The sequence below is a fragment of the Youhaiella tibetensis genome, assembly GCF_008000755.1.
Taxonomy (GTDB): Bacteria; Pseudomonadota; Alphaproteobacteria; order Rhizobiales; family Devosiaceae; genus Paradevosia; species Paradevosia tibetensis.
Genome location: NZ_CP041690.1, coordinates 1,346,652 through 1,403,710 on the forward strand (window position 1 = coordinate 1,346,652; position 57,059 = coordinate 1,403,710).

Below are 57,059 nucleotides of genomic sequence, written 5' to 3' on the forward strand. Positions count from 1 at the left end.
CTGGCGCTCGGTCTCGCCCTGGTGGGACCTGCCCAAAAGCGCCGTCCAGCAACTGAAGAGCGAGGAAGCCGCCTCGATCTACAAGGCCTCCTACTGGGAGCGCAGCAACGCGCAGTCGCTGCCGGCGGGACTCGACCTGGCGCTCTTCGACTATGCAGTCAATTCCGGGCCCGATCGGGCCATCAAGTCGCTCCAGAAACTGCTGGGCGTGGTCGCCGACGGGCAGGTGGGGCCGCTGACGCTCGCCGCCATCCGTACGCGCGTGGCCGCCGCCGGGGTGGCCGGACTGATCGATGCCCTCTGCAACCAGAGACTCTCGTTCCTCACGCAACTGGCAACCTTCGCCGTCTTCGGGCGCGGATGGCGGCGGCGCGTCGAGGACATTCGCAAGGCCGCCTTCGCCGATGCCGGCGGGCCGCCCCGTACCCCTTCCACTCAACCGAGCATATGGAGCGAAGTGATGAATATCCTGGCAGGCTACAAGACCTATATCGTGGCCGCGGCAATGGTGATTGCCGGGCTGGCGCAGGTGCTGGGCGTCGAAATTCCCACGCTGGAAGGCCATTCGGCCGGGCAGCTGGTGCTCGAGGCCATTGCCATCATCTTCCTGCGCAAAGGCATCAAGAACGACGTCGGCGGTGTCTGAAGACCCGCCTTATTTGGGCCTTTCTTGATTGGTCATCTGGCGGAAGGGAAGATTCCGATGCGATCACCCTCCCGCCTTTTCCGTTCATGTCCTGTTCAGCACCCGACCCTTAGGGTGTCGGCATGAACAAGGTACTTTTGACATTGATGGCCGGAATGCTGGCGGTCGGAACGATGCTTCCGACCTCGGCGACGCCTTCCCTGGCACAGGCTTGCCTTGGGAAACGCGAGATTCAACAGGCAGTCGCGGACGGACAGATTCTGCCCCTGGCTCAGATATTGGCCGCGGGGGGGATCGATGCCTCCAGCGTCGTCTCGTTCCAGGTCTGCGACCGGGGCGGGGGCCTCGCCTACGTGCTTCAGGTCTATGAAGGCGGCGAGGCGAAAACCATTGTCTTGAATGCGGCAACCGGCTCGCAATAAAGTACATTTTGCTGAACTGCGGGGCGATACATGCGCATTCTGGTGGTTGAAGACGACACGAATCTCAATCGGCAGATCAAGGACGCACTGATCGATGGCGGATATGCCGTCGACGTGGCCTTCGATGGCGAGGAAGGGCATTACCTGGGCGACACCGAGCCCTACGATGCCGTGATCCTGGACATCGGCCTGCCGCAGATGGACGGACTTTCCGTGCTCGAGCAGTGGCGCCGCGACGGCAAGACCATGCCGGTGCTGCTGCTGACCGCCCGCGACCGCTGGAGCGACAAGGTGCAGGGCATCGATGCCGGCGCCGACGATTATGTCGCCAAGCCTTTCCACATGGAAGAACTGCTGGCGCGCCTGCGCGCCCTGGTGCGGCGCGCCGCCGGGCACGCCTCAAACGAGATCACCGCCGGCCCGGTGCGGCTCGACGTGCGTTCGGGCAAGGTGACGGTCGATGGCCAGGCCATCAAGCTGACCAGCCACGAGCTGCGCCTGCTCAGCTACCTGATGCACCACAAGGGCAAGGTGATCTCGCGTACCGAACTCACCGAGCACCTCTACGACCAGGACTTCGACCGCGATTCCAACACCATCGAGGTCTTCGTGGGCCGGCTGCGCAAGAAGCTGCCCGAGGAGGTGATCCAGACGGTGCGCGGGCTGGGTTACCAGATCGTCGAATAGCCGATGCCGCAGCGCTCGATCGCGACGTCGCTCTTCCTGTTTTCGGCCGTCTGGCTGATCGTGGCGTTGGCCGGAACGGCCTTCCTGCTGTCCGGCCTCTATTCGCAGGCGCTAGACACCAGCCTCTCGGAAACCCTCGATTTCCACCTCGAGACCCTGGTGGGCAGGACGCTCGAGGCTGGCGATCCGCGCAGCGACGCCATCGACCTGGGCGATCCGCGCTTCGACCGACCGGCCTCCGGCTGGTACTGGGCCATCCGCGATCCCCAGGGCAACGTGCTCAACCTCTCTCCGTCACTGGTGAGCATGCAGGTCCCGGTCATTTCCTCCCCGTTCGATGCGACGAGTAAGCGCACGGAGGCGACCAAGGACGATTTCGGCACCGAGATCCGCGTCAACGAGCGCGAAGTCACCGTCAACGGCCAGCCGCTGCGCGTGCTGGTGACGGGCAATCTCGACGAGATCTTCCAGCTCGTGGACGATTTCCGCAGCCAGGCGCTCATCGTGCTGGGCGCGGTGGGCGCCATGCTCGCCATCATGAGCTTCATCGTCGCCCGTTTCGCGCTGCGCCCGATCAACCAGCTCCGCACCGCCGTCGAGCGCGTGCGCGAAGGCGAGAGCGAAAGCGTCACCGGCCAGTTCCCCCGCGAGATCGCGCCGCTGGCCGACGAGGTCAACCAGCTCCTCAATTCCAACGCCCAGATCATCGAGCGCGCCCGCAACCAGGTGGGCAATCTGGCCCACGGCCTCAAGACCCCGCTGGCCGTGCTGCGCAACGAAGCCGCGGCCGCGCCCAAGGACGGGCTCTCGCGCATCGTGCTTTCCGAATCCGACAAGATGACCCAGCTCGTTTCGGCCTATCTCGACCGGGCCCGGCTGGCGGCCCGCACGGCCATTGTGGGCAAGAAGGCCGACGCGGCCATTCTCGTCTCCCGACTGGCGCGCGTGATGCAGAAGCTTCACCCCGACCGGACCATCGATTTCCGCCGCCCCGACGCTTCGCTCCCCTGGTTCAGGGGCGACGAGGGGGACCTCGAGGAGATGGCGGGCAACCTGCTCGACAACGCCTGCAAATGGGCCAGCGATCAGGTGCGCGTGAGCCTGGTGACCGACCGGCGCGAGGCTACCCCCATGCTGGTGGTACGCATCGAGGACGACGGCAAGGGCCTGACCGAGGAAGAGGCGAGCAAAGTGTTGCGCCGCGGTGTCCGTCTGGACGAAAAGACGCCGGGAAGCGGTTTGGGTTTAGATATCGTTAAGGAATTGGTTGACGTCTACGGTGGTTCGCTGCAATTGGGGCGATCCGACCTCGGCGGGCTCAAGGCGGAGCTGCGGCTCCCCGCCGCGCGCCCCGGACGGAACTGATCGGACTTCCGCCGCATTGCGGCACTGAAACCTGCGGTACAACGGGACTAATATGCAAAAGCTCACTCGCGCTCTTCCGCTCCTCGGTCTGCTTGCTCTGGCCGGCTGCTCCAGCACTGGCCCCGTGAGCCAGCCCGTGGCTACGGCCGCCGCCCCGGTGGCGACGGCGCCGATCCTTTCCGGCCCGAGCCCGGCCCAGCAGGTCGCCGCCGCCCAGACCGCCACCATGGTGGACGCCTATGTCGACCCGGCGGTCCTGCCCCTGATGAGCCCGAAGGAAAAGGCCGACGCCTCGAGCGCCCAGTTCTACGCCCTGCAGTTCGGCCGCCCCGGCGCCCCGCGCACCTGGAGCGGTTCGGGTTCGAGCGGTTCGATCACCGTGGGCCCCTATGTGCGGGTCAACAACCTCGATTGCCGCGACTTCACCAACACGGTCACCGTCGCCGGCAAGCCCTACGTCCGCAAGGGCACCGCCTGTCGCGAAGTCAACGGCACCTGGTCGGTCGCTTCCACCGCCGGCTGACGCGACCGGGCATTGGAGATTTTCTTTACGATCGCGGGGTAGGTTAGGGGCAAGTTCCTCAACCACCCCACGACCAATGCCACAAGCCAGCACGCAATCTACCCATGATGCGCCGGCACACGATGCCAAGTCCGCCGTGAGAGCGCAGGGCAAACCCGCGCCTTTCTTCGGCCTTCTCGACCCCATCATCGTCGAAGATCCGGCCGAGTTCCTCTTCGATGGGGCGCTGCCGCGCGAGCATGCCGACCATATCTGGACGTGGATGGTGCGCGACGTGGCGCCCGACATGCTGATGCCCGATGGCGTGCTGATCGACGCGACCGCATTCGAGCCCATAATGCCCGCCTTCATGGCCCGCCTGCGCGATGTGCTGGACATGGCCAAGGACGGCAACGAGGACGGGCGCCGCCTGCGCATGCAGATCGGCGGCGAGGAAAGCTACGAGCGCCTGCCGGTTGCGCTCAGCGCCCTGCGCCAGCGCGCCCTGCTCGAAAAGGCCAAGGCCTTCGGCCGCGCCACCAATGCCACAGCCGATGAGGCCGCACTCATGGCCGCTCTCCAGGCCATGCCGCTCCAGGACCACGGCGCCACAGCGCTGCTGATGCAGGCGGCCGTGGGGCAGATGGCCAATCCCAACAAGCTTATGGCCGCCGTCGTCCGCATCGCCGGGGCGCCCTCCGAGGCCGCCGTGACGCGTGCCGGTTTCGGTCCGCTGATCGACGCGCTGCTCGCGCACGCGCAGAACCAGCTCTTCTATCTTTCGCCGATGGGCGCCTTCGCCGACATCGACCTGACCTGCCGCGCCCTCGATCGCTTCCACAAGCTCGTGCGCGCCATCAACGGCTATGTCGAGATCAACCGCTCGGGCCGCTGGGCCCAGGTGCTCGCGGGGCTGACCAAGGCCGTGTCCGGCCGCATCGAGCCCAAGCTGCGCGAAATCATGCCCGACCTCAACCTGGCCATGCGCCGCCGCGAAAGCGGGGATCGGGTCGATTCGGACCGCATGCTCTCGGCCATCAGCGGCATCTACCTGCTGGCCACGGTGCGCGAATGCCGCGACTCGCTGGCCCTCAACGCAGCGTTCGAGCAGACCTGGAACCAGGTCGGCCAGGCGCTCGAGGTCCACATCAACCGCAACCTCGATGCCATCAAGGCCAATCCGGCCGACGCCGTCGCCGGCGAGCGGCTCGAGGCGGGCATCAAGATGGCCGAACTGCGCTTCAACCGGGAATATGCCGACGTGCTGCGTCGCGCCCGCGAGGCAGCGGTGCGCCGGACCCCGACCAGCGGCGCCTAGAGCTTTTCGACCAGCCTCACCGAGACCTGCCGACTCGTGTCGCGCAGCACCAGGCGCCTGTCGGCCTCGCCATCGGCGACCAATGCGATGGCGCCCGACTGGCCCTCGGCCGACGGACCCAGGATCACGCCGCACGCGCTCAGCGGATCGGCCGCATCGGTATTGCGGTAAAGAAGGTTGCCCGCTTCGAAATGCCGGGGCTCGTCGCTGGCGACGCGCCACACGGCCTGCTCGGGTCCGAAGCGCTCATTGAGATAGTGCGGATAAGGCGTCTCGCGTTCGCGTGTCGGCGGCGCATCCGCCTGCGGCAGCGGCGCAGGGTCGATGCAGCGCTCGGCGGCGACCGCGCTTGCCTCCGAGACGGGAATGAGCCCCAGCGCAATGTCGGCCGCCAGATCGCCAAGGCTGAGGGCATGGGCGGATTCGGAAAGCGTCGGCGCCCGCCGGTTGCGGCTGAGAAGGCTCAGACGCAAGGGGCGCTCGATCCGCGGCCGCTCGGCAAGGCTCGCGCCGTCATCGAGATAGGCGGCGACTTCGTCCTCGGCGCGGGCCGGAACAACGCTCGCGGGCGCATCGGGCGATTCGTAGATCGGGTCGATCTCGATGTCGAAGACCGGGACCGCGGAGCGCCCGAAAAGCGTCGCGACGGCGGCGATGCCGCTCTGCGCGCAACCCGAGAGGCTCCGGTAGCCGGCGACGGATCCTGCAATGGCCATGCCGTCGATCTGGCCATCTGCGCCGAGCATGGCGGTATCGCCACGCCAACGCGCCTTGCCGCCCGCCGAAAGCCAGAGATTGAGAGCCGGCTGCCACCCGCCCGACACCACGAACTGGTCGGCGATCACGGCCGGTTCGGGCCGGGCATAGTTTTCCATCTCGAGCGAGAGGTGGATTTCCAGCCCGCCATGCCTGTGCGCCCCGACACTCTGCGGCACCAGCCCCGACGACAGCGGAATGCCATAGGCCTTGCTGAACTCGATGAAGCGCGACTGGGGCCGCAGGCGCGTGTCGCTCATCTTGGCAACCGCTACCTCGCTGTCGAGCGCCAACATGGCGAGGCGATAGGCGGGATTGGTCGCGGTATTGAGCGCGAGGCGCCGACCTGGCCGGATGCCGAATCGGTCGGCCCTGTCGAAGGCCTCGAGGAGCCCGACGACGCCGGGGAGACGGTTGCCCGAAAACACCGGCAGGCGGTCGAGCGCTCCGGTCGCCAGGATGATGCGGGAGCTCGAAATGGCGAGCCGGCGCGGCGTCAGTCCGCCCTCGCTGCTCTGGACCTGGTGGGCGTGGACGACCGGACGCGAGACGGCCAGCGCCTCGGTCATGGTAAGGACAGTGACATTGGCAAGGTGCGCCAGCGCCTTGGCGAGACGCCCGATGACGACATCGGGCGCTTCCTCATCCTCGACCGAGCCGAAGAGTCGGGCCGACCCGCCCAGGTTCTGGCGTCGCTCGATGAGGATCACGCTGCTGCCGGATTGCCCGGCGGCCACCGCCGCCGACATGCCCGCCACGCCGCCCCCGACGATAACGAGATCGGCCTCCATCTCCGAGACCGGCGAAGCATCCCGCCAGGGGACGGTGCGCGTCGCCGGATCGTCGAACCTGATGCCGAGGCTGGGGTCGTTGCGGGGCAGAAGGCCGAGGAACCCGCGCCTCGGATGCCCGCTGACCGTGCGGAACTCGAGCCCGTCACGGGCCGGAGTTCTTTGCATCGGAAGGGCCCGTGACGGATCGGCGGCCAGGGCAGCCGGAGCAATGGCCGGCGCGAACCGTTCACTCAGGGCAATGGCATGGCCCTGGTGGGTGCCGGCAGTATCGATGCCCGAAGCCAGCAAGGCGCTTAGTACGGTGTCGCCCGCAAATCCATTGACCACGCGTCCATCCAGGGTGAAGCGCAGCGGCGCGCCCCTGTCGATCTGGGTCCCGGCAAGCGGGGCGGCATCGGATTGCACGCGGTTCGGCTGACCCTTCATGAGGCCGCCTCCGCAACCAGCGAGCGATCCGCCAGGGGCGAACGCGCGTCGATCCACGCCGCCTCCTGCGTGGTCGCGGCTCCAGCCAGGAACCGGGCTAACGCGGGGGCGAGAAACGCCCCGGTCATCCCGAGCCCGGCAATGGTGAAGACATTGGCTTCCGAGAGCCCGAGCATCGGCGCGCCATCAGAAGTGGCTGCCGCCAGGAACCGCGCTTGGCCGGCCAGCCGGGCCCTTTCGCCCAGCGCGGCTCCCGCCATGCCGTTGGCGTTGGTACCTCCGCCCCGGACAAGAGCCGAGACGCCGCCGCCCGTGAGCTGGCGCATGGCAAGGCCACGGTCGATGAAGGACATCACGGGGGCCGGCAATGCCGGCAGGGGTTCGGTCATGAGCGTCAGCGACGGCTGCGGTTGCAGCAGGCGCGAGCCCCGGGCGAGGGCGGCCTCGTCGTCAGCGAGCACCGTGAACTCTGCCGTAGCATCTGCCACGTCGAGGCGGCGCACCCCCACCGATTCCAGCCACGGGATAAGCGCGGCTTCGAGGAACGGGCGGTTGATCAGCACGGCATCGCGGAAGCGGTTGGCGACGGCGCCGCCGGGCAGCGCGGACGATGCGGGCTCCGGCTCAACGGCGTGCCCGAAGCCGAGCGCGACATGGCGGACGTGTCCCAGCGCGTCGCGTCCGGCAGCGGTTTCGGCGACGACCAGGGGATCGATGCGGTCATAGGCCAGCTTACCGGCGACGCGCGCCAGGAGGCGCACCGTTTCGGGCACTGTCGCAGCGAGCAAGGCCCAGGTTTCGGGGCGGGTGAGGGGGGCAGCCGAAAGATCGAGCCCGGTCGGCAGCCGGAAGGCGGCGTGCGACTGGGCCACGAGGCACACCTTGCGCTGGTGCCGCGCCGCCAGCAACCCGGCCAGCAGCAGGGCCAGCGGGCTCGACCCGACTATCGCAAAATCGAAAGCGTCTGCCCCCATAAGTGCCTAGCTTCTCGACGCTGCGGCAAACAGTCCACAACACGGATACGTGTTCGCGTGCATTTTTTGTCGAAATCGCCCTATAGATGCCACCGTCGCCGACCGAGACGAACCTGCGCTGATGCTATTCTGGATACTCGCCATCACGATCACCGCCATTGCGTGCGCCGCACTTTACTATGCGGCTGCCGGCCGAACGGTCAACGCGACCGTGGCTGCACAAGGCGATGCTACCGATGAGCATTACCGGCTGCAACTGGCTGAAATCAATGCCGATATCGCTTCGGGCCGTCTGGGAGACGCCGAAGGCACCGCCGCCAAGGCCGAACTCGCGCGCGAACTGATTCGCCTGCAGGGCGAGGATGGTGGCAAGAAAGCGGGCGCATCCGGCCCCGTGCTGCTGCCGCTGGCAGTGCTGGGCGTGGCCGTCATCGCCTTCGGCAGCTACGCCATGATCGGCAATCCGAGCCTGCCCAGCCAGCCGCTGGCATCGCGCGAAAAGCCGCTCGAAGAGACCATCAACGTCGATGACGCCGTCAAGCGCATCGAGGCGCAACTGGCCGAGACTCCCGACGATGTGCGCGGCTGGACCGTCCTGGCCCCGGTCTACATGCAGATGGGCCGTTTCGAAGACGCCGTCAAAGCGCTGCGCAAGGTCAACGAACTGGCCCCGCCCACGGCCGACAGCCAGACCGACCTCGCCGAAGCGCTGCTCATGATCAGCAAGGGCGACATGACGGGCGAGCCGCTGGCCCTGCTCGAAAACGCCGCCAGGCTCGACCCCAAGCACGTGCGCTCCCACTTCTACCTGGCGGGCTATGCGACCCAGACCGGCGACTATGCCGGCGCCGTGGAACAGTGGAACGCACTGATCAACTCGGCCGCCGGGACCGAGCCCTGGATCGCCACCGCCAAGGAAGGGCTGGCTGCCGCCCAGCGCGGGCTCGAGGGCAAGCCGATCGAGGGGCCGGCGCAACAGGATTCGGTGTCCGACGAGACCATCAAGTCGATGGTCGAGGGGCTCTCGACCCGGCTGATGCGGGATGGCGGTACCCTGGAAGAATGGACACGCCTGGTGCGCTCGCGGCTGGTGCTCGGCGATACCGCCGGAGCGCAGGCCGCCTATGACGCCGCCAAGGCGGCCTACCCGGATGCCGGCCAGCGGTCCGAGCTTGACGCGACCGCTGCGCAAGGAGGACTAAAGTAAAAACATGGCCATGACCCGCAAACAGAAGCGCATCTCGATCATTGGCGGCCTTGCCGTGGTGCTGGGCCTGGCAACGACGCTCGTGCTCGTGGCGCTGCGCGACCAGATCGTCTTTTTCTATACGCCGACCGAAATGCACGAAAAGGCAGTGGCGGCCGGAACGCCCGTACGCCTGGGCGGTTTGGTCAAGGTCGGTACCTGGCACAAGAACGGACAGGACAACGACTTCGTGGTGACGGACGGCAAGAGCGAGATGACGGTAAGCTATGTCGGCATCCTCCCCGACCTCTTCCGGGAAGGGCAGGGCGTGGTTGCCGAAGGCAGCATCGGCACCAACGGCGCCTTCACCGCCTCCAACATCATGGCCAAGCACGACGAAAACTACATTCCCAAGGGCATCGTCGATGAACTCAAGGCTCGCGGCGAATGGAAGCCTGACGATCCGGCCGGATCGCTCAAGGCACTGAGCGGAGGCTGATCTTGTCTATCGAACTCGGCCATTTCGCCCAGATCCTCGCTTTCGCCATCGCCTGCGTCTCGACCGTCATGGGCTATGCCTACTGGCGCAACGAGGGGCGGGTGACGACGTTCCTGCGCCAGGCTGCGATCCTGCAGTTCCTGCTGATCGCGGCGAGCTTTGCCGCGCTGATCCAGGCCTTCGTCACCTCGGATTTCTCGCTGCTGCTGGCCTACAACAATTCGCACTCGCTCCAGCCGCTGCTCTACAAGGTCACCAGCGTCTGGGGGAACCATGAGGGCTCGATCGTCCTCTGGATCCTGATCCTCGTCGCCTTCGGGGCGGCGGTCGCCATGTTCGGTCGCAAGCTCCCAAAGGACCTGCTCAACCTGGTGCTGGCCACCCAAAGCCTCCTGGTTGCCGCCTTCACCGGCTTTGCGCTCTTCACCTCCAATGCCTTTGCCCGGCTGGACCCGGCGCCGTTCGAGGGCAAGGATCTCAACCCGATCCTCCAGGACTTCGGCCTCGCGGTGCATCCGCCGCTCCTCTACACGGGCTATGTGGGCTTCTCGATCTGCTTCTCCTTCGCCATCGCGGCACTGATCTCGGGCCGCATCGACGCTGCCTGGGCCCGCTGGGTGCGCCCGTGGACGATGCTTTCATGGACGTTCCTCACCCTCGGCATCGCCATGGGCTCCTATTGGGCCTATTACGAACTGGGCTGGGGCGGCTGGTGGTTCTGGGATCCGGTCGAAAATGCCAGCTTCATGCCCTGGCTTGCCGGCACCGCGCTCCTGCACTCGGCGCTGGTGATGGAGAAGCGCAATGCGCTCAAGGTCTGGACGATCTTCCTGTCCATCATCACCTTCTCCTTCTCGCTGCTCGGCACTTTCCTCGTGCGTTCGGGCGTGCTCACCTCGGTGCACTCCTTTGCTTCCGATCCGACGCGGGGCCTCGTGATCCTCGCCATCCTCGCCGCTTTCATCGGCGGCGCCTTCACACTCTTTGCGATGCGCGCCTCGTCCCTGCGGCAGGGCGGCCTCTTCGCTCCGATCTCCAAGGAAGGGGCGCTGGTGCTCAACAACCTCTTCCTGGCGACGGGTCTGGGGGCGGTGCTGGTGGGAACGCTTTATCCGCTGGTGCTCGATGCGCTTACGGGCCGTACTATCTCGGTGGGCGCCCCGTTCTTCGATCTCACCTTCGGCACCCTGATGGTACCGCTGCTCATCCTCGTGCCGTTCGGGCCTTTCCTGGCCTGGAAGCGCGGCGATCTCGTCGCGGTGACGCAGCGCCTGGCCGGTGCCGCCGTGCTGGCGCTGGTCGCCGCCATCGCGCTCTTCACGGCCACCGGCGCCCATGTGTCGCTGGCCCCGCTCGGGCTGCTGCTGGGCTTCTGGGTGATGTTCGGCGCCATCGCCGAACTCGTCGACCGCTCCAAGCTCGGCCGCATTCCGCTCGCAGAGAGCTGGCGCCGCCTCAAGGGCCTGCCGCGCACCGCCTTTTCGACCGCCCTCGGCCATTTCGGCCTCGGCGTGACGGTCATCGGCATCGTGGTGACGACCGCCTGGCAGAGCGAACTCATCACCACCGTCGGTACCGGCGAGACGGTGACGCTCAACGGCTACCAGGTCCAGCTCGTCAAGCTCGACGAGGATGTGCCGGGCCCGAACTACACGGCCGACCATGGCGAGTTCGTCATCACCGCGCCCAATGGCGGCAAGCGCGACGCGGTTGCCGAGCGCCGCACCTACATCGCCAGCGGGCAGCCGACCACCGAGGCGTCGATCCAGACCTACGGGTTCTCCCAGCTCTACCTGCAACTGGGTGAAGACGAGGCGGCCGGCCGTCACGTGCTGCGTGTCTGGTTCAAGCCCTATGTGACGCTGATCTGGCTGGGCGCACTGCTGATGTCAGGTGCCGGGTTCCTGTCGCTGAGCGACCGGCGCCTGCGGGTCGGGGTGCCCAAGCCGCGCCGCACCCCCGCGCTCGAGGCGGCCCAATGAGGCGCTTCTTCGTCGCCCTGGCGATCGTCTTCGCGATGGGAAGCGCCGCCATGGCGCTCAACCCGAGCGAAATCCTCAGCGATCCGGTGCTCGAGGCGCGGGCGCGCGACATTTCGGCGGGCCTGCGCTGCCTCGTCTGCCAGAATCAATCCATCGAGGACAGCGACGCCGACCTCGCGCACGACCTGCGCGTGATCGTGCGCGAACGGCTGGTGGCCGGCGATACCGACGAGCAGGTACGCGACTACGTCGTCGCGCGCTACGGCGAGTTCGTGCTGTTGCAGCCGGTCCTGGGGCTGCACACGCTCGTCTTATGGATTGCCGCACCCTTACTGCTCATTGCCGGGATCATTGCCGTGGTCGTAGGGATTCGCCGGCGGCGCGCCCCGATGCCGGCTGCCCTGACCGCCGAGGAGCAGGCTGCCCTCGACCGGCTCGAAGAACGCCAGGAACATTGAGCGCCGTCAGGGCGTTATAGAAGGTTCGATGCAAGTCGGCCGGCAGTCGCGGTGGGGCAAAACGGATGGGAATCCGGCCCACCCAAATTCCCGCCGCGAACCTTTCCAATTCCTGCCGCGAGCCTTACCAACTTGTAATCCTAGCGAAACATGCCGGAAATATCGGGTCCTCCATAACGTACGCATTCTGTTGGGGAGCCGTTAGGAGAACATATAAATGCGCTCGACAACCATATCCCGTGCACGCCGCTGGGTCGGGGCTTCCGCCTTGGCCATCATCGTCGGGCTGGGTGGCGTGTCCACGTTCGTGGCCACCAGCCAGACTGCCAATGCCCAGATCTCTGCGCCCACGATTGCCGCTCCGAGCTTTGCCGATCTCGTAGCCGCCGTGAAGCCGGCCGTCGTCTCGATCCAGGTCGAAGGCGAGGAGACGACATCCCAGAACATTCAAGGTGGCCGCAACTTCCAGTTCCAGATTCCGGACCTGCCGGACGATCATCCGCTGAAGCGCTTCTTCGACCAGTTCGGCAACCAGTTCGGCCAGCAGGGCCCGGCGACGCCGCGCAAATACATGGCGGCCGGCTCTGGCTTCGTCATTTCCGCCGACGGCTACATCGTCACCAACAACCACGTGGTCAAGAACGCCGACAAGGTCACGGTGATCTTCGACAACGGCGACGAGATGTCGGCCAAGGTCATCGGGACCGATGAGAAGACCGACGTTGCCGTCGTCAAGGTGGATGGCAAGGACCTGCCGTTCGTCGAATTCGCCGCCGACACTATCCGCGTGGGCGATTGGGTCATCGCCGTGGGTAACCCGTTCGGCCTGGGTGGCACCGTCACCTCCGGTATCGTCTCGGCCCGCGGCCGTGACATCGGTGGCTCGTCCTATGGCGACTTCCTGCAGATCGACGCTGCGGTCAACACCGGCAACTCCGGTGGCCCCGCCTTCGATACTTCGGGCAAGGTCGTCGGCATGAACACTGCCATCTACTCGCCCAATGGCGGCAATGTCGGCATCGCCTTCGCGATTCCCGCTTCCACCATCAAGCCGATCGTCCAGCAGCTCATCGACAAGGGTTCGGTGACCCGTGGCTTCCTCGGTGTCCAGATCCAGGACGTGACCCACGACATCGCCAACAGCGTCGGCCTCAAGAACGCCAAGGGCGCTCTCGTGACCGAGCCGAGCGACGGTGGCCCGGCCCAGAAGGCCGGCATCAACTCGGGCGATATCATCACCGCCGTCGACGGCACCCCGATCGACAACGCCCTGGCGCTCTCGCGCACCATCGCCAACAAGACCCCGGGTACCAAGGTCGAGCTGAGCGTGTGGCGCAACGGCAAGGAAGACAAGGTCAGCGTGACCCTTGATACCCTCAAGGACCAGGCAGCCCCCACCCAGCAGGAGCAGCCCGCCCAGCCGGAAGCTCCCAAGCCTTCCAGCGTCGGCATCACCCTGGTCCCGAATTCGGGCGGTGACGGCATGCTGATCCAGGACATCGATCCGAGCAGCGTGGCGGCCGACAAGGGCTTCACCGTCGGTGACGTGATCCTCGAAGTGGACAACAAGAAGGTCTCCACGGTCGACGAATTCGAGAAGGCCATCCAGGGCGTCAAGGATTCGGGCCGCGGCACTGCCCTCATCAAGGCCAGCCGTGACGGCAATACGCGCTTCATCGGCCTGCCGCTGGATGCAGGTAAGTAACCAATTGCAGATTATGCCGGTCCCGGAGTTCTTCTCTCCGGGGCCGACCCTCCCTATATCGGTCGCATCCCAATCCTGATGGGGCTATGCCCATGAAAATTCTGCTGATTGAAGACGACCGGGAAGCGGCCAGCTATCTCATCCAGGCACTGGACGAAGCCGGGCACGTGACCCATCATGCCACCGATGGCGAAACCGGCTACGCGATGGCCTCGGGCATGGACTACGACGTTCTTGTTGTCGACCGCATGCTGCCGCGCCGCGATGGCCTTTCCATCATCGAGTCGCTTCGCGCCGAAGACGACAAGACACCCGTGCTCATCCTCTCGGCCCTCGGTGAGGTCGACGACCGCGTGACCGGCCTGCGCGCCGGCGGTGACGACTATCTCACCAAGCCCTACGCCTTCACCGAACTGCTGGCCCGCATCGAAGTGCTGGCCCGGCGTTCCAGCCCCTCCGAGGCGGCGACCAGTTTCCAGGTGGGCGATCTCACGCTCGACCGGCTCTCGCGCAAGGTCGAACGCGGCGGCGAAGTTATCCTGCTCCAGCCGCGCGAATTCCGCCTGCTCGAATACCTCATGAAGAATGCCGGCAAGGTCGTGACCCGCACGATGCTGCTGGAAAACGTCTGGGACTACCATTTCGACCCCCAGACCAACGTCATCGACGTGCATATGTCGCGCCTGCGCTCCAAGATAGACAAGGGTCATGCCACCTCCCTGCTGCAGACGATCAGGGGCGCCGGTTACATGATCCGTGACTAACCGTTTCGCCCAACTCTGGCGCACCACCACCGTTCGGCTCACCGCGATTTTCGTCCTGATCTTCGTGGTGTTCTCGGTCCTGCTGCTGGCGGTGATCTCCTACCAGTCCAGCATCCAGATCCAGCGGCAACAGGCCGCCGACATCGATCGCGAAATCCGCCAGATTACCAAGATCGACGAACGGCAGGGCTTCAGGGCCTCCATCATCGCCGTCGAGCGCCTGTCGCGCCAGCCGGGCCCAGGCATCTATTTCATCGGCGATCCGACCGGCCAGCTCATCGTGGGCAACGTCACCACGCTTCCGCCCGAAGTCCTGCTCGAGCCGGGCTCCTATACTTTCAACTACGATCGCCAGCGCCCCGGCGATCCGGACAGCACCGACGCCCCCGAGCCGCCGCCACCCCAGGGCAACGCCATGGTGCGTTCGGTCGTGCTCTCGAGCGGGCTGCATCTGGTGGTCGGACGCGACGTGGTGGAGCGGCGCGGCTTTACCGCGATCATCCTCCAGAGCTTCCTTTACGGCGTCGGCGGCATCGTGCTGCTCTCCATCATCGCCGGCCTCATCAACTCCCGGCGCGTGCTGGCGCGGATCGACTCCATCAACGTCACCGCCAACAAGATCATGTCCGGCAATCTCTCCGAGCGCATCCCGATCACGCAGCGCAACGACGAGTTCGATGGCCTTGCCACGAGCCTCAACGCCATGCTCGACCGCATCGAGCAGCTGATGCAGGGGCTCAAGGAAGTGACCGACAACGTCGCCCACGACCTCAAGACGCCGCTGACCCGCCTGCGCAACCAGGCCGAGTCCGCCCTTCGCGATAGCGCCCACGAGGAGGACCGGCGCAAGGCACTCGAGACGACCATCTCGGAGAGCGACAAGCTCATCCGCACCTTCAACGCGCTCCTTATGATCGCACGGGCCGAAGCAGGGGCACCTTCCGGGGCCTTTGCCGACATCGACGTCAGCGCCATCGCCGCCGATGTGGCCGAGCTCTATGCGCCCGTCGCCGAGGAAGAGGGGATGGAGCTCGTGAGCGAGGTCGCCCCCGGCATCCGCATGCGCGCCAATCGCGAGCTCATCGGCCAGGCGCTGGTCAACCTCGTCGACAACGCCATGAAGTACTACCGCGCCAACGGCGAGGACAGCTCCGGCAAGATCACCGTCACCGCACGCGAGGTCGGCGGGCGCGTTCTCATGGAGGTCGCCGACAACGGACCGGGCATTCCCGCCGCCGACCGCTCGCGCGTGGTCGAACGCTTCGTGCGCCTCGAGCAGAGCCGAACCGAACCCGGGTCGGGTCTCGGCCTGTCGCTCGTCGCCGCCGTCGCCCGCCTGCACAAGGGCGAGTTCCGCCTGGAGGACAACAATCCCGGCGTGCGTGCCGTGATCGACCTGCCGGCCTGAGACGGCTCCGGGCGAGCTTGCCGCCCGCCACCACACCGGCTATCCCATTGCCATGACGATCGCTCTCGCCCCCTTGCCGCCGGTCCCGCACCCCGCCTTCTCCGATTGGCTCAAGAGCCTCGAGCCCGGCGTGCGCGGGTCCATCGAGGCTGCCGCGCCGACGCTGGCGAGCCTTTTCACCGAGGCACCCTATCTGTTCGATCTCGGCCGGTTGCATGCCGGCTGGCTGGCGCGCGTTCTCGTCGGCGATGCCGATGCCGCACTTGCGGGCGTCCTCGGCAATATCCGCGATGCCGGGCGCGCGGCGTCCGAAGAGGAGGAGCTTTCGGCCACCCTGCGGCAGGCCAAGGGGCGCGTGGCGCTACTGGCCGCCGTGGCCGAGGTCGGCGGCGCGTGGTCCACCGAACAATCGACCGCGGCCCTGTCGGCCCTGGCTGACGCGGCTCTCGATGCCTCCCTTGATTTCCTCATGCGCAAGGCCGCCGACAAGGGCGACCTCGTGCCCGGCGTCGAGCCGACCGCCGCGGCCTCCGGGCTCGCTCTCTTTGCGCTGGGCAAGCACGGTGGGCGCGAACTCAACTACTCGTCCGACATCGACATCGTCGCCTTCTTCGACCCCGACAAGGGCGTGCTGGTCGACCCGATGGAAGCCACCAAGTTCTATACCCGCATCGTGCGCGGGCTCGTGGCGCTGATGCAGGATCGCACCGCCCACGGCTACGTCTTCCGCACGGACCTGCGCCTGCGCCCCGACCCCGGCTCGACCCCCGTGGCCATCTCCTTTGATGCCGCCATCGCCTATTACGAGGTGCGCGGGCAGAACTGGGAGCGCGCCGCCTGGATCAAGTCGCGCCCCTGTGCCGGCGACATCGCGGCCGGAGAGAGCTTCCTCAAGGAAATGGCGCCCTATGTCTGGCGCAAGCATCTGGACTTCGCCACCATCGCCGACATCCAGGCCATGAAACGCCAGATCAACATTTCCAAGAATGTTGGCGACGTGCGCGTGGAAGGCCACAACGTCAAGCTCGGCCGCGGCGGCATCCGCGAGATCGAGTTCTTCACCCAGACCCAGCAATTGATTGCAGGGGGACGCGACAAGACGCTGCGCGTGCGCCCCACCGCCCAGGCGCTCGCCGCGCTCGCGGCCGCCGGCTGGATTTCCGAAAAGACCGCCAGCGACCTCACGGACACCTACTGGTTCCTGCGCGCCGTCGAGAACCGGCTGCAGATGTTGCGGGACGAGCAGACCCAGATGATGCCCGAAACGCCCGAGGGCGTGGCGGCGATCGCACTGGTCATGGGCGAGCGGGACCCCGCCGCCTTCGAGCGGCGCTACCGGGAAGCGCTCAACCTCGTCGTCGGCTATTATGGCGAACTCTTCACCGAGGGCGAGACGCTTGGAACGGGCGAGGGCAACCTCGTCTTCACCGGCAGCGACGACGATCCGGCGACGCTCGAGACCCTTGCGTCGCTCGGCTTCAAAGACCCCGCCAAGGCCTCCCAGACAGTGCGCAAGTGGCATTATGGCGGCTACGGCGCCACGCGCGCTTCTGCCGCCCGCGCCCATCTCACCGAACTCCTGCCGGCACTGCTGCGCACCATTGCCGGCGCCGGCAATGCCGATGAGGCCCTGGCGCGGTTCGATAACTTCCTGTCGCGCCTGCCCTCGGGCGTGCAGCTCTTCTCGCTGCTGCGCAACTACGAGCAGTTGCGCCGGCTGCTGGTGGCCTTCATGGCCTCGGCGCCGCGCATGGCCGAGGCCGTGATCCACCGGGCGCACGTCATGGACGGGCTCATCGATCCCGCCTTCGCCAACGAGGTGTCGCGCCGCAGGGCCCTGGTTTCCAAGGTCGATGCCTTCCTGGGGGAAGGCCGCGCTTATGAGGAGGTGATCGACCGCGCCCGCATCATCGGCCAGGAGCAGAAATTCCTGATCTCTGCCGGGCTGCTCTCGGGCACCGTCACCGCCGCCAGGGCAGGGGAGCAGTTCACCACCCTCGCCGAAACGCTGGTTCAGCGGCTATTCAAGGCGGTGCGGGTGGAGTTCGAAAAGCGCCATGGCGTCGTGCCCGGCGCGCGCACGGCCCTGCTCGGCTTCGGCAAGATGGCCAGCCGCGAAATGACGGTCACGTCCGACCTCGACTTCATCATGCTCTACGACGTCAGCGGCGGCGCCGAGGAGAGCGATGGCGAGCGCCCACTCAGCACCAACCACTATTTCACGCGCCTGACACAGCGCCTGGTCGCCGCCGTCACGGCGCCCACTTCGGAAGGCGTGCTCTACGAAGCCGACATGCGCCTGCGCCCCTCCGGCAACGCGGGTCCCCTGGCCACGGGCCTCGGGGGCTTCCGCCGCTACCAGATGGAGGAAGCCTGGACTTGGGAGCACCTGGCCCTCAGCCGCGCCCGGGTGATCGTGGGTGACGGCGACATGGAAGCCTCGGTGCGCGAAACCATCGGGGACATCCTCGCCGCGCCGCGCGACAAGGGCAAGGTGATCGACGATGTCGTCTCGATGCGCGCCCTCATGGCTCGCGAGCGCAAGCCACGCCACGCCTTCGATCTCAAGCTCGCCTCGGGTGGCCTGGTGGACCTCGAATTCATTGCCCAATCGGCTCAGCTCGTCGCAGGGGCCACGATCGCCCGGTCGCAGGCGCCGACGCGTGAAGTGCTGACGCGGCTGGACGAGACCGGCCTCGTGCCGGAGGGCGCGCGGCTGGTCGAGATCCACGATCTCTATTCTGCGGTCCTTCAGGTGATGAGTGCTGCGCTCATGGACCCGTTCAAGCAGGAAGCCTGGACGAATGCCTTCAGGGAGCTTCTGGCCGGCCTCACCCACTATCCCAGCTTTGAGCTGCTGGCGCTCGACATCGAGCAGATGCGCGCCGAAGTGAGTGCGGCTGCCGAGGCGTGGTACGCCCGGGCGCGCCACCTCTAGCCTGGCCCCCTCGGGGCCAGGCCTTGCGTCAGGCCACTTCGCGCAGGAAGCGCGCCGGCCGGCCGGAGACGACCCTATAGGTCGCCGCCGCACCGAAAAGGGCCAGCAGCACGATGGCGCCGACGTTGACATAGAGCAGCGTCAGGGCATCGAACGAGAACCCGACATCGACCAGCAACTGCGCCAGCACCCAGGCGAGGGCGATGCCCACTGGGGTAGCGAGCACCGCCGCGATCAGCGCCAGGAGCATGTATTGCACCAGCGTGGTGGCGGTGACTTCGGCACGGCGCTCGCCGATGACGGTCTTGATCACCGCCTCGATCTCGCGCTGCCTGCGGCCGGCCGCGAGGCTGCCGATGACCACGAGCAGGCCGTTGCCTGCGGCCAGTCCACCCACCAGCATAGCGGCCAGCGAGAGTTGGCCGAGCGCGGTGGTGATCTGCCCGAGCGTCTTGCCGATGGCGATGAACCGCACGTCCGGCAGGCTCTCCGAAATCAGTTGCCCCACCGCGTCCTCGTCGCCCGGCGTTGCCGTTATCGTGGCAAAGAGCGTCGCCGGGAAATCCGAAATCGCCCCGGGCGAGAACGTCGCCAGGAACTCGATGCCGCCCTGCCAGGCATAGTCGCGGAAATTGGCGACCTTGGCGGTTATCTCCTCGCCGAAGATGGTAAAGGTCACCTCGTCGCCCACCGATACGCCCAGGCCAGACTTGAGGCTCTGGTGCAGCGAGACCAGCGGCGGGCCTGAATAATCCGGCTGCCACCATTGTCCGTCGACCAGCTTGGAGGTCGAAGGCATCTCGGTGCGATACGTCAGGGGCACGTCGCCGGACAGCAGGAACGAGGCTTCCGGACCGCGGGTGGCAACGCTTGTCACCGGCTTGCCATTGATGGCCGTCAGCGATCCGCGCAGCATGGGCGTCGCGGTGACCAGCGACATCGTCGGATGGTCTTTCTTCATGGCGACCAGCGTATCGAGTTCGTCCTGGAAAAGGTCGGTAGCCACGAAGGTCGGCGCGTCGAAGACCGAGGCACCCAGGAATTCGTGGCGCAGGTTAACCTGCAGCACCAGCACGACCACCAGCATCGCCAGGGTCATCCCCACGGCCACGATGACCGAGGAGGTGATCGTTCGCGCCCCCGAGATGGCCCAGAGCGCCTGCCGAAGCACGCGGTTCTCCGGCTCCCTGATCCGCGCGAGCACCCATTGCGCCAGCGCCACCGCGCCCACGAACAGCGCCGCCGCAATGACGCAGGCAATGGCGAAGATGGCGATGAGCGTGGGATCCTCGACCATGATGTTGGCGAGCCACAGGAGGGCGATTGCAGAGACCAGCAGAGGCAACGTCTGCGACGGCTTGAGAAGCGTGCGCCAATCGAACGGCGTGGATTCGAGGCCGTTGGAGCGGAACAGCAGGGCAGGGCTGATCGTCTGGACCCGCTGGAGCGGGAGGTAGGAGAAGGCGAAGACGACAAGGAGCCCGATGCCGGCGGCCACCAGCAGTGGCTGGACATGGACCACGGGCGGCAGGCTGACCCCGATCGCCGAGCCCACGGTCGGCAGGATCAGCAGCGTGATCAGCGAGCCGACGATAACGCCGATCGCGATGCCCACGATGGCGACGGTGGCGACCTGCGTGAAGAAGTGCAGCAGGATACGGCCGCGATCGGCCCCGATGCTGCGGAACACCGCGATGATCCCGGTGCGCTCGGCCACATAGCTCGAAATGCCCGTACCGACGCTCACCCCGCCGATGAGCAGCGAAGCCAGGCCGGTGACGATGAGGAAGCGCATGAAGAGGTCGTAGTAGCGCACCATCGGCCCCAGGCCATCGGCCGCGGTCCGCACCGACCAGCCACCGTCCTTGAGGCCCGCCTCGAGCTCGTGGCGCGCGTCTTCGGCGCTCTTGCCGTTGAGCAGCACCTTGTAGCGGAAGAACGTGCCGAGGCCGGGCAGGGGCGAAGTGAGGTCCGAGACCTTGGCCAGGCCGTCCGTGGAAATCATCACCGGCAGCCCGAGCCGCAGGCCGCGCGCATTCATGTCGGGGATGTCCCCGAGCGTGCCGCGCACCTCGAACGGCGTGCCGCCCAGCTCGATCATGTCGCCGACGCCGATGCCCAGTTGCGAGAGCATCATCGCGCTCACCAGCGCGCCGAACGCATCGTCCTTTTCCGCAAGGAAATCGAAGACGCTGGAGTCCGCCGGCAGCTCGGGGCTCGACACGCGGCCAAGCAGGGGGTAGCCCGGCCCGACCGAAATCAGGTCGACGAAGGCGTCCGCGCCGTTAGCCTGAGCGCCGATATTGCTGTCGACGACGCGCGCGGTCCTGCCCAGCGTGTCGATGAACGCCAGCTCCTCGCTGCTGCCGGGGCGATCGGCACGCGAGGCCTCGACGTCGCCGCCCATCAGCAGCGCAGCGTCCTTGTTGACGGCCTGGCTGATGCTCAGCCCGACCGAGTTCACCCCCGCTATGAGCGCAGTTCCCACCGCCAGGCAGACCAGCACCAGACTGAACCGGCGCAGGTCGCCCCGCATGTCGAGGAGACTGAGATAGATGGCGGCCCAAGTCCCACGCATCGTCTTACTTATCCTTGCGGGTAGTCTCTACCAGCTCGCCCTGTGTCATGGTGAAGACGCGGTCGGCCTGGGCGGCCAGGTTCGGGTCGTGCGTGATGAGCACGACGGCCGTGTGCTTCTTGCGCGCCAGATCGAACATGATGTCGATGACCATGCTGCCCGTCTTCTGGTCGAGATTGCCGGTCGGCTCGTCCGCCAGGAGCAGGCGCGGATTGGCGATCATGGCGCGGGCGAGGCCCACGCGCTGCTGTTCGCCACCCGAGAGAGCGCCCGGACGGTGATGGATGCGGTTGCCGAGGCCAACCGCCGCCAGCGCCGATTCGGCCGCTTCGCGCGTTTCCTTGAGCGACAGCTTGGGTTCGGCGATGCCGAGCGCCAGACTCACATTATCGAGAGCCGAGAGCGACGGGATGAGGTGGAAACTCTGGAAAACAATGCCCAGCGAATGCCGCCGGAAGAGGGAAAGCCCGTCCTCGGTCAGCTTGCCCAGCTCATGACCGTTGACGACGATCTTGCCGGACGTGGCCCGCTCAAGTCCCGCCAATAGCATGAGAAAAGAGGTCTTGCCGCTGCCTGACGGACCCACGATGGCAACCACCTCGGCCGGCTCCACCCGCATGGAGACGTCCCTGAGGATGTGCAGGGGGCGCGACGCCACGTCCAGGGTGTAGTTTACCCCGGCAACGTCAATTATCGGTCCGGTTGACTGCCCCTGGGGTCGTGACACAGGGTCGGGATCATGCTCTGCTTTGGCGTCCGAACGTTGCTGGTTCGGCGTCAGCGTTGAGTTTTCGTCTACGGCTTCGTTCACACGATTCCCCCGGGCCCCAAGCGAATTATCTGGCTTCCTGCCCATGGCTAAGCCAAAATGAGGTAAGAGTCATGGCCCAAGTCACCGGTGTTCGGGGGGAATTGAGCAAGTGACCGTCCATGGGAAGGTAGATGGGTACTAGAATTTCGCGCATTGTGTTGCCGGTCCTTTTGTCGGCAGCCTTTTCGGGTCCGGCTTTCGCGGCAGACGCAGAGCTGGCGTTCCTCAATTCCTACATAGGCAACTGGCGTGGCGAGAGCGTGCTGACGGGCGGGGAGAAGCCCGAGCCCTTCCGCTGCCGTCTCAACATCGCCAAGGGAAACCAGAACAAGATCAACTACGCCGGCCGCTGCACGTTGATTAACATGAACCTTTCGGTCAGCGGCACGATCGCCTTCAGCGACCAGAACCAGCGGTTCGAAGCTGCCATGAGCTCCAATGCGGGCTTCAGCGGCGTTGCCGTCGGCGTCAAGCAGGGCGACCGGATCAGCTTCGACCTCAAGCAGCGCCAGGCCGACCGCGGCGGCAACGATGTCCGCATCGGCTCCAAGATCATTCTCTACGGAGATTCGATCACGGTGAACTATGAGGTCGAGTTCAACGATTCCGGCGACGTCCTGGTGGCCTCGGTTCCGTTCTCCAAGTAGCGGCGTCTCGGCGCGTTCCTGATTCGGCGTCATATGAGGCTTTGGCCTGCGTGCTGAGGCGGATGACCGGTTTGGTTGTCGCCCTCGTCCGTCGCCTCCAGAGCTTGTCGAAGGACGAGGTGCGACAGTCATCCGGGGCCACTCTTCGACAAGTGAAGGGTCCCGGGTTCAGGCTGCCCGCGCGGGCAGCAATTCGTTATAGCCGCGCAGCGGCAGCGAGATCGCCACCGTCGTGCCGAGTGCCGGGCTGGAATCGATGGCCAACCGGCCACCGCTTTGCTCGGCGATGGCGCGGGCAATGGCGATGCCCAATCCCGCGCCGGTCTTGCGGGTGAAGGTCGCGTCGCCCAGCACGAACGGCTGCGACAGGCTGGCCAGCCGCTCCTCGCTCATGCCCAGGCCGGTATCGGAAACCTCGATGACCACGCCATCCTTCGCCGCGAAGGCGGCGAGCTTGACGCACCCGCCATGCGGAGTGAAGCGGATGGCGTTGTCGAGGATATTGGAGAGCATGCGCTCGATGGCCATGCTGTCGGCGGTCACCGTCGCCTCGCAACCCAGCCCCACGTCGAAACGCAGACCAGCGCGCTTGGCGCGAGCGCCGAAGCGCTGGGCGGCGCCGGCCAGCAGGCGGTCGATCTCGACTGCTTCCTCACGCATGGCCTTCTGGCCGCCTTCGAGTTCGGCGAGCTCGAGGATGGTGGCGAACGAGTCCAGAAGATGCTCGCCCGATTGCTTGATGGTCTCGACATAGCCCAGGTAACGGCTGTCGCCGAGCGGCCCATAGGTCTGCTGCCGCACCAGTTCGGCGAAGCCGATGATGTGGTTGAGCGGCGTGCGGATGTCGTGGGAGAGGTGGGCGAGAAAGTTGGTCTTGGAGCGGCTAGCCGCTTCGGCGCGCAGCTTTTCCTCGTGATAGCGGCGGGCAAGTTGGCGCTGTTCTTCGCGAATGGCGTTGATGGTGGCCAGCAGGTGTTCCATCTGCTGCTGGCTCTGCGACGGCCCGCGTTCCCGTCGGTAGGTCAGGGCGATGAAGACCACCGCCGCCACCAGGGCCCCGGCCGCCCGAAGCGCCAGGCCGCCCACCAGCCGCTCGAACTCGATCTCGGCGGCAGTGGAGCCCAGCGAACGCGCGTCGTGCAGCGTGCGGACGATGTCGAAAAGCACGAAAAGCGCCACCGCCAGCAGCGCCGTTAGGGCCACAGCCCTCGTCACCGGAGAAATCTCGGAGACGCCCGAACGCACCGCGGCAAGCCAGTTCGCCTGGCTGGTAGTGGAGAGGTTTCTGCGGCCGAATTCAGCCGACACGAATCCCCTTGCCTCGACGCCGGATGTCTCCGTCGACCGCATCCAATTCTCCGAAATATTGTGAGGCGAAAAGCCTGTCCCGCAACCCGATATCAGGACTGTGAATCAGCCGTGAGCGTCTGACAAGAGGCTGGTTCGGGGCCGCACCGCGCGACCCCGAAATTCATGAGTCACCTGAATCACTTAGCGGGCGAGAAAAATTCTTCCACAGGTAAGGATGCGTTAACCAGCAAGCGTCCTTCCGAGGATGTCGGCCGTATTGCGCGAGAGCGAGCCGGATTCCGCCAATGATTTCAACGCCGATTCGGCCTCTGCGCGTCGGACGGGCTCGTAGTTCCGCCAGATGCGGAAGGCGGTGAGAACGCGCGCTGCGACCTGCGGATTGCGCTTGTCGACATCGGCCACGAACTCGGTGACGAAGCGGAAGCCGGACCCGTCCGGGCGCGCGAACTGAACCGGGTTTGCGTTGGCGAAACTGCCCACCAGCGAACGCAGCCGATTGGGGTTGTTCCTGGGGAAGCTGGGGTCGGCCAGGATGGCCTTGACCCGGTCCAGCGTGGCCTCGTCGGGCACCTGGGCCGAAAGGCTCAGCCACTTGTCCAGCACCAGCGGGTCGGCGGTGTAGAGGGTGCGGAAATCGCCGAGCAGCGCCTGCGCCACCGGCGCGTTGGCATGCACGAGCGCCGCGAGGGCCGCCATGCGGTCGGTCATGTTGGTCGCGGTGCGATAGTGGGCCTCGGCAAGGCTATAGGCACCCTCGGTTCCACCGGCCACCAGTTGGGTCAGGCAGGCATTGCGCAGCGAACGCCCCTGCGTCGCTGCCTGCGCGGTCGAGAACGGGCCCTGGTCTGCCAGTGCGTTGTAGACCGCCAGCAGCTTGTCGTGGAGCCTGTTGCTGATGGCCTTGCGCAGGGCGCTGCGGGCATCGTGGATCGCCTGCGGGTCGACATCAGTGCCGATGGCCTGGGCGATGTTGTCCTCGGTCGGCATCGCCAGCGTCAGCGCCTTGAACGCCGCGTCCCCGCTATTGCCTTCCAGCGTCTCGCCCAATGCCGTGGCGAGGGCGTCGACGCGCCCCTCGTCGGTCAGTCGTCCCCCGGCCTTCACCGCGTCGAGGAGAATGCCGGTGGCAACAGTTTGCAGCGCCTGCCAGCGGTTGAACGGATCGCTGTCGTGCCGGGCGAGGAATAGCTGATCCTCGGCACTCAGCGAGGTCGTGAGCTTGATAGGGGCCGAGAACTCCCGGAAGAGCGAGGGAACAGGGCGATTGGCGATGCCCTCGAAGGTCAGCTCGGCCTTGCCGGTATCGAACATGATGAGGTCGCCCTTGACCTCGGCTCCAGAGACCTTGCTCCAACTCATCGGGCTGCCATTGGGGCCGATCAGACCGAACTTGACCGGGATCAGCATGGCCTGCTTTTCGGGCTGCCCCGGGGTCGGGTCGGTCTTCTGCTCAAGTGTGAGTCGATAGGTCTGGCTGGCGGCGTCGTAGCTGTCGCTCACCGTCACCTGCGGCGTGCCCGCCTGCAGATACCAATGGATGAACTGGTCGAGATTGACCTGGTTGGCGTCCGCAAACGCTGCGATGAAATCCTCGATGGTTGCGGCCTGGCCGTCATGCCGCTCGAAATAGAGATCCATGCCTTTGCGGAAGCCGGCTTCGCCCAGCATCGTGGCGAGCATCCGCACCACCTCGGCGCCCTTCTCGTAGACCGTGGTCGTATAGAAGTTGTTGATCTCGCGGTAATGGTCCGGCCGCGGCGGGTGGGCGAGGGGCCCCGCATCCTCGACGAACTGCGCCGAGCGCAGCAGGCGCACATCCTCGATGCGCTTGACCGGACGAGAGCGCTCGTCCGAAGAGAACTCCTGGTCGCGATAGACGGTCAGCCCTTCCTTGAGGCACAGCTGGAACCAGTCGCGGCAGGTGACCCGGTCGCCGGTCCAGTTGTGGAAATATTCGTGCGCGATGACGCGCTCGACATTGTCGTAGTCGGCATCGGTCGCCGTCTCGGGAATGGCAAAAACCAGCCGGTCGTTGAAGATGTTGAGACCCTTGTTCTCCATCGCCCCGAAGTTGAAGTCGGAAACGGCGACGATGTTGAAGACATCCAGGTCGTATTCGAGCCCAAAGCGCCGTTCGTCCCACGCCATCGAGCGCTTGAGCGCGTCCATGGCATAAAGGCACCGGTCTTCCTTTCCGTGCTCGCAATAGATGGCAAGCGCCACCTGCTTGCCGGAGCTGGTGGTGAAGCTGTCGTGGATCGAGCCCAGGTCGCCCGCGACCATGGCGAAGAGGTAGGAGGGCTTGGGGTGGGGATCTTCCCAGACCGCGAAATGCTTTCCGTCCTCGAAATCCCCCTGGCCGACGGGATTGCCGTTAGCGAGCAGCACCGGAGCCAGTTTCTTGTCGGCGATCATGGTGACGTTGAACGTCGCCAGGTTATCCGGGCGATCGAGGTAATAGGTGATGCGGCGGAACCCTTCCGGCTCGCACTGCGTGCACCAGGTGCCGTTCGACCGGTAGAACCCCATGAGCCTGGTGTTCTTCTCCGGTTCGATCGTCACCGTCGTTTCGAGCACGAAGCGGCGCAGGGGCGGTTCATGGATGATCAGGCTCGAGGGCGTCGCCTCGTAGGCGAGCAGTCCGAGCGGGGCACCATCGATGGCCACGGAATTGAGCAGCAACTCGTCCCCGTCAAGGACGAGCGGCGTGCCGGGCTCGGTTCCCTCGCGCGGCACCACATGCAGCAACGAGTGGATGACCGACTTCTCCGGCGCGATTTCCACCTCCATTTCAACCCGATCGATGAAATACGGGGTCGGCGCATAGTCCTTGAGGAAGATCGTGTGCTCGGTCTCAGTGCGCATGAAGGGCTCCGCAGCTCTTATTCTAAACTATTGAAATTGCTGTTGCCCGTTGGCTACAGCAGACTCGCCGGCTTTGTGTATTCTGTGCGGCTGGCAACCGTTCCTGCTATCTTTCCCGCCGAATCCGGCAGTATTGGGAAAGGGCTGAACGGCCCGCCGGCACGCACCTCGCCTCAGGCCATGTTCCGCGTCAATAGGTGCGTCATCCAAAAAACATCTGGCGGACAAATGTTTCCGCCAACCGCCTTGGTTGAGCTGAACCTCAAACCTACTTGAGGGCGTAGCGCACGCGCTGCACTTCTCTTTCCGGGCGACAACAATGGTGACGGCTATGCTCAAGTGGTTTGAACGCCGCTTAAATCCTTATCCACTGGACCCGCCGGCCGAGCCGCCCAAGGGCCTCGTTGCTTTCTGCCTGCACTACAGCCACGGCGCCAAGAAATGGCTGTTCCTGATGGCCGTCGCCGCCGCCGCCATTGCGGCGGGTGAAATCCTGCTGTTCGGCTTCATCGGCGATGTCGTGAACTGGCTGGCGGAGGCCGATCGCGCCACCTTCATCCAGACCGACGGCTGGAAGCTGGCGCTCATGGGCGCCGTCATTCTCATCGTGCTGCCCGCCTTTGCGTTCATCAGCACCATGACCATGCACCAGACGCTGCTCGGCAACTTCCCGCAGCGCATCCGCTGGATGACCCATCGCTACCTCATCCGGCAGTCGATGACCTATTTCCAGGACGAGTTTGCCGGCCGTATCGCCACCAAGCTCATGCAGACCTCGCTCGCCGTGCGCGAAGTGGTCATGAAGCTGCTCGACATGCTGGTCTACGTGGTCGTCTACTTCACGGGCGCCGTGTTTCTGGCCGCCTCGAGCGACTGGCGCCTGGCCATCCCGTTCCTCTTCTGGCTCGTCGCCTACGTGCTGCTGATGCGCTACTTCATCCCGCGACTGGGCAAGATCGCCGAGTCGCAGGCCGATGCGCGCTCGACCATGACGGGCCGCATCGTGGACAGCTACACCAACATCGCCACGGTCAAGCTCTTCTCGCACTCCAACCGTGAAGAGACCTATGCCCGCGAAGCCATGGACGGGTTCCTCGACACTGTCTACCGGCAGATGCGCATGTTCACCGTGCTCCAGCTTTCGGTGAACTACCTCAATGCCGCGCTCTTCGCCTCGGTCGGCGCCATCGGCATCTGGTCGTGGCTGGGCGGTGGTCTCACCCCCGGCGCGCTTGCCGTCTCGCTCGGCCTCGTCATGCGCTTCCAGGGCATGAGCCAGTGGGTCATGTGGGAAATGTCGGCGCTGTTCGAGAACATCGGCACGGTGCGCGATGGCATCAACTCCATCTCGCTGCCGCGCCTCGTATCTGACCAGCCGGGCGCCAAGGCCATCGGACGCGTCAACGGCCATATCCGCTTCGATGACGTCACCTTCGCCTATGGCGGCAAGAAGGGCGTCATCGAGGGGCTCACCATCGACATCAAGCCCGGCGAGAAGATCGGGCTCGTGGGGCGCTCGGGTGCGGGCAAGTCGACCATCGTCAACCTGCTGCTGCGCTTCTACGACCGCGAGAACGGCCTTATCACCGTCGACGGCACCGACATCGCCACGGTCACCCAGGAATCCCTGCGCGAAAACATCGGCGTGGTGACCCAGGACACGTCGCTCCTCCACCGCTCGGTACGCGAGAACATCATCTACGGCCGTCCCGACGCGACCGACGAGGAGATGGTCGAGGCCGCGCGCCTGGCGGAGGCGGAGGACTTCATCGGCGAACTGGTCGACATGAAGGGCAACCGCGGCTACGACGCCCATGTGGGCGAGCGCGGCGTCAAGCTCTCGGGCGGACAGCGCCAGCGTATCGCCATTGCGCGCGTGCTGCTCAAGAACGCGCCGATCCTGGTGCTGGACGAAGCGACATCCGCCCTCGATTCCGAGGTCGAGGCCGCGATCCAGAGCCAGCTTCAGCACCTCATGCAGGGCAAGACCGTGATTGCCATCGCCCACCGCCTCTCGACCATCGCCGCGATGGATCGCCTTATCGTCATCGATGCTGGCAAGGTGGTGGAGCAGGGCACGCACGCCGAACTCCTCGAACTGGGTGGGCACTACGCCCGCCTCTGGCAGCGCCAGTCCGGCGGCTTCCTCGAACTCGACGAAGACGCCGAAGCGGCCGAATAACCAACCCTTCTATCAACCTCGCACAGGAGAGAGAAATGGCAGGAATTGACAATAGCGCGACCTCGAATTCGGTCAAAAAAGTAAAACGAAAACAATATTGTAAAGCCCAACCCTGATATCAATCCGGGGTGGCGCAACCGAAATGAGAACGAAATGTTCGATCGCGTCATTGCCTATTTCAATACCCGCTACAGCCCCACGGCTCTGGCGAAGGATCCGCAGCCGCCCATGGGGCTGTGGAAGTTCTGCTGGTACTTCATCGGCCAGTTCCGCGGCGCCTTTGCGCTGCGCATGTTCCTCGTAGCCGGCGGCTCCGTCGCCGATGCCATGATGCCGATCTTCGTCGGCCTCATCGTTGGCATGCTCGCTACCACCAATCCCGGCGACATGTTTACGACCAACGGCCAGACGCTGCTGCTGATGGCGACCGTCGTCATGCTCGTGCGTCCGGGCCTCTTCCTCATCGACACGCTGGTGCGCAATCATTCGATCGTGCCCAACATCGTCAACATCGTCCGCTGGCAAAGCCATTGGCACGTCATCCGGCAGAGCTGGACCTTTTTCCAGAACGACTTCGCCGGCCGCATCGCCAACAAGATCATGCAGACGGGCGAAGCCATCGAAACCGGCATCAACCTGACCATCGATGCCGCCTGGTACGCGCTGGTCTTCGTGGTCGTGGCCATCACTGTGCTGGCCCGGCTCGATCCGGTGCTGCTGATCCCCATCGCCATCTGGGGCATCGCCTATGGGGTGCTGTTCCACATTTCCATGCCCCTCATCGCCCACCATTCCGAGCTGCTCTCGGAAGCCAAGTCGGTGATGACCGGCCGGATCGTGGATAGCTACACCAACATCCAGACGCTCAAGACCTTCTCGACCGGCGGGCACGAGGACGCCTACGTTGCCGACTCGATTGTGGAACACACGGTCGAGTTCCGCCGCCTCATGCGGGTCTTCACCTACATGTGGTCGATCCTGTTCTTCCTCAACGCGTTCCTCGTGATCTCGATCACCTGGCTATCGCTGCGCGGCTGGAACGACGGCACGCTCAACGCCGCCGCAGTGGCCACGGCCGTGCCCTTCGCTCTCCAGATCATGAACATGTCCGGCTGGATCCTCGAGATCGGCTCGAACGTCTTCCGCCAGATCGGCAACGTCCGAGACGGCATGGATACCATCGCCCAGCCGATCACCATGCTCGACAAGCCCGAGGCGCCCCCGCTGGCGGTCAATGCCGGCGAGATCGTCTACGACAACGTCTCGTTCAACTACTGGCGAGGCAAGGCCGGCTCGGTCATCGACGATTTCAACCTGCGCGTCGCGCCGGGTGAAAAGATCGGCCTGGTCGGGCGTTCGGGCTCGGGCAAGTCGACCCTGGTCAACCTCGCCCTGCGCATGTTCGACGTGCAGGACGGCTCGATCCGCATCGACGGCAAGGATGTCCGCGACGTCACCCAGGAGAGCCTGCGTGCCGCCATTGGCCTCGTCAGCCAGGACACCTCGCTTCTCCATCGTTCCGTCCGCGAAAACCTCAAGTACGGCCGCCAGGATGCGACCGACGAGCAGATGATCGCGGCGGCCGAGCAGGCGCAGGTGCACGACGTGATCATGGGTCTGGTCGATCCCAAGGGCCGTACCGGCTACGACGCCCATGTGGGCGAAAGGGGCGTCAAGCTCTCGGGTGGGCAACGGCAGCGCATCGCCATCGCCCGCGTCCTGCTCAAGAACGCCCCGATCCTGGTGCTCGACGAAGCGACCTCGGCGCTCGATTCCGAGGTGGAGGCCGCCATCCAGGACCAGCTCCAGAGCCTGATGGCCGGCAAGACGGTGATCGCCATCGCGCACCGCCTCTCGACCATCGCCGCGATGGACCGTCTCGTGGTGCTCGAAAAGGGCCGGATCGTGGAGGAGGGCACCCACGCCGAACTCCTGGCGTCGGGCGGCCACTACGCCCATCTCTGGGAACGCCAGTCCGGCGGCTTCCTCGACCTCGACGCGGTCGAAACGGAAGCGGCGCAGTAACGGGCAGGGGGAGCCACGAACACTGGCTTCCCCACCACCGGAACCCTATCCCCCTTGCCGCCATTAGGTCATGATCTAAGCTCACGACTCTCCAGTCGTTTTTCTCCCCGGCGGCCCGCATGAAGATTATCGACCAGCTCAACCGGACCTTCGAGAACTGGGTCGATCCCTTCGCCCGCAAGGGCGATCTCCAGCCACCGGCGCCGGTCCTCCAGTTCTTCTGGTACTATATCCGCCAGGCCAAGCTGCCCTTCTTCGCGCTGCTGGTCCTCGGTGGGCTGGTCGCACTCGTGGAAGCCGCGCTCTTCTATTACGTGGGGCGTCTGGTCGATATTCTCGATTCCTCCACCCAGGCCTCCGGCTGGCCCGGCCTGCTGGCCGGCTTCGGCCCTGAGCTGCTCTTCATGCTCTTCGTGGTGGTGGTCGCCCGCTTCGTGATCACCTGGCTCTCGGCGGTGGTCGAAGAACAGACGATCAATCTGGGCTTCTATAATCTCGTCCGCTGGCAGGCCTATGCCCATGTCATCCGGCAGAGCCTTAACTTCTTCCAGAGCGATTTTTCCGGCTCCATCGCCTCAAAGGTCTGGCAATCGGGCGGCGCCGTGGGCGATTTCATGGTCAGCCTGCTGCAGGTGGTCTGGTTCATCGCCATTTACGCGCTCACCACCATCATCCTCGTCGGCCAGCTCGATTGGCGCCTTGCCGCCGCCGTGGTGCTCTGGATCGTGATCTTCTCGTTTATGGCCCGCTACTACGTCCCGCGCATGCGCAAGCGCTCTGCCGCCAGCGCCGAGGCGGCTTCGGCCCTCACCGGTCGCATCGTGGACAGCTTTGGCAATATCCAGACACTGAAGCTCTTCGGCACGTCCAAGGGCGATGACGAGTTCGTCCGCGCCGGGTTCGACAATTACATCACCGCCGTGCGCCGTCTTGCCCGCATGCTGGTCGGCGTGCGCAGCGCCATGGCCATGCTCTCGGGCATCATGATCGCCGGTATCGCCGCGCTCTCGGTGCACCTGTGGACGCAAGGGATCGTCACCGTGGGCGGCGTTGCTTTCACCATGGGCCTCATCCTGCGCCTCTACAACCTGCTCGGCCGCATGATGACCCAGCTCAACGGTCTGATGCGCAACTACGGCACTGCCCAGAATTCTGCCGAACTCATTGCCCGTCCGCTCGAACTCCAGGATGTGCCCGACGCGACGCCGCTGGTGGTCACCCAGGCCGCCATCGACTTCAAGGATGTGAGCTTTCACTACGGCCGGGAGACCGGCGTCATCGACCATCTCGACCTGTCGATAAGGCCAGGCGAGCGCATTGGCCTTATAGGCCGCTCGGGGGCGGGCAAGTCCACGCTCGTCAACCTGCTGCTGCGCTTCTATGACCTGCAGGGCGGCAAGATCTTCATCGACGGCCAGGATATCTCCCGCGTCACCCAGGAATCCCTGCGCGCCAATATCGGTGTCGTCACCCAGGACACCTCGCTCCTCCACCGCTCGGTCCGCGCCAACCTCGTCTATGGCCGGCCCGAGGCGTCGGACGACGAAATGATGGCAGCCGCCGCGCTTGCCGAAGCAGACGATTTCATCGAGGCGCTGATCGACCAGAAAGGGCGCACCTCCTACGACGCCTATGTCGGAGAGCGCGGCGTCAAGCTCTCGGGCGGCCAGCGCCAGCGCATCGCCATCGCGCGCGTGCTGATCAAGAATGCCCCCATCCTCGTGCTCGACGAGGCTACCTCGGCTCTCGACAGCGAAGTCGAGGCCGCCATCCAGCAGCAGCTCGAATCCCTGATGGAGAACAAGACCGTCATCGCCATCGCGCACCGTCTCTCCACTATCGCGGCCATGGATCGGCTGGTGGTTCTCGACAAGGGAAGGATAGTGGAGCAGGGCACCCACGCTGAATTGCTGGCGCTCCACGGTCACTACGCCCAGCTCTGGGAGCGCCAGTCCGGCGGCTTCCTCGATAGCGCCGAGGCGGCCCAATAGCTGGTTAACGCCGAGCAGAACTTCTTAACATTTTCCTTAAATCGCCCTTTTGGCCGGCGTGCCACATTCGCGACCGGTTTTGGGGGCGAATTGACAGAATGTTGAAACGGACGATCCGGGTCCTCGGTCCGGACGGTGAGCAGCTTGCCGTCTATGAAATCGAAATCGATCCCTACCGGCACCCGCACGAACTCGACTTCGCCTCCGAGGCGATGGAGCGCTACCGCAAGGATAGCGGCAAGTCGCACGCTGAGCTGATGACGCTCACCTTTCTCGTGCTGCCCGAAGGGTAGCGCCTGTCGGTGGAGAGCGCCTTTCGCTCTCCACACGGGGCGAATGCGGTGTCAGTTGCCGGCCTCGAGATCGGCAAAGATCTTGGCGAAGCGCTCGTTGGCCTTGCCCGGCTGCTTGACGGCCTTGGCCGCCTCCAGGTTTTCCGGCTCGCCCACGACGATCAGTGCAACCATGCCCATTCCGTAGTGCGGCGTGCAGCGGATGCCATAGGCCCCGGCCTCCTCGAAAGTGAAGGTGAAATCCTTCCCGATGGCGCTCTTGAACGGCTCGAACCCTTCGGGAAACATGCCCGGGACCGTCTCGGCATTGTGGCCCTTGCTCGCCGCGACGAAGGTCACCGTGTCGCCCGGCTGGATCCTGGTCAGGGCGGGCTCGAAGACCATCGCACCTTCCGCGCCCTTGTTGAGCATCTTCACCTCGAAATCGGCGGCGAACGCGGGCGAGGCCAGTATAGCTGCGAGAGAGAGGCTGGCCAAGGTGAGCTTGTTGAAATGCATGTGGAGTTCCTCAGTCATATAATATGATTATAATAATCATATTTATTGCTCCTCGATCAACCTATGCTCGCCATTGGCAGCGTCGAGGACTCCGTCTAAGAAACCTCCCGCGCCTCTGAAATCGATTGCGGCGCGGGTTTTCGGGAGGAATTCATGGCGAAGGCCAAGGCCGTTTCGACGGCGAATGCGAGCTATTCTGAAATCGCGCTGTCGGGTGTCTACGCCCTGACCTCACCCAAATACGATGGCGCCTTCGGCATCGACCTGCCGGGCGACGTGCATACGGCGCTGATCGAGGCGGGCGAGATTCCCGATCCCTATTTCGGCGCCAACGAGCAGGACGTGATGTGGGTCAACCACACGCCCTGGAGCGTCGAACGCAACTTCGATGCCGCGCCCGAGGACCTCGATGGTTACCTCACGCTGACGCTTTCGGAAGTCGACTGCATCGCGCGCATCTCGCTCAATGGCGAGTTGATTGCGGAAACCGACAATGCCTTCCGCCGCTACGATTTCGACGTGACGGGCAAGGTCCGCCCGGGCGAGAACCACATTCAGATCGATTTTGCCGTCACTCGCGATGTCGCCAAGGCCCGCGCCCAGGCGCATCCCTTCCCGATCCCCTTTACCAAGAACTACCAGACCAACGGCCTTGAAGGCGTGCACATGAACTTCGTGCGCAAGGTCGCCTGCCATGCCGGCTGGGACTGGGGTATCTGCCTGATGCCGACCGGCGTCTATGGCCGCATGGCCATCCGCAAGAGCCGCCTCGCCCGCCAGGAGAGCGTGCAGGTAGACCAGGCACACGGCAAGAAGTCGGTCGAACTCTCGATCGCCACCCGCGTCTACGCCTTCGCTGAAGGTTCGGTCGAACTCGGTCACACCATTGACGGCCAGGTGATCGCGGACAAGGTGGTGGTGCGCCCGGGCGAAAACGTCTTCGTCCACAACGTCACCATCAAGAACCCGCGCCTCTGGTGGCCGAGCGGGCAGGGTGAGCAGCCGCTCTATGATCTCGTCACCACGCTCGATGGTGAAGTCACCAGCCGGCGGATCGGTCTGCGTAAGCTCGAATGGGTCATCGAGAAGGATGCCATCGACCATTCCTTCAAGGTGCGCATCAACGGCCGCGACATCACGGCGATGGGGGCGAACTGGATCCCCGCCGACGCCATCCCCTCGCGCATCACCGAGCCGGTCGTCCGTGACCTGCTCGAAAGCGCCGTCGCCGCCAACATGAACATGATCCGCATCTGGGGCGGCGGACAGTACGAACCCGACTATTTCTACGACCTGTGCGACGAACTCGGTCTCCTCGTCTGGCAGGACTTCATGTTCGCCTGCATGAGCTACCCTTCAAACCGCGAATTCCTCGACAATGTCCGGGTCGAGATCACCCAGCAGGTCCGGCGCCTGTCCCACCATGCCTGTATCGCCCTCTGGTGCGGCGACAACGAAGTGATCGGGTCGCTCACCTGGTACGACGAGACCAAGGCAAATCCCGAGCGCTACCTCGCCAATTACGACCGCATGAGCTCGATGCTCCAGTCGATCGTGGAAGACGAGGATCCCGCCCGCCGCTTCTGGCCATCCTCTCCCTCGCTCGGCTACCTCGATTTCTCGGACGGCTGGCACTCGGACACGCGGGGCGACCTGCACTATTGGGACGTCTGGCACTCGGCCAAGCCGTTCGAGGCCTATCGCACCGTCAATCCGCGCTTCGCTTCCGAGTTCGGCTTCCAATCCTTCACCTCGATGAACGTCATCGAGACGTTCACCACCCCCGAGGACCGCAACCCCTCCTCGCCGGTGATGGAGAACCATCAGCGCAACGACGGCGGCAATGCCCGCATCCTCGAAACCATGTGCCGGTACTTCCGTTTCCCGGCCACTTTCGAGCAGATGGTGTTCCTGTCCCAGATCCAGCAGGGACTGGCGATCAAGACCGCCATCGAATACTGGCGCTCCACCAAGCCGCGCTGCATGGGCACGCTCTTCTGGCAGATCAACGACACCTATCCGGTGGCGAGTTGGGCGAGCCTCGACTATGGCGGGCAGTGGAAGCTTCTCCACTACATGGCCCGGCGCTTCTTCCTGCCGGTTAACGTCGTCGCCGTGCCTGACAAGGAAAAGGGCGATATCGTCCTCAAGGGGATCAACGACACCGCGTCTCGGGCCGAGATCAGCCTCGAGGTCCGGATCGTCAATGTCGACGGCTCGTCCACGACCGTGCACGACAAGCGCGGCAAGATCGGCCCCGACGCCGCGGCCGAACTCGCGCGCGTGCCACTGAACAACCTCGGCGACGGGGACTTCCTCGCCTTTTCCTGGACTGGCGAGGACGGAAATCTGCTGGGCGAGAACGACTTCTTTCCGCGCGCCTACAAATACTATGACGTTCCCGATGCCAAGGTGAAGGCGGCCTGGTCCACCCAGGACGGAGCACCGGTTCTGACCCTCACTGCCGATCGCCCGGCCTTCTTCGTCACCGCATCGGTGGATGTTCCCGGCTACTTCTCGGACAACGCACTGACCCTCGTGCCGGGCCGCGAAACCCGCCTCACCTTCACGCCGCGCCACGGCGCCAAGGTCACCCAGAAAGCCCTCGCCTCCAGCTTGCGCATCCGGCATCTGCGAGAGACATACTGAGCCCGTCCAGCCCGAGGGGGCGCTGCCCCCTCGCGCGTTGGCTACAGGCCAACGCTCCTTGCGATTGACAACGCCTCCAATCTCCCCCAACGCTAGTTCCGCGCCTTCTCCTAGCGCGTTCGGAACCTGACATGACCATCGCCGTCGCGCCCGTGCAGGAGCGCCGCCTCTATGGCATCGGCCTCGTGCTGATCGCCTATTTCGTCTTCACGATGATCGACTCTTCGGCGAAATGGCTGGCGCAAAGCGGTATGCCGACGCCGCAGTTCATATTCGCGCGTTACGCCGTTCATTTTCTGCTCATAACCGCGCTGATTGCACCCAGGCAGGGCGTTGCGCTGGTCCGCACGGGCAACCTGAAACTGGAAATCCTGCGCGGCCTGCTGCTCCTGGGCGTCACGGTCTGCAACTTCCTCGCCGTCCAGTTCCTGCCCCTCACCACGACCGGTTCGATCAATTTCACCATGCCGCTGATGCTGTGCGCGCTTTCCGTACCGCTCCTTGGCGAGCATGTCGGATGGCGGCGGTGGACTGCGATTTTCGTTGGTTTCCTTGGTGTTATCGTCATCGTCCGCCCGGGAACCGATGCCTTTCACCCGGCAGCCCTGCTTTCGCTGATGGGCGCCTGCGGCTCGGCGCTCTACTTCATCCTGACGCGAAAACTGGCCGGCGTGGATTCGGCCGCCACCCAGCAGTTCTATTCCGGCCTCATCGCCACGCTCTGCCTGGCGCCGTTTGCCTTCCAGAACTGGATCTGGCCCTCTACCTCCGCCGATTGGTTCGCCTTCGCCCTGATCGGCGTTGCCGGCCTGACCGGCCACCAGCTCTTCTCAATCGCCGCGCGCTACGCACCGGCGACCACCCTGGCTCCCTTTGCATACCTCCAGATTGTCTACATGACGCTTTCGAGCTGGCTGATCTTCAACCAGCCGCCCGATTTGGGCATCTACCTGGGTGCTCCGATCGTCATCGGTTCGGGCCTCTACATCTGGTGGCGGGAGCGTTCCATGGGGCGCAAGACCGTCACGGCGATCGGCGAGGTCGAATGATACTTCGGCACCTTTTGGTGCCGTCTTGAGGCTGCCGTGGGCAGGGCTTACCTTGCCGCCATGAAAACCGCTCCCGAACTGTGGCTGCCCAATCGCACCGCCAAACTGCCTGCCGACATCGCCTACCTGCGCGAAAAATATCCGCGCGAAACCTGGGACGAGCACCGCAATTTCGGCCAGACGGCCGCGTTCTGGCTGCAGATGCACAACATGTTCCGCGAACTCGGTGGCATGCTGAAGACAGCTACGCATGAGTTCCGCGAAGGTGCGCTCGACCCTGACGAGTTCCACCGCTTCTTCGCCCCGCGCCTGCGCTACTTTCTCCAGCACCTGGAGGGGCATCACCAGGTCGAGGACTACAACTACTTTCCCCTGTTCCGCAGCTACGACAAGCGCATGATCGTCGGCTTTGATCTCCTCGAGGAAGATCACGAAGTCATCCACGACCTGCTGTTGTCATCCGCCCAGACGGGGCAGGCGATGCTGGCGGCCCTCCATACCGAGGGCGACGCCCGCCGCTTCGCGGCGGACGCATATGCCGACAATTCCGACAAGCTGCTCAACTGGCTCCTGCGCCACCTCGACGACGAGGAGGACCTGGTCATCCCCTCGATCCTCGAATACACCGAAGGCGCCCTGTTCGGGCATTGATGCCCGAGCAGGTGGCCGATGCTACGCTGCCACCGGGCATGCCTTGAGCGTTTCGTCCTTGGCGCTGTTGATCGAGATGGCCATGCCGGCTGCGATAAGGCCCGTAATGCCCGCGATGAGGAAGGCCAGGGCGTAATCGCCCTGCCATTGACGCATCACCCCGCCGAATAACGCCGCAAACGCCGCGCCCACCTGGTGCCCGGCCACGATCCAACCGAAAACCATCGGACCATTGCGGTCTCCGAACGCCTCATTGGTGAGCCGCAGGGTAGGGGGCACGGTCGCGATCCAGTCAAGCCCGTAAAAGATCGCAAAAATCGTCAGCGTCCACCCGCTGAACCCCGAGTAAGGCAGGAAGAACAGGGATAGGCCCCGTATTCCGTAATAGACCACCAGCAGCTTGCGCGGATCGAACCGGTCCGTCAGCCAGCCCGAGAATGTGGTGCCGAGGAGATCGAAAATACCCATCAAGGCCAGCAGTCCGGCTGCCTGCACCTCCGGGATGCCCATGTCGCCGCAATAGGCGATAAGGTGCGTTCCAACCAGGCCATTGGTGGTGAAGCCGCAGATGAAGAACGTGCCGAACAGCAGCCAGAACGTCCGCGTCCTCGCCGCGTCGAGCAGCGTGCGCAGGGTCGCCACGACGAAATTGCCCTTCGGCGCCTGCGGGAGCGGCTCATCCTCGGTGGCCCCGAATCTGCGCTGTCCGATGGAAATGGGCCGCTCGGGCACGAGGAGATAGACGATCGGCGCCATCACGGCCGCCGCGATGCTCACGGTGATCACGACCGGTTGCCAGCCGCCATACTGTGCGAGGGCTGCCAGGACAGGCAGGAACACCAGCGTTCCGGTGGCGGTGCTCGCCGACATCAACCCCATCATCAGTCCGCGATTGGTCTTGAACCAGCGGTTGACGATCGTGGCACCCAACACCGTCGCCGCAGACCCCGTCGCCAATCCGGAAATGACGCCCCAGGTGAGGACAAGATGCCATGGCTCGCTCATCATGAGGCTGGCTGCCGTTGAAGCCGACATGATCAGCAGCGCGCTCACCAGCGTTCGCCGCAGCCCTATGCGATCCATGAGCGCTGCCGCGAACGGGCCGGAAAGACCAAAGAGGAAAATTCCGATAGCAGCGGCGAGCGAAATGGTGTCGCGCCCCCATCCGAACGCCTCTTCGAGCGGCAGCATCAGCACGCCCGGCGAAGAGCGAACCGCGGCGGAGACCAGGAGCACGAAGAACGTCACTCCAGCGACCACGAAGGCATAGTTCTGGCCAAAGGGCCGCTTGCGGGCTATTGTCATGTTACTAACCGGTACGTATCTGAGGTTGGCGACGGTACGTACCGGTCAGTAACATTGTCAAGAGAATAAGTGATGGCTTCCTCAACCGAAGTGCGCCCGCCTCGCGCGGCCGACAAGATCCTCGATACGGCCTGGGACCTGTTCTATCGCATCGGCATCAGGGCCGTGGGCGTCGACGAAATCGTCAAGCGAGCGGGCGTCACCAAGCCGAGCCTCTATCGCAGCTTCCCGTCAAAGGATGAACTCGCTGCGACGTATCTGCGCCAGTACGACGCCGACTTCTGGGCCCGTTTCAATAATGCCGCCGCCGCCCATCCGGGCGATCCACGAGCTCAGTTGCGTGCTTTTCTGGAGCCCATCGCCGAAAGGGCGCGTAAGACGGGCTCGCGCGGCTGCGGGCTCACCAACGCTATTGTCGAATACCCCGAACACGACAATCCCGCCCGTCAGGTGGCCGTATCCAACAAGGTCGAACTGCGTCGCCGGCTGGTCGAGATGGCGCGGGAGATGGGGGCCGAGGAACCCGAAGTCCTAGGAGATGGCCTCCACCTGCTGCTCGAGGGTGCCTACGTGACCAACCAGATGTTTCAGCCCGGCGGGCCCGCTCGCCACCTCGTCGAGGCCGCCGACCGCTTGATCGAAGCAAGCCTGAAGACCAGGGGCGCCGGTTGAGGCAACTCAAAGCGGGGTGGGCGCGTTCCTGCACCGCAATGGAGGGAACGACCATGTCCCAGGAAATCAAATACGAGATCGTCCAGCACGACGGCGGCTGGGCCTATAAGCTCAACGGCGTCTTTTCAGAGCCGTTTCGCACGCACGATGCCGCCCTTGCCGCTGCCCGCGAAGCCGCTTCCCGTCAGGAGCTTCCCGACGAAACCCGCGATATTCTCTACGAAGATGATCGCGGCGTCTGGCACAGCGAGGAGTCGGAGGGCGACGACCGGCCCGACGCCGAAGTGATCCCCTGATTGACGACCGGGCGCCGGGAGAGCGTGAGGTCCCCTGGCGCCCAAGTCGGTAACGGCGTCACGCTGCCGTTGGCTGCTGTACGCCTTCCTGCCACGGATTATAGGTGCCGATGCACCACAGATATCCTTCAGGGTCGTAGCAGAAGAACGAGTCCCCACTTTCCGTGTCGCGGCGCAATTCGCCAACGATCATGCCACCGGCAAGCGCGACCTTGTCGAAGACTGCCTGGGCGTCATCGACCACGAGATAAGGGCTCTGCGTCACCCCGCGGAGGGTTTTGGGCGTTGACTGCAACTGGTTGAAGTCGTTGTCCTTGGGCGAACCCAGCATGATCATGCCGTCGCCTAGGGTGAGTTCTGCATGCGCGATCCCGCCCTTTCCGTCCTCGAAAACCGCACGCCTGGTAAACCCGAACGTATCGCAGAGCCAGTCGATCATGCGCGGTGCATCTTCGTAGATCAGGGAGGGGATGATGAGGCTTCCCATTTTGCTCTCCTAATGTTTGGTGGGTCGGTCGAAGTCCTTGCGCAGTTCGTCCTTGGCGGCCTCGAGCGTCTTGCGCTTGTCGGCGTCGAGATTCTTGCCTGCGCGGTTGATGTAGAACGTCAGCATCGACATCGCGGACTGGTAAGGGCTTACCTTGCGCCGATGGCTTTCCTCGGCCGACCGTTTGAGGGAGTCCGCGATTTCTTTCGGATCGTCCGAGGCAAAAATGTTTGGCTCGAGATCAAGCGCATCGCTGTGTTCGGTCACGTCCGCTGACCATTTCTTTTCGGTCCGCGTCATCGCGTCGTCCTCCCATTGTGATGAGAGCAAAACCCCTCCAGCAGCGCTGGGTTCCAAATCGTTTGATTGTGACGGTCGAGTGCCTTCTGGTGTCCTGAGGAACGAGGAAGCGTCGAATGCCCTTCAAATTCACCGCCGACGAGACGGTCGAAGCCTGCTTGCGGCGCATAGTGATCGAGCAGGCACAAAAGGCCTCGCAGGCCGCGCGTGGAGGCGCGGAGAACCCGCAGGCAGCCATTCACTCCATCCGCCGGCGCTGTAAGAAGATCCGGGCGGCGCTGCGGCTGGTCCGGGCCAGCTTCGATGACTATCGCAAGGAAAACATCGCGGTGCGTGACGCTGCCCGCAAGCTGGGCCAACTCCGCGACCGACCTGTCGCCCTCCAGACCTATGACATGCTGGTGCGCGAGGAGGCGGCGTCACCCGATCCGAAAGAACGCGAGAACCTCCTGGCTCAACTCGCTACGACCAGCACCGAAGATCCAATTGCGGCGCTCATCGATTTCGCTGCTGCTATCGATGCGCTCTCCGAACGCGCCCAGCGCTGGACGGTCCGGCGCAGTGGCTTCAGGGCGCTGGAGGGAGGGATCGGGCAAACCTACCACCGCACGCGCAAAGCCCTGAAGCGCGCGCACAGACACCCGACTGCGGTCAATCTTCACGATTGGCGCAAGCTCACCAAATATCACGGTCACCACCTGGGCCTGATCAGCGCGAGCGCGCCGCATATTCTCCTGGCCTCGCGCAGTGCCGCCAACGATCTGGCCGACGTGCTCGGCCGCCATCACGACCTCGACATGCTGGCCGGATATCTCGGCGAGGAAACGGTTTTGGCCCCCGTCCTGATCCGGCGAAAGGCCGAACTGGAAGCGGAGAGCTTCCGGCTTGGCGCCGAATTGACCGCTGAATCGCCGGAGGCTTTCCGGGCCCGGTGTGCCAGCTACTGGGAAGAATGGACCGCCGAAAAGCAGTGAGCGGGCCAGGCGGCCCGCTCTTGCATGTCCTTAGGGCCGGTGTTCCCAGCGCCCGCTCGCATCGCCCTGGGTGATGAGCCGGGCGCTGCGGCGCCCGGAGAGCAACTGCAGCAGCCAGGTGATCGACACGAAGAGCCGGTTCTTGACGCCGATGAGGAAGTAGATGTGGGCCACGCCCCACACCCACCAGGCCAGAAAGCCCTTGAGCTTGAGCCAACCAAAGTCAATCACCGCGGCACGCTTGCCGATCGTCGCCAGATCGCCTGCATGCTTGTAGACGAAGGTGGGCGGGGTCTCGCCTGCCACGCGCGCCTTGATGGTCGCCGCGGCATGCTTGCCGCCCTGCTTGGCAGCATCGCCCACGCCCGGCACCGGCCGCCCATCGGCCCGCAGCGCCAGGGCTGTATCGCCGATCACGAAGATGTCGGGATAGCCGGGCACCGTCAGGTCCGGGTTGACCTTTACGCGCCCGGCACGGTCGGATTCGACGCCCAGCCACTTTGCGGCCGGCGATGCCTGAACGCCCGCCGCCCAGATCACGGTCTTGGTCTCGAGCCGCTTGCCGCCATAAACAACCCCGCTCGGATCGATCTCGGTCACCGCATGGCCGAGTTCGACTTCCACCCCAAGCTTGCGCAGCGCTTCGAGCGCGTAGGCGGAAAGCTCCGGAACGAAGTTGAGGAGTACGCGATCCGCTGCTTCGATCAGCACGACACGTGCCTCTTCCGGGCGGATATTGCGGAATTCGCCACGCAGGCTGGCTTCAGCCAGTTCCACGATCGTACCGGCCAGTTCGACGCCGGTCGGGCCGGCGCCGATGATGACGAAGGTCAGCAACGCCTTGCGGCGGGCCTCGTCGGGCTCGCGCTCGGCCTGTTCGAAGGCAAGCAGCAGGCGGCGACGGATCGCCGTGGCGTCTTCGAGGGTCTTGAGGCCCGGCGCATTCGGTTCCCACTCGTCGTGGCCGAAATAAGCGTGCCGGGCACCCGTTGCCAGGATCAGGCTGTCGTAAGGCACCCGGGCGCCATCTTCGAGGATGACCTGCCTGGCCTCCTTGTCGACGCCAGCCACGCTCCCGAGCAGGGTCTTGATGTCGTTCTTGCCACGGACCAGGCTGCGGATCGGCCAGGCGATGTCCGAAGTCGTCAGCGCTGCCGTTGCCACTTGGTAGAGCAGGGGCTGGAACAGGTGGTGGTTGCGCCGGTCGATCAGCGTGATGTCCAGACCGCTGCCGGCGAGCTTCTGGGCGGCCATGAGGCCGCCGAAACCGCCGCCGACGATGACGACCCTGTGTGTGGAATTGCCAGTCATTTTATTGAGCCCTCTGACGTCGCTCAACCCATAGGTATGCGCGACCCTCGTTAAGGCAATCCCGTCCCCTTCAAGACTGCCATGCGTTCATTCGGCAGCTTCAAGGGCTGCCTCCTCGATCGCTTCCTGCTTGCGGGTCGATCCGCCCAGCCACGACGCAAGCGCCGAAAGCAGGTAGAGCAGCATCGAGATCGAAAACGCGATCTTGATGCCGACCATGAACGGTCCGGAAAGCAGGTCCGGGAAGAACTTCTGGCCCGTGATGACGGCTGCATGATCCGGCGAAAGTGCCGAAAGAGCCGCTGCGGGGATCAGCTCACCCATTGGATTGTAACCGAGGAAGGCTGCAAATAGGCTAGCAACCGGCGGAGCGCTAGCGACTTGCGCTGCGACATCCTGAGGCAGGCCCTCCGCGACGAGCCGCACTTCCATCGTTCCGGGCAGGCTCATGGCAAGCCCGATGATCATCAGCGTAAAGAAGATGCCGATGGATAGCACCTGCCCGGCATTGAGGGTCGTCGCCCGCACGCCCGAGGCCTGGCCGCGCTCGCTGGCGGGCACCGCGTTCATGATCTGCGTGCTGTTGGGCGCGCTGAAAAGCCCGGTCCCGACCCCGTTGAGGAAGAGCAGCGCCGCAAAGATCGGGTAGGGGAAATCCGCATCGAGCAGCATCATTCCCAGGAACGTTACCGCCCCCAAAAGCATGCCCAGCGTGGCGAAAAGTCGCGAGCCGAAGCGGTCTGCAAGAAGCCCGGCAACCGGTCCCGCCAGCAGGATGCCCAGGGTGAGCGGCAACATGAAGATGCCGGCCCAGAGCGGAGTGCTTTCGAAGGAGTAGCCGTGCAAGGGCAACCAGATGCCCTGCAGCCAGACGATCAGCATGAACTGCAGTCCGCCGCGACCGATCGAGGACAGCATGCTCGCCGAGACACCCGCCGTGAACGGCCGGATGCGGAAAAGCTTGAGATCGAACATCGGCAGCGCCACGCGCTTTTCGATGGCGACGAACGCCACCAGGAAAATCAGTCCGAAACCGAGCTCGGCTAACACCTTGGGACTGCCCCAGGCCATCAGCGATGCTCCGTGAGGCTGGATGCCGTCATTGACGCCGACGAGCACGAGCACCAGGCCGATGGCAAAGGTGATATTGCCCCACCAGTCGTGCTTGCTGCGCCCCTTGGGTGCCACGCGATCGCGCAGCATCATTAGGCCCCAGGTCGCTCCAACGACGCCGATCGGCACGTTGATCCAGAAGATCCAGCGCCAGTTGATGTCCGCCAGAACGCCGCCCAGGATGAGGCCGATGAACTGTCCGGCAATCGCCGCCATCGTGTTGATGCCCAGGGCGAAGCCGCGCTCATGGGGCGGAAACGCATCCACCAGGATGGCGGTGGACGTGGCCGTGATCATCGCCCCGCCGACGCCCTGCAGAATGCGCATCCACACCAGGTAGGCTGCCGCATTGGAGCCGGTTGGCATGAAGCTCAGGAAGAGGGCGGCGATGGTGAAGATGACGAAGCCGATATTGTAGATCCTGGCTCGGCCGAACATGTCGCCGAGACGCCCGAAGGTCACCACCAGCACCGAGGTCACCACCATGTAGCCCATGATGGTCCAGAGCAGCGTGTTGGTGTTGCCGGGGTCGAGCGGATGCAGGCCGATGCCGCGGAAAATCGCGGGCAGGCTGATCAGGATGATCGAGGAATTCACCGCCGAGGCGAGAACGCCCAGCGTCGTGTTCGATAGCACCATCCACTTATGGGTGCCTGGTTGTGCTGATGTCATTGCAGGAAACGAAATGTCGGTTTCGGCTGCCGGGCAGGGGAGGCGGCCCGGATGGTCGTGTCCCGCGGTAGTCGGAGGGAATCGGAACGTGCCCTCGTCACGCATTTGCATGCTTATAATTAGTATGCTAATTAATTGCTATGACTGATTTTGCAAACCTGCTACGCGATTTCACCGCGGACATCGCGGTCAGCCACCGGCTGTGGAAGAAGATGTCGCGTCACGTCGTGGTCACGCATGGCGTCACCGAAGCCCAGGCGATTCCGCTGGTCTGGATCAGTCGCATGGGCGAGAACGTCCATCAGAACGTCCTGGCCGACCGTTGCGGTATTGAGGGGGCGTCGCTGGTCCGCCTGCTCGATGATCTTCAGAAGGCCGGTTTCGTGACCCGCACGCCGGATCCGGACGACCGCCGCGCCAATCTTTTGCGCCTGACCGAGCGGGGCAAGACCGCGGCCCGCAACATCGAGACGGACATGGATCGCTTTCGCGAGGATCTCCTCGCCAAGGCCGACCCGGCAGACATCGAGGCGGCCATGCGGGTTTTCGCGCTGATCAAGGCGGCTTCCGAAGCGGGCAAATCCCTCGATCCGGCCGCCTGACGCATAGCTGCCTGACACCTGCGTGTTTTGCGCTCGCGCCGCAAATTGTGTATGGCCAGCGCCATGAGCTTCGATCTCGCCACAGCGCGCCGCTTCAGCGTCGCCCCGATGATGGATTGGACGGACCGGCATTGCAGGATGCTGCACCGGCTACTGACCCGTCGCGCCCTGCTGTTCACCGAGATGGTCACCAGCGCCGCGCTCGTCCATGGCGATCCCGAGCGGCACCTGCGGTTTTCGTCGCTCGAACAGCCGGTCGCAGTGCAGCTTGGGGGCTCCGATCCAGCCGAACTGGCACGGGCCGTGGCGCTTTGCGACCAGTATGGCTATGCCGAAATCAACCTCAATGTCGGCTGTCCATCAGATCGGGTGCAGTCGGGCAAATTCGGCGCCTGCCTGATGGCGGAGCCCGACCTCGTGGCCGAGTGCGTGCGGGCCATGCGCGATGCCACCGATACGCCGGTCACGGTCAAATGCCGCATCGGCATAGATGACCAGGACACTGAAGAGAGCCTCGATCGTTTTGCTGACAAGATGGTCGATGCCGGTGTCGAGGCGCTCTACGTCCACGCCCGAAAGGCCTGGCTCAAGGGCCTCAGCCCCAAAGAAAACCGCACCATCCCGCCGCTGGATTACCCGCGCGTGCATCGCCTCGCCAAGCGGCTGGCACCCCTGCCGACCATGATCAATGGAGGTATCGAGACCCTGGACGACGCCGTCGCCCATCTTGAACACATGTCGGGGGTGATGCTGGGCCGGGCCGCCTACCACAATCCCATGCTGCTCGCTGAAGTCGACGCGCGCATCTTCGGCGAGACGGCGGGCGCAATGTCGTTGCGCGAAATCATGCTCGCCATGGCCGCTTATGCCGAGGGCGAACTCTCGCGCGGCGCGCGCATCAACCAGATCACGCGGCACATGCTCGGCCTGGCCAATGGCATGCCCGGGGCGCGCGTATTTCGGCAGATCCTATCGGTGGACGCCTGCAAGCCCGGTGCCGGTCCCGAAGTTCTCTTCAAGGCCCTCGATGCCGTCGAGGCTGCCGCGCAGAGACGCGAGCCCGAACTGCTGACGGCCTGATCAGTCCACCAGTTCCAACGAATTGCTGCTGACAGCGTAGCGCTTGAGCGTTTCCAGGAACGTCATGCCCAGAAGGCTGGTGTCCAGCGCATGCTCTTCGGCGACGAAGGCGCGCACGCCTTGCCGCTCGATGCCGCCCACGTTCATGTTATCCAGCCGCACGCTGGCGGCCTTGCCCATGCCGTTGGCGGTGGAAACCGAAACCGTGTAGCGCAGCGCGTCCGTATCGATCCCCGCCTTGCGGGCATCTTCCGACGTCAGCACCACCGCGCTGGCGCCCGTGTCGAAGATAAGGGGGATATCGGCGCCGTTGATATTGGCGCGCACCTGGAAATGCCCGCCCATGCCGCGCCGGAACGTTGCGGTGCCCGCATCGGAATCCACTACCGCTATACCCGGGGACAACTCGCCGAACACCCGGCCCGCCAGGCCCTGGATGTCATCGCGAAGGGTGTAGCCGACGATGGCGACGCCAAAAATGCCGACCCAGAGAACCAGCCCGCCAAAGAGCTCCGCGAACCGGCGTCTGCGCGAGAACATGCCGCCGGCGACCACGATCAGGATGATGAGTAGCGGCACCAGCTGCCCTGTCTGCTGCTGGTTCAGCCCGATGAGGGTTCCTGCGTCCGCGCTGATCATGAGCGCGAGCCCGGCGGCAACCAGCAGGGCGACTCCGATAAAGATCATGCGCGGCGATGCCTCGTCGTGTTCACACCTTCCATAAAGGTTGGCTTTGCGGCGAATTCAAGTACCGGCCGGGGGCTTTTCGAGAAGAAGACGGTTGAGCAGCTCGATCTGCTGCTCCTGGTAGCGCACGAGTTCCTCGAGCTGTTTGGTGCGAATCTGGTCGAGCTTCTCATGGAGGGCAATGATCTCGATTTCGGCCTTGAGGTTCACTTCATAATCATGGGCCGCCGCCTCGCGATCCTTGGCGGCCTGCCGGTTCTGGCTCATCATGATCACGGGAGCTTGGAGGGCGGCGAGCATGGAGAGCAGCAGGTTGAGGAAAATGAAGGGGTAGGGATCGAAGGCTCGACTGGCGAGGAGGAGATTGGAACTCGTCCACGCCAGCAGAACCAGTCCGAAAAGGATGATGAAGCTCCACGATCCGCCGAACAGGGCGACCTTGTCGGCCAGCCTCTCCCCGAATGTGAGCTCGCTTTCCTCTTCGAGGAGCGGCCTCGAAATTGGCCGCCGACCCATCGCCTTGCGCAGCACGCGCAGTTCGCTATCCAGCAGCTCGTCCGGCCGCTTGCCGAACCATCGATGTGCGGCCTCTTCGAGTGCCGCCGGGGTAATCTGGCTCATCTGGCTCTCCGTTGAGCGTTTGAGACCCGGTTTCTCCAAAATCCGGGTCACACGGAAGATATTTCGCGATCGGTCGCTGTGTGTGGTTACGGAGTTACTGGAAAGGAGTTGGTTCCTGATGGTAACTATAGATGTCTTAACTAGGCGACTCGTCGCAACAAGGATGCCGCAAATATGGCAAAGCTTACGCTCATCAGCTTCCCCACCTGTCCATACGTCCAACGGGCCATTATCGCGCTCAAGGAAAAGCAGGTCGATTTCGATGTCGTCTATATCGACCTTGCCAACAAGCCGGACTGGTTCCTGGCCATCTCCCCGCTCGGCAAGGTGCCTGTGCTCAAGGTGGAGCAGGACGATGGGCGCCAGGGCATCATCTTTGAGAGCGCTGTCATTCTCGAATATCTCGAGGAAACTGCACCGGGCGCGAGACTGCACCCGGCCGATCCCCTCGAGCGCGCGCAGCATCGCGCCTGGATGGAGTTCGGCTCGCAGGTCCTGGGCGACATCTGGAAGCTGAGCGCTGCCAAGACAGACGAAGAACTCGCGGCGGCCGAGCGCGCGCTGGATGGAAAGTTCGTTCGTCTGGAGGACACCGTGGCTGGCCCCTATTTCGCCGGGCAGGAGTTCAGCTACGTCGACACCGTCTTCGCCCCGGCCTTCCGTCAGATCGACGCAATCGAGTCGGTGTCCCCCACCGGTCTGCTCGATGCCTTCCCGACGCTGAGCGTCTGGCGCAAGGCGTTGCGCGAGCGCGCGAGCGTTCGCGATGCCGTCCCGGCCAATTTCGTCGATCTCTACCTTGCGCGCCTCAGGAAAAACGAGGCCGCGGTCCTCCGCAAGGCCGCCTGATCAGACGAAAACCAGGACCGCCAGGAAGACCGCGACTTCGATCAGCGCCTGGAGAGCGCCGATCAGGTCGCCGGTCTGGCCGCCCAGCAATCGCCGGCAGAGCGCACTCCAGCCCAGGGCAACGCCGATAGCGAGGATTACCGCCACGAGGAAGGCCAGCAGCCCGGCGGCGGGTGCCAGGAACACGAACCCCAGGGCAAGCGCGAACGCCATTCCGATCCCGAAGGCTGTCTTGCCGACCCGCCCCGCGGCCGCCGAGGCGCCATCCGCCCTGGCATTGGGAAGCGAAACCGTAAGCCAAAGCGCGCCCGAACGTGCCAGGATCATCGCCGCCAACCAGATCGCGGCCGCCTTGAGCGGGTGGATGGTAACCAGCGTACCGAGCGCGGCCACCCGCATCACCAGCAACAGGCACAGCGCCGCCACTCCATAGGTGCCGTGCCGGCTGTCCTTGAGAATTTCGAGCCGCCGCTCCCGGGTCGTACCGCCAAAGAGCCCGTCGGCTGCGTCTGCCAGCCCGTCCTCGGCCATGGCTCCCGTCACCAGCACCCAAAGCGCCACCGCAAACGCGGCCGCGAAAAGGCCCGGCAGCGCCAACCAGCCGCAAAGCGCAAGAACGGCCACCGGCGCGAGGCCGATGACAAGGCTGGCGAAGGGCAGGATTCGCGCGATCCGATTGAGATCAGGTTTTTCATGCTCCCCATCGCCAGTCGGCAGACGCGAGAAGAACCGCAGGGCCATGACAAGGTCGTCGACCATCCGCACCGGCTTGGGAGGACGCGGGTGGTTGTCGTTGCTCTTGCGCGGAATGGGGCGATCGCTTTCGGTGGGCGGTGCGACGTCCAATTGTCCTCGGTCTCCGGATTCGGTGTGGGCTAACATCGCATCGCTTCGACTTCCCGGCAAATTAATGGCAAAGGTTGCAGGCCCCGAGTCTTAAACTCTGCACGTACAGTCTGGAGCAGCCATGCCCGCACCCGCTTATGCCGATATCGTCGAACTGCTTGCCATCGTCCCCGATGGAGATGAGAGCGCGGTCGAGACCGTTCGGGCCCGACAGGCCACGCTGACCAAGCCGCAGGGTTCGCTAGGCCAACTCGAGGACATGGTGTCCTTCCTCGCCCGCTGGCAGGGTAACGGACACCCGACCCTTGAAAATCCGATGGTAGCCGTTTTCGCCGCCAATCACGGTGTGACCGACCAGGGTGTCTCTGCCTTCCCGCGCGAGGTCACCGCGCAGATGGTCGCCAATTTCACCAATGGCGGCGCCGCCATCTCCCAGATATGCGCGCTTCACGAAATCAACCTGCGCGTGTTCGAACTGGCTCTCGAACTGCCCACCGGTGACATCACGCGGGCCAATGCCATGGACGACAAGATGTGCGCCGCCACCATCGCCTACGGAATGGAGGCGATCGCGGGCAAGCCCGATCTGCTCTGCCTGGGCGAGATGGGGATCGGCAATACAACCGTCGCCGCCGCCGTCTACGCCGCCCTCTATGGCGGCACCGGCGCCGACTGGGTCGGTCGCGGCACCGGCGTCGATGATCAGGGGCTGGCGCGCAAGGCGGCTGCGGTCGACAACGCGCTGTTCTTCCACGCCGGCCACCTCGAAGATCCGCTGGAAATCCTTGCTCGCGTCGGTGGGCGCGAGATTGCCGCGATGCTTGGCGCTCTCATCGCCGCGCGCCATCAGAAGGTGCCGGTGATCGTGGACGGTTTCGTGGCCACTGCAGCAGCAGCCATCGCTCACGCGGTCAATCCTGAAGCCATCGACCACTGCCTCTTCGCCCATGTCTCGGCAGAAAGCGCCCACGGCAAGGCTCTTGAACATCTGGGCCGCAAGCCGTTGCTCGATCTGGGCATGCGCCTGGGTGAGGGCAGTGGGGCTGCTCTGGCGGCGGTGCTGGCAAAGACCGCGCTTCACCTGCACAACAACATGGCGACCTTCGATGAAGCGGCGGTCAGCAATCGCGCCAACTGACGCCCTGCGGCGCGCTCAGCCGGCTTCCGAGTAGATCTCGAGCCGGTTGCGCCGCTGGACGACCGGCGCCAGCGCATCCATGACGCGCGCCCGCGGGAACGTAGCGATGACCTCGGTCCCGAACCTGAGCTTGGAGAACAGGTCGAACCGTCCCTGGTGCAGTTCCATGATCTTCTGGACGATCGGCAGGCCCAGTCCCGCACCCTGCTCAGCGGTCTTGTGAGCCAGCGAACCCTGGCCGAAGGACGAGAGCACCGTTTCGATTTCTTCCTCGGGAATGCCGGGACCGTTGTCGCGTACCGAGATCAGCTGCCCGCCATCGCCTGAACGGGCTACCGTCAGGAACACCTTGCCGGCCTGGGGCGTAAACTTAACCGCGTTCGAGAGCAGGTTGAGGATTACCTGCCGGATGGCGCGCTCGTCGCCCCAGATCTTGGGCAGGTTGTCGGCATAGCTGAAATTGAGTTCTATGCCCTTGGCCTTGGCCCTGATCTCGACCATGCGACGGCAGTCTTCGGCGATGTCCACCAGCTGCACGGCTTCTTCATTGAGGTCGTACTTGCCCGCCTCGATACGGCTGAGGTCGAGCAGTTCGTTGATGAGGTTGAGCAGGTGCTGGCCGCTGGCGTGGATGTCGCCCGCGTATTCCTTGTATTGCGGCACGTGGTGAACGCCGAGAAGCTCGGACTTGAGCACCTCGGAGAACCCGATGATGGCGTTGAGCGGCGTACGCAGTTCGTGGCTCATGGTGGCGAGGAATTGCGACTTGGCGACATTGGCCTGCTCAGCGTGTCGACGCGCCTCGTCCGACATCTGCCGGGCGACCTTGAGCTCGGTGATCAACGCATCCTTCTCGGCCTGGTGGGCCACGGTCTCGAGCTCGGATGCATGCAACTGGCGCGCGAGGTAGATGAAAAACACTTCGCCGCCGATGGCCACGGCCGCGAGCGCGTAGTTGAGCGTACCGCCCAGCACCACGAGGTTGATGCTCACCGTCAGGACCGCGGGGAGGGTGCTGACCACCGTCGCCGCGGGCAGGGTGCGCGTTGCCACCGCATTGGTTGCCGCGCCCACCAGCACCATCGCAAAAAGCGCCACGGCAAGATTCTGCCCGCCACCCGTCAGCGTGAAGAGCGCGACCAGCGCCCAGGCTATGCCGTAAACCGTCTCGGCCGCGACGAACCCGGCGGTCGCCCTGCGGGCGTCGAATTTTTCCCGATCCGCCCCCACGAAGCGCCGGCACACCAGCACCACTCCGAGGTGTGCCGCGATCACGCTGCCGGCCCAGGCAGCGGCCACGAACGGTGGTACCCAGAGGCTGGAGAACAGGGCCAGGATGATGAGGAGAACCGGCATGGTCAGCGCGCCGGAAATGCGCGAGCCGGCATAGTCGGCGAGCAGTTCGTAATCGTAGGAGGCAAGCGTGCCAGAGCTCGAGGTAAGCCGCTCGCGCGCCTCGAATACGGCCTTCTGGGCCGTACGGCGCGGCTCCCGGCCCATCATGGACCGGACATCGGTCTCACTCGTCGCCGGATCGAACGGCATGAACTCTACTCGATTACTGACTATGCGAATAAGAAACGCTTTCGCTACTGTGGGGTAAAGCCTTGCCACGTCGTAGTTAATGGTCGGTGAAAGATTGGCCCCAAGTCGCAATTTGAGATCACGCCGAGGTGGGCTTCTTCAGTTCCTCATGGTGGTCGCGATCCTGGCGGGCGGGGCTGTCCTCGTAGCGCTGCTCGATCGCTCGGGCGGCGGGCTGGCCGGTCAGGCTCATGTCAGCGATGGCGACACCATCTCAATCAATGGCCAACGCGTTCGCATCGTGGGCATCGATGCGCCCGAACTCGACCAGACGTGCACCGACAAGGCTGGCAGCGCGTGGCGCTGCGGCAGGGAAGCGCGCGAACACCTCGTCGCGCTCATCGGCAAGGCTCCGGTCACCTGCGCATCCGAAGGGCGCGACAAGTATGGGCGGGTGCTAGGGCGCTGCGAGGCTGGCGGTGCGGATCTCGGCGCCGCCATGATCGAAGCGGGGTTCGCTGTTTCCTACGATGACTACAAGGTACGCGAAACGCTGGCCCGTATCGACCGGCGCGGTATCTGGGCCGGATCCTTCGAAACGCCTCAGAAATGGCGCAAGGACAAGGGCGCCGAGGAGCCCGCGTTCGATCTCCGTGGCTGGCTCCTGTCCTGGCTGGGGAATTGACAGGCGAAAGATTATTGCTTTGATACCGCCCGTGCAGTACGTGTCATGCCAATAATCACGAATTTCTTTCCAAAATTCGCAAACTGATTTCGGGGGCTGTAATGGCGCTGGATAAGATCGATCGCAAGATTCTGACGCTTCTTCAAAAGGATGCGACCATGCCGGTGGCGGAAATCGGCCGCAAGGTCGGCCTGTCCACTACCCCCTGCTGGCGTCGCATCCAGAAGATGGAAGAAGACGGGGTCATCAAGCGTCGCGTCGCGGTCCTCGACCCGGCCAAGGTCAATGCCGGCGTCACCGTCTTCGTTGCCGTCAAGACCAACGAGCACAACGAAACCTGGCTGCGCAAGTTCGCCGCCGTGGTGGAGGATTTCTCCGAGGTCGTCGAGTTCTACCGCATGAGCGGGGACGTCGATTACCTGCTGCGGGTCGTGGTGCCCGACATTGGAGCGTACGACACCTTCTACAAGAAGCTTATCGGCAAGATCGCGCTGACCGATGTCAGCTCTTCTTTCGCCATGGAGCAGATCAAGTACACCACCGCCCTGCCGCTCGAATTCGCCATCGTCAGCGACGAGTAGGGTCAGCCGCCCGTAACGCTCATGTGGCGCTTGAGGGCCGGCTCGCCATGGGCGCGGTCGAGCACGAAGTCGTGGCCCTTGGGCTTGAGTAGCATCGCCCGGTCGAGCGCCGTATCGAGCGCTTCGGGGCCGCCTTCGCGCAGCGCCAGCCGCAGGTCGACCATATCTTCCTGCCCCAGGCACATGAAGAGCTGGCCAGTGGCCGTCAGGCGCACCCGATTGCAGCTCTCACAAAAATTGTGGCTCATCGGCGTGATGAAGCCCAGCACGCCACCCGTTTCCTCCACTCTGACGTAACGGGCCGGGCCTCCGGTCGTCTGGTCGAGCTTGGTAAGGGTGTAGCGAGCGGCCAGCCGGTCGCGCAGTTCCTTTAGCGGCAGGTATTGGTCGACGCGGTCCACGCCGACTTCGCCCAGTGGCATCCCTTCGATCAGGGTCAATCCATAGCCGCGCGAATGCGCCCAATGCAGCATGGGCTCGATCTCGTCATCGTTGACCCCGCGCATGGCCACCATGTTGATCTTGATGGCGATGCCAGCCGCGCCGGCAGCCTGGAGGCCTTCGAGCACATCCTCCATTCGCCCGCGCCGCGTGATGGCCGCGAACCGCTCGGGGTCGAGCGTGTCGAGCGAGACGTTGATCCGCCGAACACCGGCTCGATGCAGCCCCTCGGCGTAACGGGAAAGCTGGCTGCCATTGGTGGTCAGCGTCAGCTCCTGCAACCCGTCGGCGCCAATATAGCCGCCGAGCTTGTCGACCAGCGCCATGATATCGCGCCTGACCAGCGGCTCGCCGCCGGTTAGGCGGACCTTGCGCACGCCACGCGCGACGAACGCGGCGACAATCGTGTCGATCTCTTCAAAACTCAGGACGTCCTTCTTGGGCAGGAACGTCATGTGCTCGGACATGCAGTAGACGCAGCGGAAGTCGCAGCGATCGGTCACCGATACGCGCAGGTAGCTGATCGTGCGGCCATAGCGATCCACGAGGGCGCGCTTCGGGACGCTTTCGATATCTGCCGATTTGAAAAGAACCGTCATGGCTGCATTTCTATCGTGCGTCGCAACAAACAGAAAGGGCCGGCCCAAAGGCCAGCCCTGCAAATTCCGGTGTTTGACTAAGCTTACTGGTGCACGACCACCGTGGCGCCGACCTTGGCGCGCTCGTAGAGATCGGTCACGTCATCATTGGTGAGGCGAATGCAGCCGGACGACACGGCCTGCCCGATGGTCCAGGGCTCCGAAGTGCCATGGAGGCGGTAGAGCGTCGAGCCGATGTAGAGAGCACGGGCGCCGAGCGGGTTGTTCGGGCCGCCGGGCATGTAGGCCGGCAGGTCGGGAACGCGCTTGCGCATGGCCGGGGGCGGGGTCCAGCCGGGCCACTCGGCCTTGCGGGTGATCCGGTGCGTACCGGACCAGCGGAAGCCGTCACGGCCCACGCCGATGCCATACTTCACGGCCTTGCCGCCGTCCAAGACGAAGTAAAGGCGGCGCTCGGACGTCTCAACAACAATGGTCCCGGGCGCGTACTTGCCGCTGTAAGAAACGACCTCGCGCTTGATCGGCGAGCCGCGTTTGCTTCTGGTCGCAACGACCGATGCATCTTCCCAGGTATTGGTATCGGGGTTGTAGATACGAGCCGCGGAAACCGGGGCGACCAGGGAAATACTCAGCAAAGCCGACAGCGCAACTGCTATGACGGTCTTCAAGGAATTCATTTGTCTGACTGTGCCTCTGACAGTAAAGCCGCCGCGTCTACACGCGAGGGCCAGTGATTCCGGTTGCTTACCCGGTTTCGGGTGAAGTCGCAAAGTGCATGCCACGATTCGGCCACATCCCGGTAAGGTTACAAAGACGTGTGTTGCTAGGAAGTTACAGATGACGTTCACCACGGCGTGAACGCCGCGGTTGACAGGGGCTTGCGGGCCTTCTAGCAGCCATGCTTGAAAGCAGCGAAAGCGGGGGTCCCGTGAACGAAGATCTGAAGCGCGAAGCGGCCGCCATGGCGCTGCTCGAGGTGCGGCCCGGGATGAAGCTGGGGTTGGGCACTGGTTCGACCGCCAGGCATTTCGTGGATTTGCTCGGCGCCAAGGTCGCCCAGGGCTTCGAGTGCCTCTGCGTGCCGACCTCCGAAGCCACCGCGGCCCAAGCCCGCAGCCTCAATATCCCGCTCACCGACCTTGAAAGCCTGCCCCATCTCGACATGACCGTTGATGGCGCCGACGAAATCGGGCCCGGCCTGGCGCTCATCAAGGGCGGCGGCGGAGCGTTGCTGCGCGAAAAGATCGTTGCCGCGGCCTCCGATCGCATGGTGGTCATCGCCGACGCGACCAAACTCGTCGACACGCTCGGCCGTTTTCCCTTGCCGATCGAGGTCAATCCCTTCGGCCTTGGCGCCACGCAGATCGAGCTGACCCGCATCCTCAAGGAATTCGATGCCGAGGGCGGGCTGTCCTTGCGACACGACAAGGCGGGAAAAACCTTCGTTACCGACGGCGGGCACTACATTTTCGATGCTTCTTTTGGCCGTATTTCGCAGCCAAAAGCGCTCTCCGATGCCTTGCTGGAGGTGCCCGGTGTGGTGCAGCATGGCCTTTTCCTGGGCCTGTGCAAGCGCGCCTACGTCGCCGGAGCCGACGGGATCAAGACTTACGACGCCTGACGGCGCAACCAATGGGTGGAACAACTCAACATGGGTAACAACGCAATGACCAGTTTCCGTAAGCGCGCCGCGCTCGTTTTGGTGGCCGCGCTGTCGCTGGCCTCTATCGCCTTTACCGCCCTGCCGGCCGCCGCGCAGGAACTGGCGCCCGAGCATCTCGCTCTCGCCCGCAAGTATGTCGACCTCACGGACAAGTCCTCGGTCTACGAGGTCGCCCTGCTCGAGACCGGCGTGCAGGTGATGCGTCAGCTCATCGTGCAGAACCCGGAAGTTTC

Annotated in this window: 51 protein-coding genes (2 of these 51 cut by a window edge); 33 read left to right on the forward strand and 18 right to left on the reverse strand. The window is 64.4% G+C overall.

Going from position 1 to position 57,059, the window contains the following annotated elements; translation table 11 throughout:
• The 6 genes from FNA67_RS06610 to FNA67_RS06635 form a co-directional block, all read left to right on the forward strand.
• Positions 1-646, forward strand: the 3' portion of a protein-coding gene (locus tag FNA67_RS06610; protein ID WP_147655470.1) for a glycoside hydrolase family 108 protein. 131 nt of this gene lie to the left of the window's left edge; 646 of the gene's 777 nt are visible here — the last part of the coding sequence; its start codon lies off the left edge, out of view; it ends in the stop codon at positions 644-646.
• Positions 647-768: 122 nt separating this feature from the next.
• On the forward strand, positions 769-1,068 hold the full coding sequence (locus FNA67_RS06615) for a hypothetical protein (protein WP_145976690.1): 300 nt from the start codon (positions 769-771) through the stop codon (positions 1,066-1,068).
• A gap of 30 nt (positions 1,069-1,098) precedes the next feature.
• Positions 1,099-1,755: a response regulator transcription factor gene (locus tag FNA67_RS06620; protein ID WP_049704449.1), complete on the forward strand. Its 657-nt coding sequence runs from the start codon at positions 1,099-1,101 to the stop codon at positions 1,753-1,755.
• Between the two features lie 3 nt (positions 1,756-1,758).
• The gene (locus FNA67_RS06625) at positions 1,759-3,120 is read left to right on the forward strand and encodes a sensor histidine kinase (RefSeq protein ID WP_147655471.1); all 1,362 of its coding nucleotides are present in this window, start codon (positions 1,759-1,761) and stop codon (positions 3,118-3,120) included.
• Positions 3,121-3,172: 52 nt separating this feature from the next.
• On the forward strand, positions 3,173-3,643 hold the full coding sequence (locus FNA67_RS06630) for a hypothetical protein (RefSeq protein ID WP_049704451.1): 471 nt from the start codon (positions 3,173-3,175) through the stop codon (positions 3,641-3,643).
• A 136-nt stretch (positions 3,644-3,779) separates the two neighbouring features.
• Positions 3,780-4,940: a hypothetical protein gene (locus FNA67_RS06635; RefSeq protein WP_145976691.1), complete on the forward strand. Its 1,161-nt coding sequence runs from the start codon at positions 3,780-3,782 to the stop codon at positions 4,938-4,940.
• On the opposite strand, the gene FNA67_RS06640 is transcribed toward FNA67_RS06635, so the two are convergent.
• Positions 4,937-6,916: an FAD-dependent oxidoreductase gene (locus FNA67_RS06640; RefSeq protein ID WP_147655472.1), complete on the reverse strand. Its 1,980-nt coding sequence runs from the start codon at positions 6,914-6,916 to the stop codon at positions 4,937-4,939. The two genes, FNA67_RS06635 and FNA67_RS06640, sit on opposite strands and share 4 nt — an antisense overlap.
• On the reverse strand, positions 6,913-7,890 hold the full coding sequence (locus FNA67_RS06645; RefSeq protein WP_147655473.1) for an FAD-binding oxidoreductase/lyase: 978 nt from the start codon (positions 7,888-7,890) through the stop codon (positions 6,913-6,915). Before FNA67_RS06645 ends, FNA67_RS06640 begins: the two co-directional genes overlap by 4 nt.
• Before the next feature lie 121 nt (positions 7,891-8,011).
• On the opposite strand from FNA67_RS06645, the gene ccmI reads away from it, so the two are divergent.
• From ccmI to FNA67_RS06685, 8 genes are all read left to right on the forward strand, one after another.
• Positions 8,012-9,097, forward strand: coding sequence for a c-type cytochrome biogenesis protein CcmI (gene ccmI / locus FNA67_RS06650; protein WP_147655474.1), 1,086 nt, complete (start codon positions 8,012-8,014; stop codon positions 9,095-9,097).
• A 10-nt stretch (positions 9,098-9,107) separates the two neighbouring features.
• Positions 9,108-9,575, forward strand: a complete 468-nt coding sequence (gene ccmE / locus FNA67_RS06655) for a cytochrome c maturation protein CcmE (RefSeq protein WP_147655475.1) — start codon at positions 9,108-9,110, stop codon at positions 9,573-9,575.
• A 2-nt stretch (positions 9,576-9,577) separates the two neighbouring features.
• Positions 9,578-11,557, forward strand: coding sequence for a heme lyase CcmF/NrfE family subunit (locus FNA67_RS06660; RefSeq protein WP_147655476.1), 1,980 nt, complete (start codon positions 9,578-9,580; stop codon positions 11,555-11,557).
• Entirely contained in the window at positions 11,554-12,015 is a 462-nt protein-coding gene (locus FNA67_RS06665) for a cytochrome c-type biogenesis protein (protein WP_147655477.1), read from the forward strand. The genes FNA67_RS06660 and FNA67_RS06665 overlap by 4 nt, the downstream gene beginning before the upstream one ends.
• A gap of 217 nt (positions 12,016-12,232) precedes the next feature.
• Positions 12,233-13,720 carry a Do family serine endopeptidase gene (locus tag FNA67_RS06670; RefSeq protein WP_049704458.1) on the forward strand — a complete coding sequence of 496 codons (1,488 nt, stop codon included), beginning with the start codon at positions 12,233-12,235 and terminating at the stop codon, positions 13,718-13,720.
• A 92-nt stretch (positions 13,721-13,812) separates the two neighbouring features.
• Positions 13,813-14,484, forward strand: coding sequence for a response regulator transcription factor (locus FNA67_RS06675; RefSeq protein WP_147655478.1), 672 nt, complete (start codon positions 13,813-13,815; stop codon positions 14,482-14,484).
• On the forward strand, positions 14,477-15,892 hold the full coding sequence (locus FNA67_RS06680) for a sensor histidine kinase (RefSeq protein ID WP_049704460.1): 1,416 nt from the start codon (positions 14,477-14,479) through the stop codon (positions 15,890-15,892). Before FNA67_RS06675 ends, FNA67_RS06680 begins: the two co-directional genes overlap by 8 nt.
• Positions 15,893-15,944: 52 nt before the next feature.
• Positions 15,945-18,830 (forward strand): bifunctional [glutamine synthetase] adenylyltransferase/[glutamine synthetase]-adenylyl-L-tyrosine phosphorylase, encoded by a 2,886-nt coding sequence (locus FNA67_RS06685; RefSeq protein ID WP_147655479.1) that lies wholly within the window; start codon positions 15,945-15,947, stop codon positions 18,828-18,830.
• 28 nt (positions 18,831-18,858) lie between these two features.
• Here the strand turns inward: FNA67_RS06685 and FNA67_RS06690 are convergent, their stop codons facing one another.
• Positions 18,859-21,408 (reverse strand): ABC transporter permease, encoded by a 2,550-nt coding sequence (locus FNA67_RS06690; protein ID WP_147655480.1) that lies wholly within the window; start codon positions 21,406-21,408, stop codon positions 18,859-18,861.
• A gap of 4 nt (positions 21,409-21,412) precedes the next feature.
• A complete protein-coding gene (locus tag FNA67_RS06695; protein WP_049707880.1) occupies positions 21,413-22,135 on the reverse strand; it encodes an ABC transporter ATP-binding protein in 723 nt (240 codons plus the stop codon).
• 215 nt (positions 22,136-22,350) lie between these two features.
• Here FNA67_RS06695 and FNA67_RS06700 point away from each other — a divergent pair, with 215 nt between their 5' ends.
• A complete protein-coding gene (locus tag FNA67_RS06700; protein ID WP_145976692.1) occupies positions 22,351-22,866 on the forward strand; it encodes a heme-binding beta-barrel domain-containing protein in 516 nt (171 codons plus the stop codon).
• 168 nt (positions 22,867-23,034) lie between these two features.
• On the opposite strand, the gene FNA67_RS06705 is transcribed toward FNA67_RS06700, so the two are convergent.
• Both FNA67_RS06705 and pepN read right to left on the reverse strand, forming a co-directional pair.
• The gene (locus FNA67_RS06705) at positions 23,035-24,174 is read right to left on the reverse strand and encodes a sensor histidine kinase (protein WP_170267236.1); all 1,140 of its coding nucleotides are present in this window, start codon (positions 24,172-24,174) and stop codon (positions 23,035-23,037) included.
• Between the two features lie 222 nt (positions 24,175-24,396).
• The gene (gene pepN, locus FNA67_RS06710; RefSeq protein ID WP_147655481.1) at positions 24,397-27,042 is read right to left on the reverse strand and encodes an aminopeptidase N; all 2,646 of its coding nucleotides are present in this window, start codon (positions 27,040-27,042) and stop codon (positions 24,397-24,399) included.
• Between the two features lie 331 nt (positions 27,043-27,373).
• Here pepN and FNA67_RS06715 point away from each other — a divergent pair, with 331 nt between their 5' ends.
• The 4 genes from FNA67_RS06715 to FNA67_RS06730 all read left to right on the forward strand — a co-directional run bounded on the left by FNA67_RS06715 (position 27,374) and on the right by FNA67_RS06730 (position 33,533).
• Complete coding sequence (locus FNA67_RS06715; RefSeq protein WP_147655482.1) at positions 27,374-29,224, forward strand: ABC transporter ATP-binding protein; 1,851 nt, start codon at positions 27,374-27,376, stop codon at positions 29,222-29,224.
• A 153-nt stretch (positions 29,225-29,377) separates the two neighbouring features.
• The gene (locus FNA67_RS06720) at positions 29,378-31,249 is read left to right on the forward strand and encodes an ABC transporter ATP-binding protein (protein ID WP_147655483.1); all 1,872 of its coding nucleotides are present in this window, start codon (positions 29,378-29,380) and stop codon (positions 31,247-31,249) included.
• Between the two features lie 119 nt (positions 31,250-31,368).
• Positions 31,369-33,240: an ABC transporter ATP-binding protein gene (locus FNA67_RS06725; protein ID WP_049704466.1), complete on the forward strand. Its 1,872-nt coding sequence runs from the start codon at positions 31,369-31,371 to the stop codon at positions 33,238-33,240.
• A 98-nt stretch (positions 33,241-33,338) separates the two neighbouring features.
• Positions 33,339-33,533, forward strand: coding sequence for a hypothetical protein (locus FNA67_RS06730; protein ID WP_049704467.1), 195 nt, complete (start codon positions 33,339-33,341; stop codon positions 33,531-33,533).
• Between the two features lie 51 nt (positions 33,534-33,584).
• Here the strand turns inward: FNA67_RS06730 and FNA67_RS06735 are convergent, their stop codons facing one another.
• On the reverse strand, positions 33,585-34,031 hold the full coding sequence (locus FNA67_RS06735; RefSeq protein WP_147655484.1) for a pseudoazurin: 447 nt from the start codon (positions 34,029-34,031) through the stop codon (positions 33,585-33,587).
• 153 nt (positions 34,032-34,184) lie between these two features.
• On the opposite strand from FNA67_RS06735, the gene FNA67_RS06740 reads away from it, so the two are divergent.
• The 3 genes from FNA67_RS06740 to FNA67_RS06750 all read left to right on the forward strand — a co-directional run bounded on the left by FNA67_RS06740 (position 34,185) and on the right by FNA67_RS06750 (position 38,380).
• Entirely contained in the window at positions 34,185-36,680 is a 2,496-nt protein-coding gene (locus FNA67_RS06740; RefSeq protein WP_147655485.1) for a beta-mannosidase, read from the forward strand.
• A gap of 131 nt (positions 36,681-36,811) precedes the next feature.
• Positions 36,812-37,729, forward strand: coding sequence for a DMT family transporter (locus FNA67_RS06745; RefSeq protein WP_049704470.1), 918 nt, complete (start codon positions 36,812-36,814; stop codon positions 37,727-37,729).
• Between the two features lie 36 nt (positions 37,730-37,765).
• Positions 37,766-38,380 carry a hemerythrin domain-containing protein gene (locus FNA67_RS06750; protein ID WP_244616504.1) on the forward strand — a complete coding sequence of 205 codons (615 nt, stop codon included), beginning with the start codon at positions 37,766-37,768 and terminating at the stop codon, positions 38,378-38,380.
• Between the two features lie 21 nt (positions 38,381-38,401).
• On the opposite strand, the gene FNA67_RS06755 is transcribed toward FNA67_RS06750, so the two are convergent.
• Positions 38,402-39,685, reverse strand: a complete 1,284-nt coding sequence (locus FNA67_RS06755; protein ID WP_147655486.1) for an MFS transporter — start codon at positions 39,683-39,685, stop codon at positions 38,402-38,404.
• 72 nt (positions 39,686-39,757) lie between these two features.
• On the opposite strand from FNA67_RS06755, the gene FNA67_RS06760 reads away from it, so the two are divergent.
• On the forward strand, positions 39,758-40,357 hold the full coding sequence (locus FNA67_RS06760; protein WP_049704473.1) for a TetR/AcrR family transcriptional regulator: 600 nt from the start codon (positions 39,758-39,760) through the stop codon (positions 40,355-40,357).
• A gap of 53 nt (positions 40,358-40,410) precedes the next feature.
• Positions 40,411-40,653: a DUF2188 domain-containing protein gene (locus tag FNA67_RS06765; RefSeq protein ID WP_147655487.1), complete on the forward strand. Its 243-nt coding sequence runs from the start codon at positions 40,411-40,413 to the stop codon at positions 40,651-40,653.
• Between the two features lie 58 nt (positions 40,654-40,711).
• Here the strand turns inward: FNA67_RS06765 and FNA67_RS06770 are convergent, their stop codons facing one another.
• Both FNA67_RS06770 and FNA67_RS06775 read right to left on the reverse strand, forming a co-directional pair.
• Positions 40,712-41,140, reverse strand: coding sequence for a VOC family protein (locus FNA67_RS06770; RefSeq protein ID WP_049704475.1), 429 nt, complete (start codon positions 41,138-41,140; stop codon positions 40,712-40,714).
• 9 nt (positions 41,141-41,149) lie between these two features.
• Positions 41,150-41,440: a DUF3175 domain-containing protein gene (locus FNA67_RS06775; RefSeq protein WP_147655488.1), complete on the reverse strand. Its 291-nt coding sequence runs from the start codon at positions 41,438-41,440 to the stop codon at positions 41,150-41,152.
• A 116-nt stretch (positions 41,441-41,556) separates the two neighbouring features.
• On the opposite strand from FNA67_RS06775, the gene FNA67_RS06780 reads away from it, so the two are divergent.
• Positions 41,557-42,414 (forward strand): CHAD domain-containing protein, encoded by an 858-nt coding sequence (locus tag FNA67_RS06780; protein WP_147655489.1) that lies wholly within the window; start codon positions 41,557-41,559, stop codon positions 42,412-42,414.
• Between the two features lie 30 nt (positions 42,415-42,444).
• Here the strand turns inward: FNA67_RS06780 and FNA67_RS06785 are convergent, their stop codons facing one another.
• Together FNA67_RS06785 and FNA67_RS06790 are read right to left on the reverse strand one after the other, a co-directional pair.
• Entirely contained in the window at positions 42,445-43,725 is a 1,281-nt protein-coding gene (locus FNA67_RS06785) for an NAD(P)/FAD-dependent oxidoreductase (RefSeq protein WP_147655490.1), read from the reverse strand.
• Positions 43,726-43,812: 87 nt separating this feature from the next.
• Positions 43,813-45,510 (reverse strand): MFS transporter, encoded by a 1,698-nt coding sequence (locus FNA67_RS06790; RefSeq protein WP_147655491.1) that lies wholly within the window; start codon positions 45,508-45,510, stop codon positions 43,813-43,815.
• A 140-nt stretch (positions 45,511-45,650) separates the two neighbouring features.
• Here FNA67_RS06790 and FNA67_RS06795 point away from each other — a divergent pair, with 140 nt between their 5' ends.
• Both FNA67_RS06795 and dusA read left to right on the forward strand, forming a co-directional pair.
• Complete coding sequence (locus FNA67_RS06795) at positions 45,651-46,112, forward strand: MarR family winged helix-turn-helix transcriptional regulator (RefSeq protein WP_049704480.1); 462 nt, start codon at positions 45,651-45,653, stop codon at positions 46,110-46,112.
• A 63-nt stretch (positions 46,113-46,175) separates the two neighbouring features.
• Positions 46,176-47,192 carry a tRNA dihydrouridine(20/20a) synthase DusA gene (gene dusA / locus FNA67_RS06800; protein ID WP_147655492.1) on the forward strand — a complete coding sequence of 339 codons (1,017 nt, stop codon included), beginning with the start codon at positions 46,176-46,178 and terminating at the stop codon, positions 47,190-47,192.
• Here dusA and FNA67_RS06805 read toward each other — a convergent pair whose 3' ends face one another.
• A complete protein-coding gene (locus FNA67_RS06805; RefSeq protein WP_049704481.1) occupies positions 47,193-47,879 on the reverse strand; it encodes a retropepsin-like aspartic protease family protein in 687 nt (228 codons plus the stop codon).
• A gap of 57 nt (positions 47,880-47,936) precedes the next feature.
• Positions 47,937-48,500: a DUF1003 domain-containing protein gene (locus FNA67_RS06810; RefSeq protein WP_049704482.1), complete on the reverse strand. Its 564-nt coding sequence runs from the start codon at positions 48,498-48,500 to the stop codon at positions 47,937-47,939.
• Positions 48,501-48,674: 174 nt separating this feature from the next.
• Here FNA67_RS06810 and FNA67_RS06815 point away from each other — a divergent pair, with 174 nt between their 5' ends.
• Positions 48,675-49,349 (forward strand): glutathione S-transferase family protein, encoded by a 675-nt coding sequence (locus FNA67_RS06815; RefSeq protein WP_147655493.1) that lies wholly within the window; start codon positions 48,675-48,677, stop codon positions 49,347-49,349.
• Here FNA67_RS06815 and cobS read toward each other — a convergent pair whose 3' ends face one another.
• Positions 49,350-50,195 (reverse strand): adenosylcobinamide-GDP ribazoletransferase, encoded by an 846-nt coding sequence (cobS, locus tag FNA67_RS06820; protein ID WP_170267238.1) that lies wholly within the window; start codon positions 50,193-50,195, stop codon positions 49,350-49,352.
• Positions 50,196-50,316: 121 nt separating this feature from the next.
• Here cobS and cobT point away from each other — a divergent pair, with 121 nt between their 5' ends.
• Complete coding sequence (gene cobT, locus FNA67_RS06825) at positions 50,317-51,333, forward strand: nicotinate-nucleotide--dimethylbenzimidazole phosphoribosyltransferase (protein WP_147655495.1); 1,017 nt, start codon at positions 50,317-50,319, stop codon at positions 51,331-51,333.
• A 15-nt stretch (positions 51,334-51,348) separates the two neighbouring features.
• On the opposite strand, the gene FNA67_RS06830 is transcribed toward cobT, so the two are convergent.
• On the reverse strand, positions 51,349-52,878 hold the full coding sequence (locus FNA67_RS06830) for an ATP-binding protein (RefSeq protein WP_244616506.1): 1,530 nt from the start codon (positions 52,876-52,878) through the stop codon (positions 51,349-51,351).
• 148 nt (positions 52,879-53,026) lie between these two features.
• On the opposite strand from FNA67_RS06830, the gene FNA67_RS06835 reads away from it, so the two are divergent.
• The gene (locus tag FNA67_RS06835) at positions 53,027-53,542 is read left to right on the forward strand and encodes a thermonuclease family protein (protein WP_170267239.1); all 516 of its coding nucleotides are present in this window, start codon (positions 53,027-53,029) and stop codon (positions 53,540-53,542) included.
• A gap of 107 nt (positions 53,543-53,649) precedes the next feature.
• Positions 53,650-54,123, forward strand: coding sequence for an Lrp/AsnC family transcriptional regulator (locus tag FNA67_RS06840; protein ID WP_049707884.1), 474 nt, complete (start codon positions 53,650-53,652; stop codon positions 54,121-54,123).
• Positions 54,124-54,125: 2 nt separating this feature from the next.
• Here the strand turns inward: FNA67_RS06840 and moaA are convergent, their stop codons facing one another.
• Both moaA and FNA67_RS06850 read right to left on the reverse strand, forming a co-directional pair.
• Complete coding sequence (gene moaA, locus FNA67_RS06845) at positions 54,126-55,163, reverse strand: GTP 3',8-cyclase MoaA (RefSeq protein ID WP_147655497.1); 1,038 nt, start codon at positions 55,161-55,163, stop codon at positions 54,126-54,128.
• A gap of 83 nt (positions 55,164-55,246) precedes the next feature.
• On the reverse strand, positions 55,247-55,840 hold the full coding sequence (locus tag FNA67_RS06850) for a L,D-transpeptidase (RefSeq protein ID WP_049704488.1): 594 nt from the start codon (positions 55,838-55,840) through the stop codon (positions 55,247-55,249).
• A 221-nt stretch (positions 55,841-56,061) separates the two neighbouring features.
• Here FNA67_RS06850 and rpiA point away from each other — a divergent pair, with 221 nt between their 5' ends.
• Positions 56,062-56,784 (forward strand): ribose-5-phosphate isomerase RpiA, encoded by a 723-nt coding sequence (gene rpiA / locus FNA67_RS06855; RefSeq protein WP_147655498.1) that lies wholly within the window; start codon positions 56,062-56,064, stop codon positions 56,782-56,784.
• A 45-nt stretch (positions 56,785-56,829) separates the two neighbouring features.
• Positions 56,830-57,059 carry the 5' portion of a DUF2059 domain-containing protein gene (locus tag FNA67_RS06860; RefSeq protein ID WP_049704489.1) on the forward strand. It continues 286 nt past the right edge of the window, so 230 of the gene's 516 nt are visible here — the first part of the coding sequence; the start codon lies at positions 56,830-56,832; its stop codon lies off the right edge, out of view.

Coding starts and splice junctions, on each gene's coding strand:
- FNA67_RS06615 (WP_145976690.1), top strand. CDS start 769: ATGAACAAGGTACTTTTGACATTGATGGCCGGAATGCTGGCGGTCGGA.
- FNA67_RS06620 (WP_049704449.1), top strand. CDS start 1,099: ATGCGCATTCTGGTGGTTGAAGACGACACGAATCTCAATCGGCAGATC.
- FNA67_RS06625 (WP_147655471.1), top strand. CDS start 1,759: ATGCCGCAGCGCTCGATCGCGACGTCGCTCTTCCTGTTTTCGGCCGTC.
- FNA67_RS06630 (WP_049704451.1), top strand. CDS start 3,173: ATGCAAAAGCTCACTCGCGCTCTTCCGCTCCTCGGTCTGCTTGCTCTG.
- FNA67_RS06640 (WP_147655472.1), bottom strand. CDS start 6,916: ATGAAGGGTCAGCCGAACCGCGTGCAATCCGATGCCGCCCCGCTTGCC.
- FNA67_RS06645 (WP_147655473.1), bottom strand. CDS start 7,890: ATGGGGGCAGACGCTTTCGATTTTGCGATAGTCGGGTCGAGCCCGCTG.
- ccmI (WP_147655474.1), top strand. CDS start 8,012: ATGCTATTCTGGATACTCGCCATCACGATCACCGCCATTGCGTGCGCC.
- ccmE (WP_147655475.1), top strand. CDS start 9,108: ATGACCCGCAAACAGAAGCGCATCTCGATCATTGGCGGCCTTGCCGTG.
- FNA67_RS06665 (WP_147655477.1), top strand. CDS start 11,554: ATGAGGCGCTTCTTCGTCGCCCTGGCGATCGTCTTCGCGATGGGAAGC.
- FNA67_RS06670 (WP_049704458.1), top strand. CDS start 12,233: ATGCGCTCGACAACCATATCCCGTGCACGCCGCTGGGTCGGGGCTTCC.
- FNA67_RS06675 (WP_147655478.1), top strand. CDS start 13,813: ATGAAAATTCTGCTGATTGAAGACGACCGGGAAGCGGCCAGCTATCTC.
- FNA67_RS06685 (WP_147655479.1), top strand. CDS start 15,945: ATGACGATCGCTCTCGCCCCCTTGCCGCCGGTCCCGCACCCCGCCTTC.
- FNA67_RS06690 (WP_147655480.1), bottom strand. CDS start 21,408: ATGCGTGGGACTTGGGCCGCCATCTATCTCAGTCTCCTCGACATGCGG.
- FNA67_RS06700 (WP_145976692.1), top strand. CDS start 22,351: ATGGGTACTAGAATTTCGCGCATTGTGTTGCCGGTCCTTTTGTCGGCA.
- pepN (WP_147655481.1), bottom strand. CDS start 27,042: ATGCGCACTGAGACCGAGCACACGATCTTCCTCAAGGACTATGCGCCG.
- FNA67_RS06715 (WP_147655482.1), top strand. CDS start 27,374: ATGCTCAAGTGGTTTGAACGCCGCTTAAATCCTTATCCACTGGACCCG.
- FNA67_RS06720 (WP_147655483.1), top strand. CDS start 29,378: ATGTTCGATCGCGTCATTGCCTATTTCAATACCCGCTACAGCCCCACG.
- FNA67_RS06725 (WP_049704466.1), top strand. CDS start 31,369: ATGAAGATTATCGACCAGCTCAACCGGACCTTCGAGAACTGGGTCGAT.
- FNA67_RS06730 (WP_049704467.1), top strand. CDS start 33,339: ATGTTGAAACGGACGATCCGGGTCCTCGGTCCGGACGGTGAGCAGCTT.
- FNA67_RS06735 (WP_147655484.1), bottom strand. CDS start 34,031: ATGCATTTCAACAAGCTCACCTTGGCCAGCCTCTCTCTCGCAGCTATA.
- FNA67_RS06740 (WP_147655485.1), top strand. CDS start 34,185: ATGGCGAAGGCCAAGGCCGTTTCGACGGCGAATGCGAGCTATTCTGAA.
- FNA67_RS06745 (WP_049704470.1), top strand. CDS start 36,812: ATGACCATCGCCGTCGCGCCCGTGCAGGAGCGCCGCCTCTATGGCATC.
- FNA67_RS06755 (WP_147655486.1), bottom strand. CDS start 39,685: ATGACAATAGCCCGCAAGCGGCCCTTTGGCCAGAACTATGCCTTCGTG.
- FNA67_RS06760 (WP_049704473.1), top strand. CDS start 39,758: ATGGCTTCCTCAACCGAAGTGCGCCCGCCTCGCGCGGCCGACAAGATC.
- FNA67_RS06765 (WP_147655487.1), top strand. CDS start 40,411: ATGTCCCAGGAAATCAAATACGAGATCGTCCAGCACGACGGCGGCTGG.
- FNA67_RS06770 (WP_049704475.1), bottom strand. CDS start 41,140: ATGGGAAGCCTCATCATCCCCTCCCTGATCTACGAAGATGCACCGCGC.
- FNA67_RS06775 (WP_147655488.1), bottom strand. CDS start 41,440: ATGACGCGGACCGAAAAGAAATGGTCAGCGGACGTGACCGAACACAGC.
- FNA67_RS06780 (WP_147655489.1), top strand. CDS start 41,557: ATGCCCTTCAAATTCACCGCCGACGAGACGGTCGAAGCCTGCTTGCGG.
- FNA67_RS06785 (WP_147655490.1), bottom strand. CDS start 43,725: ATGACTGGCAATTCCACACACAGGGTCGTCATCGTCGGCGGCGGTTTC.
- FNA67_RS06790 (WP_147655491.1), bottom strand. CDS start 45,510: ATGACATCAGCACAACCAGGCACCCATAAGTGGATGGTGCTATCGAAC.
- FNA67_RS06795 (WP_049704480.1), top strand. CDS start 45,651: ATGACTGATTTTGCAAACCTGCTACGCGATTTCACCGCGGACATCGCG.
- dusA (WP_147655492.1), top strand. CDS start 46,176: ATGAGCTTCGATCTCGCCACAGCGCGCCGCTTCAGCGTCGCCCCGATG.
- FNA67_RS06805 (WP_049704481.1), bottom strand. CDS start 47,879: ATGATCTTTATCGGAGTCGCCCTGCTGGTTGCCGCCGGGCTCGCGCTC.
- FNA67_RS06810 (WP_049704482.1), bottom strand. CDS start 48,500: ATGAGCCAGATTACCCCGGCGGCACTCGAAGAGGCCGCACATCGATGG.
- FNA67_RS06815 (WP_147655493.1), top strand. CDS start 48,675: ATGGCAAAGCTTACGCTCATCAGCTTCCCCACCTGTCCATACGTCCAA.
- cobT (WP_147655495.1), top strand. CDS start 50,317: ATGCCCGCACCCGCTTATGCCGATATCGTCGAACTGCTTGCCATCGTC.
- FNA67_RS06830 (WP_244616506.1), bottom strand. CDS start 52,878: ATGCCGTTCGATCCGGCGACGAGTGAGACCGATGTCCGGTCCATGATG.
- FNA67_RS06835 (WP_170267239.1), top strand. CDS start 53,027: ATGGTGGTCGCGATCCTGGCGGGCGGGGCTGTCCTCGTAGCGCTGCTC.
- moaA (WP_147655497.1), bottom strand. CDS start 55,163: ATGACGGTTCTTTTCAAATCGGCAGATATCGAAAGCGTCCCGAAGCGC.
- FNA67_RS06850 (WP_049704488.1), bottom strand. CDS start 55,840: ATGAATTCCTTGAAGACCGTCATAGCAGTTGCGCTGTCGGCTTTGCTG.
- rpiA (WP_147655498.1), top strand. CDS start 56,062: ATGCTTGAAAGCAGCGAAAGCGGGGGTCCCGTGAACGAAGATCTGAAG.